The sequence below is a fragment of the Azonexus hydrophilus genome (genome assembly GCF_001956855.1).
In the GTDB taxonomy this organism is placed as follows: Bacteria; Pseudomonadota; Gammaproteobacteria; order Burkholderiales; family Rhodocyclaceae; genus Azonexus; species Azonexus hydrophilus_A.
Window position 1 is genome coordinate 393,135 of the sequence record NZ_MTHD01000003.1, and the last position, 55,579, is coordinate 448,713.

Below are 55,579 nucleotides of genomic sequence, written 5' to 3' on the forward strand. Positions count from 1 at the left end.
CGGGCGACCGCTGGCACGTTTCTGGCGTTTTCACGAACGCAGCGAAATGAACGCCGAGGCTGCCGCCGGATGGCTGACCGACAACGCGCCGGGACAGCCCGCCGGCGTCGCCAACTGGCGCGAGGCAATCGATGAAAATGCCTATCTTGTTGCGGTCGACAGCATCAAAACGCTGATTTCCGCTGGCGACTGTTACCAGGTCAATTTCACCTTCCCGGTCGAGTTCGACTGGTTCGGCGCACCGCTCGACCTTTACGCCAGGTTGCGTCAGCGGCAGCCGGTACGTTATGGCGGCTTTGTCGGCGATGGCCGGCAGGGCATCGTCTCGCTGTCGCCGGAGCTGTTCGTCGAACGCCGTGGCGACCGCTTGCTGACCCGGCCGATGAAGGGGACGGCGCCGCTCGATGCGCCACCGGAAGCGCTGCGCGATTCGCTGAAGGACCGCGCCGAGAACCTGATGATCGTCGACCTGCTGCGCAACGACCTCGGGCGCATTGCCGACAGTGGCAGCGTCCGTGTCGACCGTCTGTTCGCCATCGAGGATTACCCGACGGTGCGCCAGATGGTGTCGGAGATTTCAGCTTCAGTCACCGGCCGGCGCTTCGCCGAGATACTGCCGGCGCTGTTTCCCTGCGGCTCGATCACCGGCGCGCCGAAGATCCGGGCGATGCAGATCATCGGCGAACTGGAGGCAGGGCCGCGCGGTATCTACACCGGCGCTTTCGGCTGGCTGGCGCCGGATGGCGATTTCCGCCTCAACGTCGCCATCCGCACGCTTGAACTGGCGGCGGACGGGCGAGGGCGGATGGGCATCGGCAGCGGCATCGTCGCCGATTCCGAAGGCGCTGCCGAATGGGCGGAGTGCCGGCTGAAGGCGGGATTCCTGCGCGATTGCGACCCCGGCTTGCAGTTGATCGAAACCCTGCGCCGCGACGGCGGTGTCTATCCGATGTGGCAGGGGCATCTGGCGCGTCTGCGGCATTCGGCCGCCTGGCTGGGTTTTCCGCTCGACGAACAGGCGCTGTGCCGGAAGCTGGCCGAGCAACCGACCACCGGCATCTGGCGGGTGCGGCTGACGCTCGACCAGGCTGGCGGGATTGCCGTGCAGTCCTTTCCGCTGGCGGCGACGCCGTCTGAAATCCAGGATGCCGTGCTGACCGGAGCGGCCATCGACGCCGATGACCCCTTGCGCCGGCACAAGACAACGGCCCGTCCGCTTTACGACGCAGCCTTGCGTGATCTGCCGGCCGGTTGTTTCGACGCGATCTTCCTCAACCAGCGCGGCGAGATTGCCGAAGGTGCGCGCAGCAATATTTTCGTCGAGCGCGACGGCATCCTGCTGACCCCGCCATTGGACAGTGGCGCCTTGCCGGGTGTTTTGCGGGCGAGTCTGCTGGCCAGCGGGCGGGCGCGCGAAGCGGTGCTCTATCCGGCGGATCTGGCCGAGGGTTTCTGGCTGGGTAATGCGCTGCGTGGCTTGCTGCCGGCGCGTTTGCGGTCGACTGCCTGAAAAAACGGATTTTCAGGCAGTCGACCGCAGCAGGACTCAGCCGAGTTTGGCCAACTGCGGCTTCAGCTTGTCCAGCGTTGCCGTGAAGTCGGCGACGCGCTGCTTTTCCTGATCGATCACGGCGGCCGGTGCGCGGGCGACGAAGCCCTCGTTGTTCAGCTTGCCCTGGGCAATCGAAATCTGCTTCTCCAGTTTTTCGATTTCCTTGGCCAGACGAATCTTCTCGGCGGCAACGTCGATCTCGACCTTGAGCATCAGCCGGGTCTCGCCGACGACGGCGACCGGTGCCATCGCGTCGTCCGGCATGTCGGCGACGATCTGGACTTCGGAGAGCTTGGCCAGCGCCTGCAGGATCGGGGCGAATTCGGCGATATCGGCACCGCCACCGGTGACCAGCAGCGGCATGCGCAGGGCCGGCGAGACGTTCATTTCGCCACGCAGGTTACGGCAGGCGTGGGCCAGCGCCTTCAGGCGCTCGACCTTGGCTTCGCTGGTTTCGTCGAGACGCGACAGATCGGCACGCGGGTAGGCGGCGAGCATGATCGAGTCGTGCGTCTTGCGCCCGGCAATCGGTGCGACGGTCTGCCACAATTCCTCGGTGACGAACGGGATCAGCGGGTGCGCCAGGCGCAGGATCGCTTCCAGCGTGCGGATCAGCGTCCGCCGGGCGCCGCGTTGCTGGGCTTCATCACCGGTCTGGATCTCGACCTTGGCGATTTCCAGGTACCAGTCGCAGAACTCGTCCCAGACGAACTTGTAGATCGCCTGGGCGACCAGGTCGAAACGGTAATCGGTGAAGTGACGTTCGACTTCCTGCTCGACGCGTTGCAACTGGCTGACGATCCAGCGATCGGCAAAGCTGAATTTCAGACGCGCTTCGCCTTCGGGCACGTTGCACGCACCGCCCTGCAACTGCTGGTGATCGAGCGCCAGGTCGTGGCCTTCGACATTCATCAGCACGAAGCGGGTGGCATTCCACAGCTTGTTGCAGAAATTGCGGTAGCCGTCGCAGCGGTTGAGGTCGAACTTGATGTCGCGACCGGGCGAGGCGAGCGAGGCAAAGGTGAAGCGCAGCGCGTCGGTACCGAAGGACTGGATGCCTTCCGGGAATTCCTTCCTGGTCTTCTTGGCGATGCTTTCCGCCTGCTTCGGGTTCATCAGGCCGGTCGTGCGCTTTTCGATCAGCGCCTCGAGGCCGATGCCGTCGATCAGGTCGATCGGGTCGAGCACGTTGCCCTTCGACTTCGACATCTTCTGGCCTTCGCCGTCGCGGATCAGGCCGTGCACATAGACGTGCTTGAACGGGATCTGGCCGGTGATCTGCTTGGTCATCATGACCATGCGGGCAACCCAGAAGAAGATGATGTCGAAACCGGTGACCAGCACCGACGACGGCAAATATTGCTGCAACAGCGGGTTGACCGCATCAATCGCCTCGTCGCCTGTCCAGTCCAGCGTCGAGAACGGCCACAGCGCCGACGAGAACCAGGTGTCGAGGACATCTTCGTCGCGGCTCAGTGCGCCGGTATAGCCCTGTTTGGCGGCTTCTGCTTTGGCTTCCTCTTCGCTGTGAGCGACGAAAATCTGGCCGTTGTCCCCGTACCATGCCGGGATCTGGTGGCCCCACCACAGCTGGCGGGAAATACACCAGTCCTGGATGTTGTTCAGCCACTGGTTGTAGGTATTGACCCAGTTTTCCGGGTAGAACTTGATTTCGCCGGAATGGACAACCTCAAGCGCCTTTTCCGTGATCGACTTGCCGTCGTCGCCGGGTTTGGACATCGCGACGAACCACTGGTCGGTGAGCATGGGTTCGATGACGACATTGGTCCGGTCGCCGCGCGGCACTTTGAGCTTGTGCTTGTCGACCTTGACCAAGATGTCCTGCTCTTCGAGATCGGCGACGACAGCCTTGCGGGCGTCGAAGCGGTCCAGTCCACGGTATTTCTCGGGGGCGTTGTCGTTGATCCTGGCATCCAGCGTCAGGATCGAGATCATCGGCAGGCCGTGGCGCTGGCCGACGGCGTAGTCGTTGAAGTCATGCGCCGGCGTGACCTTGACGCAGCCGGTGCCGAATTCGAGATCGACGTAGCTGTCGGCAATGATCGGAATTTCGCGGTCGGTCAGCGGCAGCTTCACCATCTTGCCGATCATGTGCTGGTAGCGCTCGTCTTCCGGATGGACCATGACGGCGGTGTCGCCGAGCATGGTTTCCGGGCGCGTCGTGGCGACCACCAGGCTATCGCTGCCATCGGCCAGCGGATAGCGGATCTGCCACATGAAGCCGTCTTCTTCTTCCTGCACCACTTCCAGGTCGGACACGGCGGTATTCAGCTTCGGGTCCCAGTTGACCAGGCGCTTGCCGCGGTAGATCAGGCCTTCGTTGAACAGGCGGACGAAGGTTTCGGTGACCACCTTGTTGAGGCCGGCATCCATCGTGAAACGCTCGCGTTTCCAGTCCGGGCTGGTGCCCATGCGGCGCATCTGGCGGGTGATCGTGCCGCCGGAGTATTCCTTCCATTCCCAGACCTTTTCCAGGAACTTCTCGCGGCCGAGGTCGTGGCGGCTGATCCCCTGGGCATCAAGCTGGCGCTCGACGACGATCTGCGTAGCGATGCCGGCATGGTCGGTGCCCGGCTGCCACAGCGTGTTGTGGCCGCGCATCCGGTAGTAGCGGGTGAGCGCGTCCATGATCGTCTGGTTGAAGCCGTGGCCCATGTGCAGCGTGCCGGTGACGTTGGGCGGCGGCAGCAGGATGCAGAAATTATCCGCTTTGCTGCGGTCGACCCCGGCAGCGAAGTAATTTTGCGCTTCCCACTCGGGATACCAGCGGCGTTCGATGTCGGCGGGTTCAAAGGCTTTGGCGAGTTCCATGGACTTGGCGGAAAAGGGGAAAACCGGCAATTATACCGGAGCGCCGCCCGCCCTTTGCCGCGATCTCAGCGCTGCGGGTCGCCGGCCTTCGTATCCTGCTCCGCCAGCAACTCGCTGACGGCCGTCGCGACGATCCGCGGAATTTCTGCCAGCAGCCGCTGTTCAACGCGTCGGCCAAGTTCTTCGACGAGGGCGGCGCCCCACTCGGTATCGATGGGGGGAACGGCCCTGTCTTCGGCGACAACCGGAGCGGGGGCTGCTGCCTCGACCAGCGGCGCTGCCGGGGTTTCTGTTTTCTCCCCTGCAGCGGGTGCGGCAATGTCGACCAGTACGGGAATGTCGTCGTCGATATCGATGGCGTCGGTCAGTACCGGCACCTCCTCGCTATCTGCTGTGGCCAGATGGCGGCGCTGCATCAGGGCGTCGGCGCGGGCGAGGATGGGGCTGGGCATCGGGCGGCGTCCTAGCGGTCGTTCAGGTCGAAGTAGCGGACTTCGCAGCCCTGTTCCTTGTAGAAGCGCACGCGTTCGCGGGCAGCGAGGCGTTCGTCTTCATCTTGGCCGACGACTTCGATCAGGCTCTGAAAACGCTGGTAGCCGGCCGGGATTTCATTCGACAGGTTCATCAGGCGTTCGTCCTGGGCAATATGCTCCAGCTTGTCGGCGATCAGGATCGGCGTTTCGGCTGCCAGTGGCGAGTCGGCCCGGCAGTGCGGGACGAAGCTCAACTGTTCGCGCGTCCACAGCATGCGGTCGACGTGGTCGGCGATCGATTTTTCCGGGGCATAAACCAGGATCGGCTTGCGCTTGGTCCAGGCGCCGTTGATCAGTGCGCAGGCGGCGGCGATCTTGTCCGAAGCGCCGTGATAGAAGAAGACCTGGGTCAATTGACTTGTCCCGCACGTTGCAGCAGGTAGTGGGTCAGCAGTGGTACCGGCCGTCCGGTCGCGCCCTTGTCGGCACCGGATTTCCAGGCGGTGCCGGCAATGTCGAGGTGTGCCCAGTCGTACTTCTTGGTGAAGCGCGACAGGAAGCAGGCGGCCGTGATGGCGCCACCCCAGCGGCCACCGATGTTGCCCATGTCGGCGAACGGGCTCTTCAGCAGCTCCTGATATTCGTCCCACAGCGGCATGTGCCAGGCGCGGTCGCCGGTTTCCTCGCCGGCTTCGAGCAGGTCACGGGCCAAGCTGTCCTTGTTGGCGAACAGGCCGCTGGCGACATGGCCGAGGGCAACGACGCAGGCACCGGTCAGCGTCGCCACGTCGATCACCGTGTCCGGCATGAAGCGTTCGGCATAGGTCAGTGCATCGCACAGGATCAGCCGGCCTTCGGCGTCGGTGTTGAGGATTTCGATGGTCTGGCCGGACATCGACGTGACGATGTCGCCCGGCCGCGTTGCGTTGCCGTCCGGCATGTTCTCAGTGGCTGGCACGATGACCGTCAGGTTGATCGGCAACGCCATGCGTGCGACCGCCTTCATCGTGCCAAGCACGGCGGCAGCGCCGCACATGTCGTATTTCATCTCGTCCATTTCGGCTGCCGGTTTCAGCGAAATGCCGCCGGTGTCGAAAGTCACGCCCTTGCCGACGAGGATGATTGGCTTGTCGCCGGCCTTGGCGCCCTTGTAGTGCAGGACGATCAGTTTCGGTGCTTGCTGGGCGCCACGGGCGACGGCCAGCAGGGCGTTCATGCCCAGTTTTTCCATGTCGGCGCGGTCGAGGATCTCGCAGCCGAGCTTGAATTCGTCGGCGAGTTCCTGTGCCTGTTCGGCCAGGTAGCCCGGGTGGCAGATATTTGGCGGCAGGTTGCCCAGGTCGCGCGTCAGCGCGCTGCCTTCGGCAATGGCCTGGCCCTGCTGCAGCGCGTTCTCGGCCGCCGTCAGTTCGTTGCGTCGTTCGACAATCAGCGTCAGCTTGCGCAAGGGGCGCCGTGCATCGTCGTTCTTGCTCTTGAAATGATCGAAGCGGTAGCTTGCGTCCTGCGCAATGATCGCAGCCTGCCTGATGCGCCAGGCGATATCACGCTTACGCACGGCGATTTCGGACAGGAAGAACGTTGCGTCCTGGGCGCCGGTTTCTGCCAGCGTCTTGATTGCCAGGCGGAATGCTGCAGAGAAATCCTTCTCGCGGAATTCCTTTTCCTTGCCCAGTCCGACCAGCAGGACGCGATCACACAGCGTGCCCGGCACGTTGTGCAGCATCAATGAGGTGCCGGCCTTGCCGTTCATGTCGCCCCGGCGAATGATGTCGCCGATGAAGCCGTTCGATGCATTGTCGAGCAACTCGGCCGAAAGGGTCAGGCGTCGATGCTCGAAAATGCCAACCACGACACAGCTGCTACGCTGTTTTTCCGGGCTTCCGCTTTTTATGCTAAATTCCACGCGCTGCTCCTGTACCAAGGAAATATCGGCATCCGGTGGATTATCCACGTATTTTTTCGGTTTCGTCAAAGCATGATATTCGAGCGCGCCGCACGGCGTGAATTTGCTCAGGCAGCTGCCGGCATCAGCGTTGTGCTGCTGGCCATTCTGACCTCCATCCAGTTGATCCGCCTGCTCAAGGACGCAGCCGGCGGCCGCATTGCGCCCGAAGGGGTGCTGGCGCTGCTGGGCTTTGCCGCGGTCAAGTTTCTGCCGATGTTGCTGACGCTGACATTGTTCATTGCCGTCCTGCTCCCGCTGTCGCGCATGTACCGCGACTCGGAGATGGTCGTCTGGATGTCCAGCGGCATGCCGCTGACGGCCTGGGTGCGCCCGGTTCTGCGTTTCGCTCTGCCCATGGTGCTTGCGGTCGGCGCCCTGTCGCTGGCGCTTTCTCCGTGGGCCAATCAGGCGCAGGGAAACTTCCAGGCGGCTCTATCGGCCCGTTCCGAGCTTTCATCGGTGACCCCCGGGGCATTCAAGGAAGTACGCAAGGGGCGCCAGGTCTATTTTGTCGAACGCATGGACGACGATGCCGGGAAAATCGGTAATGTCTTCGTCGCCTCGATGCAGGATGGCAAGCTTGGCGTGGTGATGTCGGATTCCGGCGGCCAGGAGGTTCACGAAAACGGCGACCGCTTTCTGGTGCTGGAGAATGGCCGGCGCTACGAGGTGGAGCCCGGTAGTGCGGCTTTCAAAGTGATGGATTTCGAGCGTTATTCCATCCGGACCGAGGACGGCAATGCCGAGCCAGCCGGGCTGTCGCCGCGTCGCATGCCCCTCCTGGACCTCTTGGGGCAGTCGACTGCCGACATGCGCGGAGAATTGCTCTGGCGAATTGCCATGCCGGTCTCTGCCGTCATTCTCGCCTTGCTGGCCATTCCCTTGTCGTACGTGAATCCACGGGCCGGACGTTCAGCCAACATGCTGATCGCGATCATTGTCTATGCGATCTATACCAATCTGATTTCGATCTGCCAGGCATGGGTGATTGGCGGCAAGCTGCCTTTCGCCGTCGGTGTCGTGCTGCCTCACCTGGTGATGCTGCTGCCGCTGGGCCTGCTGTTTTATGGCCGGATGTTCGGCCTGCTTTTCTGGCAACGACGGAGTAGCTGATGTTCAAGGGTCTGGTCTATCAGCGCTATCTGATGCGGGAAACGCTGTCGGCGATTTTGCTGGTGCTGCTGGCTTTCGTGGCCCTGTTCGGGTTTTTCGATTTTGTCGAGGAGTTGCGCGGTGTCGGGCGAGGTCGTTATGACGTCGTTGTGGCGGTGTCGACTGTGGTGTTTTCATTGCCGGGATTGGTCTATGAGTTGATACCGGTCGCCAGCCTGATCGGTACGCTTTATGCGCTGGCGACTCTGGCCCGGCATTCCGAGATTACCGTACTGCGGGCTTCCGGACTGGCGACGGGGCAGTTGCTGACAACGCTTTATCGACTGGCAGCCGTCCTCGCGCTGGCCACGTTCCTGATTGGCGAAATCCTCGTGCCGGTCGCTGATCGTCTGGGCCAGGAGGTCAAGGCTGAGGCGATGAACAAGTCGTTTGCCCAGCAGGGCTTCCTGAGCGGCATCTGGGTCAAGGATGGACGGAATTTCGTCAATATCCGGAATGCTGTCAGTGAAAGCTATCTGGAAGATGTGCGCATCTACAGTTTTGATGAAGACAACGCCCTGCGATCCGTCATCGAAGCCAGGACGGCATCCTTTGCCGAACGCAAGGGGTGGTTGATGAGTGATGTCATGAAAACCACGCTGACGGGTGAACAGGCCAGTGTTGAGCGTGTGGCAAGCGATGTCTGGCAGTCGTCGATCAACCCCGATCTGCTTTCGGTACTGATGGTCGCGCCTGAGCGGATGTCGCTCTACGACCTGTTCAGCTATACGCGGCACCTGTCGGACAACCGGCAGAACACCGAGCGCTACGAAATTGCAATCTGGAAGAAGATCATCTATCCGCTGGCCTCGCTGGTCATGGTGACGCTGGCTTTGCCTTTCGGCTATTCGCATGACCGTGTGGGTGGTGTCAGCCTGAAGATATTTGGCGGCGTGATGCTGGGTATTGCCTTCTATGCGCTGAACGGGCTTTTTTCCAATCTGGGGGTCATCAACGCCTGGCCGCCGGTAGCGAGTGCGGCTGCACCGGCAGCGCTGTTCCTGCTAGCGGCCGGACTTCTGATCTGGTGGGTCGAGCGGCGCTGACCCGCTGTCCCTGACAATCAGGGTGCCGGCGATGCGGTCATGCAGAAACTGCCCATCGCGATCAAACAGTGCCCAGATGATGCCGATGCCGAACAGCATGATGCTCGGCCAGGCCGCCATGTAGCGCAGCACGGCCTGCAGCGGTCGTGGTGCAGCCCCTTTTTGGTCCACCAGTTTCAGTTTCCATGTTTTCATCGGCAGCGTCTGTCCGCCATGCAGCCAGCACCAGACAAAATACGCCATCAGCACCAGAAAAACATGGAGCCACATCGCTTTGCCGCCCAGATGCATGCCGAATCCCGAGAGAACGACCTGCGGGAACAGGAAGGTGGCGAGCAGGATGGCAAAGACAACCAGGCTTTCATAGAGCATTGCGCCGAGACGGCGCCCAATGCTGGATGGATCATGGATCATTGTTGACTGTGTGGCCGGAATTACTGGGCGACGGGCAAGGATGTGTCTGTCGATTCTGCCGGCGAGGGTTGTGGCGGGGCAAGAAGGATAGCCGATTTGTGGCGTTCGCGAACGCCCTGTTTCTCGTCGTCGGGCAGTTGCTTGTAAGCCGACCATTTCTTCTTGATCAGGTCTTTCTGCTCGTCGGGCAGGCGGTTGATTTCCCGGTAGTTGTCGCGGGCCCTGGCACGTTGTTCCGGGGTCAGCTTGACCCAGTCATGCATGCGCTTCTGGACGCGTTCCTTTTCGGTTTTGCTCAATTCCGGATAGCGTGAGGCAGTCGTCAGCCACTGTTTGCGGCGGACATGTTCCATTCGCGCCCATTCGTTTTCAAGGGGGGCGAGAATCTTCTTCTGGCTTGCTGACAAGGCAGGCCACTCAGGCTGTGGTGGCGTCCCGAGAATGGCAGTGGTCGGCGGGGTGGCCCCGGCCGGTAGCAGGCAGGCAAGCATCAGGGCCAGTGCTACTCCTCCGAGGTATCGTCTTTTAGCCATTCGAGGAATTCGTTGTCGAGCAATACATCCGGTGGCAGGTCGCCGGTCAGCAATGCGCTGTCTACGGCTTCCACTTCGGTGATGTACTGGTCGCTGTGCCAGTAGAAGGACAACCACATGCCGAAAAGCAGGGCGCAGATGGCGAGGATTTGCTTGATTCCGTTGCCTGAGCTGTCTTCTCCGGAAGGCAGGGGCTGCCAGTCAGCAGTGGCGGTGCCGGCAGTAGCCAGTGTTCCGATGGATTGCTTCTGCCGGGACAGTGCGAGATGACGTGCCGCTTCCAGTCGCCGTGCCGAGATGGGCGAAATTTCCTGCAGGCCATGATTGAGTGCCTGCCGGATGCGATATGCCTGTCTTTCTTCGTTCATAGTTTGATCCCCTTGGCCGACAGCGCCGAGGCCAGCGTGTGCGTGGCTCTGGAGCAATGGGTCTTGACGCTTCCCTCGGAGCAGCCCATTGCGTTAGCTGTTTCGGCGACATCCATGTCCTCCCAGTAACGCATGACAAAGGCTTCCCGTTGACGCGGGGGGAGTTTTTTTAATTCGTTTTCAATGATTTCCAGCGTTCGGCTTTGCAGCAGTTCGCTTTCCGGCGTCCGGGCTTCCCGTTGGTCCTGGGTGCTCTGCAGTGTTTCCAGCGGGTCCTGGTCCTCGTCGTCGGAGGCGAATGCCGAGAGGGCTGTGGTCCACAGCGAGCGAACCTTGCTGCGCCGATAATAGTCGCGGATGGTGTTCTGCAGGATGCGCTGGAACAGCATCGGGAATTCCTCGTCCGGCCGATCCCCGTATTTTTCCGCCAGTTTCATCATTGAATCCTGGACGATATCGAGGGCTGCTTCCTCGTCGCGTACCGCATACATGGCTTGCTTGAAGGCGCGGCGTTCGGTGTTTTCGAGGAAGGTGGAGAGCTGACGCGGCGAGGCCAGGATGTTTCTTTCGGCGTGTGGATCGGGGCGGTTGCGTTTCGGAAGCAGAAACCTTGACCGCCCGGGGGGGTGTCGATTAAGGTTACGCCCTTTTAGGTTAACAGCTTTTTAGGCTCGAGTATGATGATCAGCGGTGCAGAAATTGTAATCAGGTGCCTGCAGGAAGAAAAGGTCGACTGTGTATTCGGATACCCGGGTGGTTCCGTGCTGCACATCTACGACGCCCTTTTCAAGCAGGATGAGGTCAAGCACATCCTGGTCCGCCACGAGCAGGCAGCAGTGCATGCTGCTGATGCCTATTCGCGCTCCTCGCAGCGGGTTGGCGTTGCGCTGGTGACCTCCGGGCCCGGCGTTACCAATACGGTGACCGGTATCGCGACGGCGTACATGGATTCGATCCCGATGGTCGTGCTGTGCGGCCAGGTGCCGACCCAGTACATCGGCCAGGATGCTTTCCAAGAGTGCGACACGGTCGGCATCACGCGGCCCTGCGTCAAGCACAACTTCCTGGTCAAGGACGTCAAGGATCTGGCGATCACGATCAAGAAAGCCTTCCACATCGCTGCGACCGGGCGTCCCGGTCCGGTTGTCGTCGACATCCCGAAGGACATCACGGCGCAGATGTGCGAGTTCGATTACCCGAAGACGATCCAGATGCGTTCGTACAATCCGGTAGTCAAGGGCCATCTCGGTCAGATCAAGAAGGCCGTGCAGATGCTGCAGGAGGCCAAGCGCCCGATCATCTACACGGGCGGTGGCGTGATCCTGTCCGATGCGGCCGACAAGCTGACGCAACTGGCGCGCAAGCTCGATTTTCCGGTCACCAACACGCTGATGGGCCTGGGCGGCTATCCTGCCACCGACCGTCAGTTCGTCGGCATGCTCGGCATGCACGGCACCTTCGAAGCCAACAACGCGATGCATTACGCCGATGTGATCCTCGCTGTTGGTGCCCGCTTCGACGACCGCGTCATCGGCAACCCTGAGCATTTCGGCAGCGAAAAGCGCCGTGTCATCCACATCGACATCGATCCGTCGTCCATTTCCAAGCGCGTCAAGGTTGACGTGCCGATCGTCGGCAATGTGCCGGACGTGCTCGACGAAATGCTAAAGCTGATGGATGGCGGTTTCAGGACCGATCCGGAAGTCGCCGACTGGTGGAAGCAGATTGACGAATGGCGTGGCCGCAAGTCGCTGGCCTATCGCCAGAGCGAGCACATCATGCCGCAGTTCGTCGTCGAGAAGCTTTACGAAGTGACCGGTGGCGAAGCCTTCATTACCTCCGACGTCGGCCAGCACCAGATGTTTGCCGCGCAGTACTACAAATTCGACAAGCCGCGTCGCTGGATCAACTCTGGTGGCCTGGGTACGATGGGTGTCGGCCTGCCGTACGGCATGGGTGTGCTGATGGCCAATCCGGAAGCGCAAGTCGCCTGCATTACCGGCGAAGGCTCGATCCAGATGTGCATCCAGGAGATGTCTACCTGCAAGCAGTACGGCTTCCCGATCAAGATCATCAACCTGAACAACGGCATGCTCGGCATGGTCCGCCAGTGGCAGGAAATGTTCTATTCCAAGCGCTACTCGCAGTCCTACGTCACCTCGCTGCCCGATTTCGTCAAGCTGGCCGAGGCCTATGGCCACGTCGGCATGAAGATCGAAAAGCCGGAAGACGTCGAGCCGGCGCTGCGCAAGGCCTTTACCGAACACAAGGACGACCTGGTCTTCATGGATTTCATCATCGATCCGGGTGCCAACGTCTTCCCGATGGTCGCGGCAGGCAAGGGTCTGACCGAAATGATCCTGGCTGAAGAACTGTAAGCGGGCAAGGAAAACACTATGCGACACATCATTTCCATCCTGATTGAAAACGAATCGGGCGCCCTGTCCCGTGTGGCCGGCCTGTTCTCCGCGCGCGGCTACAATATCGAATCGCTGACCGTGGCACCGACGGAAGATCCCTCGCTGTCACGGATGACCATCCTGACCTCCGGCTCCGACGAGGTGCTCGAGCAGATCACCAAACAGCTCAACAAGCTGGTTGATGTGGTCAAGGTGGTCGATCTCTCCGAGGCTGCGCATGTCGAGCGCGAACTGATGCTGATCAAGGTTCGGGCGACCGGCAAGGACCGCGAAGAGATGAAGCGGATGGCCGATATTTTCCGCGGCCGCATCATCGATGTCACGGAATCGACCTATGTCATCGAGTTGACCGGAGCAAGCACCAAGCTTGACTCCTTCATTGCCGGACTGGATGCCGGTCTGATTCTCGAAACCGTCCGTACCGGTGTCTGTGGCATCGGTCGTGGCGATCGCATTCTCAAAGTCTGATTACTGCTTTTTACAAGAGGATTTCATGAAAGTTTATTACGACAAGGACGCCGACCTCTCCCTGATCAAGGGCAAGAACGTCACCATCGTTGGCTACGGTTCGCAAGGCCATGCCCACGCCCAGAACCTGCGCGATTCCGGCGTCAACGTCACGGTCGGTCTGCGCAAGAGCGGTGCTTCCTGGGCCAAGGCCGAAGGCGCCGGTCTGAAGGTTGCCGAAGTCAAGGATGCCGTCGCCGCCGCCGATCTGGTCATGATCCTGCTGCCGGACGAGAACATCCCGGAAGTCTACAAGAATGACGTCGAGCCGAACATCAAGCAGGGTGCAACCCTGGCTTTCGCGCACGGTTTCAACGTGCATTACAACCAGGTCGTGCCGCGTGCCGACCTCGACGTGATCATGGTCGCGCCGAAGGGCCCGGGCCACACCGTGCGTTCCGAGTACCTGAAGGGCGGCGGCGTGCCGTCGCTGATCGCCATCTACCAGGACAAGTCCGGCAAGGCCAAGGACATCGCCCTGTCCTACGCTGCTGCCAACGGCGGCACCAAGGGTGGCGTCATCGAGACCAACTTCCGCGAAGAAACCGAAACCGACCTGTTCGGTGAGCAGGCTGTTCTGTGCGGCGGTGCCGTCGAACTCGTCAAGATGGGCTTCGAAACCCTGACCGAAGCCGGCTACGCGCCGGAAATGGCCTACTTCGAGTGCCTGCACGAGCTGAAGCTGATCGTCGACCTGATGTACGAAGGCGGCATCGCCAACATGAACTACTCGATCTCGAACAACGCCGAGTACGGCGAGTACGTGACTGGTCCGGAAGTCATCAACGAGCAGTCGCGCGAAGCCATGCGCAATGCCCTGAAGCGTATCCAGACCGGCGAGTACGCCAAGATGTTCATCCTCGAAGGCCGTACCAACTATCCTTCGATGACGGCACGTCGTCGCCTGAATGCGGTGCATCCGATCGAGACGGTCGGCGGCCAGCTGCGCGACATGATGCCGTGGATCAAGAAGAACAAGCTGGTCGACCAAACCAAGAACTGATCGGGTTGTCGCCAGCCAGGTAGCGCATTGTTGTCAACACTCGGTTGCACTGATGCGCTACCTTCGCCTCGGGCGGTGTGGGAAACTGCACCGCCCTAGTCATTTGTGGTTTTTGCCGGCGCCGGGTGTATCCTTTTCCGGTTGCCCACTGATTGTTTGCCCATGACCGAACTCAAGCCCCGTAAAGCGTTGTTCAACCCCGAGCTCAAGCGGCGCGGCATTTATCTGTTGCCGAACATGTTCACCACGGCAGCGCTGTTTGCCGGTTTCTTTGCCATCGTGCAGGCCATGCAGGGCGATTTCGAGCGGGCGGCGATGGCCATCTTCATCGCCATGGTGCTCGACGGACTCGACGGCCGGGTGGCGCGGATGACCAACACGCAGTCGGCTTTTGGCGCGGAATACGACTCGCTGTCCGATATGGTCAGCTTCGGGGCCGCGCCGGCACTGGTGATGTACGAATGGGCGTTGCGCGATCTTGGCCGCCTTGGCTGGATCGCTGCCTTCATCTACTGTGCTGGTGCCGCATTGCGCCTGGCGCGTTTCAACACAACGCTGGAAGTCATGGACAAACGCTTCTTCCAGGGGCTGCCATCACCGGCTGCCGCTGCGCTGGTGGCCGGCCTGGTCTGGGTGATGATCGTTGCCGGCGTTCCCGGTGCCGACGTTCGCTGGCTGGCCTGCGTGCTGACCATCGCCGCCGGTGTGACGATGGTTTCCAACATCCGTTACTACAGCTTCAAGGACATCAATCTGAAGAAGAGTGTGCCGTTCTTCGTCATTGCAGCGGTCGCACTGGGTTTTGCGCTGCTGGCCTACAGTCCTGAAATCGCCCTGTTTGCCTTCTTCGTCGTCTACGGCCTGTCCGGTTATGTGCTGGCCGCTATCGGTCTGCTCAAGCGCAAGGCCCAGTAATTCCCCGGAGTAGAGAATGAAAGATCATCTGGTAATTTTTGACACCACGCTGCGCGATGGTGAGCAGAGCCCCGGCGCGTCGATGACCCGGGAAGAAAAGATCCGTGTTGCCCGGCAACTGGAAAAGATGCGGGTCGATGTCATCGAGGCTGGCTTTGCTGCGGCCTCGCCCGGTGATTTCGAATCGATCCAGGCGATTGCGCAGGCGATCAAGGATTCCACCGTCTGCTCGCTGGCCCGCGCCAGCGAGAACGACATCGCCCGCTCCGGCGAGGCGATCCGGCCGGCGAAATCCGGCCGCATCCACACCTTCATCGCCACCAGCCCGATCCACATGGAGAAGAAGCTGCGCATGACGCCCGATCAGGTGGTCGAGCAGGCCGTCAAGTCGATCGGCTGGGCGCGGCAATATACCGACGATGTCGAGTTCTCAGCCGAGGATGCCGGCCGTTCGGAAATCGATTTCCTGTGCCGGATCTTCGAGGCGGTGATCAAGGCCGGTGCCAAGACCATCAACGTGCCCGACACGGTCGGTTACAACATCCCGTCGCAGTACGCCGAAACGATGCGCCAGTTGATCGAGCGCGTGCCGAATTCGGACAAGGTGATCTGGTCGGTGCATTGCCACAACGACCTCGGACTGGCCGTATCCAATTCGCTGGCCGCCGTGCTGGCCGGCGCCCGTCAGGTCGAATGCACGATCAACGGTCTGGGCGAGCGGGCCGGCAATGCCGCGCTGGAAGAAATCGTCATGGCCGTGCGCACGCGCGCCGATGTCTTCCCGGTCGAGACGCGCATCGACACGACACAGATCGTTTCCGCCTCCAAGCTGGTGTCGCAGATCACCGGCTATCCGGTACAGCCGAACAAGGCGGTCGTCGGTGCGAACGCCTTCGCTCACGAGTCCGGCATTCATCAGGATGGCGTGCTCAAGCATCGGGAGACCTACGAAATCATGCGCGCACAGGATGTTGGCTGGGCGCAGAACAAGCTGGTGCTTGGCAAGCATTCCGGGCGCAACGCCTTCAAGTCGCGCCTGCAGGAACTGGGTATCGAACTGGAGAGCGACGAAGCGCTGAATGCGGCGTTCGCCCGTTTCAAGGAACTCGCTGACAGGAAGCACGAGATTTTTGACGAGGACCTGCATGCATTGGTTTCCGACGAGGTCGTGACGCCGGAGCAGGAACACTACAAGCTGGTGTATTCACGGGTGACTTCGGAAACCGGGGAAATGCCGTGTGCGTCGATCATCCTCAATGTCGGTGGTGTCGAGCAAAAGGCGGAAGCCTGTGGCGGCGGGCCGGTCGATGCGACCTTCAAGGCCATTGAAAGCATTGCCGGCAGTGGTGCGGAGCTGCTGCTTTACTCGGTCAATGCGATCACCACCGGTACCGATGCCCAGGGCGAAGTGACGACGCGGCTGGCCAGGGACGGGCGCATCGTCAATGGCAATGGTGCCGATACCGACATCGTCATCGCCTCGGCGCGTTCCTACCTGAACGCGCTGAATAAGCTGGCATCGACGCTGGACAAGGTCAGGGCGCAGGGCGACGATATCTGAGCGCTCTGGGCACAAGAAAAAACCGCGTCAGGTCGACGCGGTTTTTTTTGCTTCCGGATTCCGTGTCGACCGGATGAACATCACCGCGCCGACGAAGATGATTACCGCAAGAACGGTTTCGCCAGCCGCCAGCCACTGTGTCAGGCCCTGTTCGCTCGTCGAACGGGTCAGGCCTTCGAGCAGGTAGAACTGGATGAACAGCGACAGCCATTTGTAGGTGTAGCGCTTGCCGCGCAGGATGCCGAACAAGGGGGCAAGCAGGAAAACAGCCTTCAGGGTCAGCCAGGAGCCGCCGGGGCGCAGTGGGGCCAGCCAGGCCTCCCAGGCAAGACACAGGAAGATCAGGGCGATCAGGGCGATGCTGGTCAGGTTCTGATAAAAGCGCGTGTTCACGGTCAACCCAGTTTTTTGACAAGATTTGCCAGGCGCTGTCCCTGGACGAAGGCCAGATGACTTTCGCTCTCAGCCAACACCGGGTTGCCGCCGGTGCCGGCGACGTGACTGGCGCCGTAGGGGGTGCCGCCGGCGCTGGTGGTCGATAGTTCGGGTTCGCTGTAGGGCAGCCCCATCAGCAGCATGCCGTGGTGCAGCAGGGGCAGCATCATGCTGAGCAGTGTGGCTTCGTTGCCGCCGTGCTGGCTGGCGCTTGACGTGAAGACACAGGCCGGCTTGCCGGCAAGCGTGCCGTTCTGCCAGGCGGCGATGGTGCCATCCCAGAAATATTTCATCGGTGCCGCCATGTTGCCGAAACGGACCGGGCTACCCAGCGCCAGTCCGGCACACTCCTCAAGATCACAGGCTTCGGCGTAGGGGGCGCCGTGCGCCGGCATGCCGGGCTCGCTGGCTTCGCACAGGGGCGATACCCGTGGCACGGTACGCAACCGGGCCTGTACGCCGGGAACCGAGTCGATGCCGCGGGCCAGCCGTTCGGCCAGCGCCCGGACGGAGCCGTGATGGCTGTAATAGAGGACGAGTATGTCGTGCATGGGCCGGGATTATACGTCCTGGCGTCAGCGCCCTGTCAGTCCTCATCCTCAGGGCGGACCGAGAAGATTTCCACCGAGCTGGTCTGTTCATCCATTCCGGTTGTCCGGATTTCTCGAATGGCCAGGTTGTCCTGTTCGATCAGCAGGACGACGCGCCGACTGCTTGTCGTCAGCAGCCCGGGAGGCACGACCAGTGACTGGGTGGTGCGCAGTGGTGGCGTTTCCGGGAGGATCAGGGCGGCGACACGTTCTGCGCCAAGTTTGTAAGGCTGGGCGACCTGCGCGACGATCGCACGCGATGCAAGCAGTTGCAGCCCGACTTCGACATGTTCCGGATTTTCCGAGATTGCCCAGCGGATGATGCAGACGTGCCAGTGCTTGTCGAGGGACTTCAGCTCGCCTTGTGGCTGGATGGCGACGATGTCGCCAACCCGCAACTGGGTGGTGTTGCCGGTCATGTGCATCAAGGCGAAGCCATCCGGGCTTTCGTTGGTCACCATCCATTCGCTGAGGCTGGCATCTGTTTCCGGGTGCTGCAGCAGTCGGCACAGCGTGTCCAGTCCGGAACACAGGTGGGCACGGTAGGACTGGCGACGGCGGGTGAAGCGTCGCTTCGCCGGATGTCCCCAGAGTTTCTCCAGCCGTTTGAGTACGCCCTGGCCGGCGCGGGTGCTGGCAAAATCAGGCAGCGACAGGGCGGCCGGCGTGCTGCCGGCGGCGAGCGCACGATAGGTTTCCACAACGTATCGGGCCATGTCGGCGCAGGAAAAATACAGTGGCTGGATGTCGCTTCCCGGCGTGCGGCGAACCAGGGCGTGCGCCGGGAAGTCCCGGTCGAGATCGATCCAGAACGCGTTGTCGAGCGGTTCGATCATCGATTCGCTGAGCGCGATGCTGTGTCCGCTTTGTTCGACCAGGGTATTGATGAACTCCAGTTCATCCGAGGAGAAGGATGCCGGCTGGGCAATCGCTGTCAGCAGGATGTTGGTGTACAGGCGCTGGATGCTGGCCGTTTCCCTCGGGCCGTCGAGATGTTCGACACCGAGCCGGCGGGCGGTGCGAAAGGCGGCGTGGAGTTGTTGCCAAAGTCCGGGGCGGGGCGGGGATGCGATCAGGTGGTGGATGCGGATCTGCCAGGCGATTGACAGCATGGCACGGCGCAGGGAGGTTTGCGGGGTGCTGCCGAGGGTGTTGCCTTGTGGGTCGTAGAGGGCGGCCAGGGTGTTGAAATAATCCTGAGTCAGCGTTTCCAGAAGCTCCAGGATCAGGCGGACCCGCTGCCGGGTCTTGCGCGAGATCGGCAGTGACAGTTCGTTGAGCCGGGGCAGCTCGATACGCACGACTTCTTCGGTGTGCGCATAGAGCAGATCAAGCAACTTGACTCGCTGTGTCGTGGAAACCGGGGCTTCGCGCAGGTAGAGGACCTGGCGCAGCAGCTCCTCGGAATCTTCAGGCGTGGAGCGGCCATGCGCCAGCGCCAGCCACTCCAGAATGCTCTTGATGCTGCCTTCGGCGGGCTGGGCGATGCCGTTTTGTGGGGTTTTGACCATGGTTTCTGAAGGATAGCAAAAAAAAGCATTTCGCCCTATTGTCGGGTCTTCCCGGCACGCTCCTGGCGAAAGAAGCTGGGTAAGTGGCTTGTTTTTTATCGTTTTAAAGATATAATCTCGCGTCTTTTTCCCAGCTAACGAAAGTATCCCAATGGTTGTTATCCGTCTTGCCCGTGGTGGCGCCAAGAAGCGCCCGTTCTACAACATGGTTGTTACCGATTCCCGTAACCGTCGTGACGGCCGTTTCGTTGAGCGCATCGGCTTCTACAACCCGGTTGCCTCCGGCAATGCTGAAGCCCTGCGTGTTTCCGTGGATCGTCTGGCCTACTGGCAGAGCAATGGCGCCCAGTTGTCGCCGACGGTTGCCCGCCTGGTCAAGCAACACGCTGCCCAGCAAGCTGCCTGAGTCGTTTCTGGCTTTGACCGGCAACGATATCGTCGTTCTGGGTCGCCTGGCTGACCCTTACGGGATTCGGGGCTGGCTCAAGTTGCATGCCTATGGGGATGATCCCATGGCATGGGCGGAAATGCCGGTCTGGTGGATCGGCAAGGAAGGTGGCCCGTGGCGTGAAGTCAGGGTCAGCGAACTGAAGGTTCATGGTGATGGTGTGGTTGTCCTGCTGGACGACGTGCCTGACCGGACTGCTGCCGAAGCCCTGAAAGGCATGTTGGTCGGTGCGCCACGCGAAATGTTGCCGGCGACCGCTGACGATGAGTATTACTGGGGCGATCTGATCGGCCTGGCAGTGGTGAATGCGGCAGGCGAAAAGCTTGGCCAGGTTTCGGGATTGATCGAGACCGGTGCCAATGATGTTTTGCGCGTCGCTGATGAAAGCGGTAATGAGCGGCTGTTGCCTTTTGTCGACGCCGTGGTGCTGTCGGTTGACAAGGCGGCGGGCCTGATTCGCGTGGAGTGGGGTCTGGACTGGTGATCCGGTTCGACTGCGTGACCATCTTCCCGGAGATGTTCGCTGCCGTGACGCAGAGTGGCATTACCCGGCGGGCGCTGGAAGAAGGGCACTGGGCATGGGCCGGCTGGAATCCTCGCGATTTCGCCGAAAATGCCTGGCGGCGGGTTGATGACCGCCCCTTTGGCGGCGGGCCGGGCATGGTGATGCAGCCAGCGCCGCTGGAAAGCGCGATTGCCGCAGCGAAGGCGCGGCAGCGGGAAGCGGGTCTGGCGAGCAGCCGGGTCATCTATCTGTCGCCGCAGGGCGCGCCACTCACGCATGAGCGGGTGATGCGGCTGGCGACTGCAGGCGAAGGTATTGTCCTGCTGTGCGGCCGCTATGAAGGCATTGACGAGCGTCTGATCGAGCGCTGTGTCGATGAGGAAATTTCGATCGGGGATTTTGTGTTGTCCGGCGGCGAGTTGCCGGCGATGGTGTTGATCGATGCCGTCGTCCGTCAGTTGCCGGGCGTACTTGGTGATGCCGCTTCGGCGGTGGAAGATTCGTTTGTCGGTGGTTTGCTGGATTGCCCGCACTACACCCGCCCGGAGGTTTATCAGGGCGTGGCGGTGCCGGCGGTGTTGATGTCCGGCGATCACAAGAAAATTCGTCGCTGGCGACTGCAACAGTCGCTGGTGCGAACCCGGAAGCGCCGCCCGGATTTGCTGGCGCACCGCAGCTTGACCGCGGAAGAAACGCAACTCCTCACGGAAATTTCCGGAGCGGAGCAATGCGGTGAGTAATGTTTTATAAAAAGGATCTCACATGAACCTGATTCAACAGCTGGAACAAGAAGAAATTGCCCGCCTGGGCAAGACCATTCCCGACTTCGCACCGGGCGACACCGTTGTCGTTCAGGTCAAGGTCAAGGAAGGCAATCGCGAGCGTCTGCAGGCTTACGAAGGCGTCGTCATCGCCAAGCGCAATCGTGGCCTGAATTCCGGCTTCACCGTGCGCAAGATTTCGTCCGGTGAAGGCGTCGAGCGTACCTTCCAGACCTACTCGCCGCTGGTCGCTTCGATCGAAGTCAAGCGTCGTGGTGATGTGCGTCGCGCCAAGCTGTACTACCTGCGCGATCGTTCGGGCAAGTCTGCACGGATCAAGGAAAAGCTGCCGGCGAAGAAGGTTTCTGCCTGATCGACGGTTTGCTGCAGGACAGGAAAAGGGGCTTCGGCCCCTTTTTTTCGTCTGGCAGAAATGTCAGGCAACAAAAAAGAGGCCGCAGCCTCCTTTTTTTGATGAATTCTGCGGTCGACCGCAAGAATCAGCCGTTTTTCTTGTCGCGTTCGATCAGGGCATACGCCGAGTGGTTGTGGATCGACTCGAAGTTTTCCGATTCGACCACGTAGGCATCGACGCGTGCTTCGGCATTGAGGCGGGCGGCGACGTCGCGGACCATATCCTCGACGAACTTCGGATTGTCGTAGGCACGCTCGGTGACGTACTTTTCGTCCGGACGCTTCAACAGGCCGAACAGTTCGCACGAGGCTTCGGCTTCGACCAGCTGGACCAGTTCCTCGATCCAGACGAAATCGTTGGTGCGGGCGGTGACGGTGACGTGCGAGCGCTGGTTGTGGGCGCCGCGCTCGGAAATCTTCTTCGAGCAGGGGCACAGGCTGGTGACCGGGACGACGACCCTGGTCGAGGTGACGATCTCGCCGTTGCTGATGTCGCCGATGAAAGTGACGTCGTAGTCCATCAGGCTCTGCACGCCGGATACCGGCGCCGTCTTGTTGATGAAGTACGGGAAATTCATCTCGATGTGGCCGGTTTCGGCTTCGAGCTTGACGATCATGTCCTGGAGCATGGCCGGGAAGTTTTCGACCGAGATTTCGCGTTCGTGGCTGTTCAGGATCTCCACGAAGCGCGACATGTGCGTGCCCTTGAAGTTGTGCGGCAGGCCGACGTACATGTTGAAGACGGCGATGGTGTGCTGGATGCCGGCGGCCTTGTCGCCAACTTTCACGGGGTGGCGGATCGACTTGATGCCGACCTTGTTGATGGCGATCTGGCGCGTGTCGGCCGAATTCTGGACGTCGGGAATTGAGGTAGAGGTCATTGGGCTGTTCTGTCGGGTTATGAATTGGCCAGGCGTTCGCGCACGCTGCGCACGATGCCGTCCTTGTCGAGGCCGAGCTCGGCGAGGAGCTGACCCTGTTCGCCATGATCGACGAAGCGATCCGGCAGGCCGAGACGCAGCACGGCCACGTTCAACCCGCGTTCGTTGAGTACCCGCTCGATTTCCGAGCCGGCACCACCAATCACGGCATTCTCTTCGATGCTGACCAGCAGGGAATGGTTCCCGGCCAGTTCGACAATCAGCTCGACGTCGAGCGGTTTGACGAAGCGCATGTTGGCGACCGTCGCGTCGAGTTCGTCGCCGGCGGCGACGGCTGCGGCAACCAGACTGCCGAAGGCGAGCAGCGCCACGCCCTGGCCCTGGCGGCGGATTTCGCCCTTGCCCAGCGGCAGCGTATCGAGCGCGGCTGACGGCACGACACCGGTGCCGGCACCGCGCGGGTAGCGGACCAGACTCGGTCCGTCGTGGGCGAAGGCGGTCGACAGCAGTTGCCGGCATTCGGCTTCGTCGGCCGGTGCCATCACCACCAGGTTCGGGATGCAGGCGGCAAACGACAGGTCGAAGGTGCCGTGGTGGGTCGGGCCGTCGGCGCCCACCAGGCCGCCGCGATCGACGGCGAAAACCACCGGCAGGTTCTGCAGCGCGACGTCATGGATCAACTGGTCGTAGGCGCGCTGCAGGAAGGTCGAATAGATGGCGACGACCGGTTTCAGCCCTTCGCAGGCCATGCCGGCGGCAAAGGTGACGGCATGCTGTTCGGCGATGCCGACATCGTAGTAGCGGTCGGCGAACTCGTTGGCGAAGCGGACCATGCCGGACCCTTCGCGCATCGCCGGGGTGATGCCGATCAGGCGGGAGTCGGCGGCCGCCATGTCGCACAGCCAGTCGCCGAAGACCTGGGTATAGGTCAGCTTGCCGGGGCCCTTGGCGGACTGGATGCCATCGCAGGCGGCAAACTTGCCGACGCCGTGGTAAAGGATGGGATCGCTCTCGGCCAGCTTGTAGCCCTGGCCCTTCTTCGTGATCACGTGCAGGAACTTCGGGCCCTTGAGCTTCTTCAGGTTTTCCAGCGTCGGGATCAGCGCGTCGAGGTCGTGACCGTCGATCGGGCCGTAGTAATGGAAGCCGAATTCCTCGAACAGCGTGCCCGGGGCGATCATGCCTTTGACGTGCTCTTCGGCGCGGCGCGCCAGTTCGAGCAGCGGCGGGGCGAAGCCGAGCATGTGCCGGCCGGCTTCGCGGGCCGCGTTGTAGGTCTTGCTCGAGGTCAGCCGGGTCAGGATGTTGTTTAGCGCGCCGACCGGCGGCGAGATCGACATCTCGTTGTCGTTGAGGATGACCAGCATGTCGGCATCGCCGACGCCGGCGTTGTTCATCGCCTCGAAAGCCATGCCGGCTGACATTGCGCCGTCGCCGATGATGGCCACGACCTTGCGCGCCTCGCCTTTGAGCCGGGCGGCGTGGGCCATGCCCAGCGCGGCCGAGATCGAGGTCGACGAATGACCGACGCCGAAGGTGTCGTATTCGCTTTCGCAACGCTTGGGAAAACCGGCGATGCCACCGCGCATGCGCAGCTTCTCCATGCCTTGGCGGCGACCGGTCAGGATCTTGTGCGGGTAGCACTGGTGGCCGACGTCCCAGACCAAGCGGTCGGTGGGCGTGTCGAAGACGGCATGCAGGGCGATCGTCAGTTCGACGGTGCCGAGATTGGACGACAGGTGGCCGCCGGTCTGCGACACCGATTCGATCAGGAAATCCCTTAGTTCGCTGGCCAGTTGGGCGAGCTGCTTGCGCTCCAGGGCGCGTAGTTCGGCCGGACTGTTGATGCTTTCAAGCAGGGCGTGTTTGGACACTGCGGTCATTTTCAGAATTGCCGGTGGCAGATGAAATCGGCCAGCCGGGTAAGTCGATCGGCACGTTCGCCGAATAGAGACAGCGCAGCCAGGGCTTCGGTTCGCAGTTCCTCGGCGTAGCTGCGGGCACCCTCCAGGCCGAGCAGCGCAACATAGGTCGGCTTGTCGGCGGCTTCGTCCTTGCCGGCGGTCTTGCCCAGCGTGGCGGTGCTGGCGGTGCAGTCGAGAATGTCGTCGACGACCTGGAAGAGCAGGCCGGCGCGCTTGGCGAAACGGTCGAGGTGGCTGCGTTCGTCGGCCGACAGTGGCTGCCCGGCCAGCGCGCCGAGGAGTACGGCGGCGCGGATCAGGGCGCCGGTCTTCAGCGCGTGCATCAATTCCAGTTGCGGCTGCTCCAGCGGTGTGCCGACCGACGCGAGGTCGATCGCCTGGCCGCCGGCCATGCCGCGTGAGCCGCTGGCATGGGCGAGCAGCGCGATCATTTCCAGTTGCCGGTCGCCGAGCGGATGGCTTGCCAGCAGTTCGAAGGCCAGCGTCTGCAGGCTGTCGCCGACCAGCAGCGCGGTCGGTTCGTCGTATTCGACGTGGCAGGTCGGCCGGCCGCGGCGCAGCACGTCGTCGTCCATGCACGGCAGGTCGTCGTGTACCAGCGAATAGGCGTGGATCAATTCGACGGCACAGGCGACGATGTCGAGTTTTTCCGGGGTGGCGCCGGTCAGTTCGCCGGCGGCGAAAGCCAGCAGCGGACGCACGCGCTTGCCGCCACCGAGCGTTGCATAGCGCATGGCGTCGTGCAGGCGGTGCGGGATACAGTCGCTGCCGGGCAGGTGGTGGGCCAGGGCGGCCTCGGTACGGGCCTGGGTGGCGGCCATCCAGTCAGCAAAGGGAACGCTCACTGAGCCTCCAGCGTGTTGCGGTCGACTTCCTTGAATTCGCCATTTTCGAGCATGCGGATCTGTTCCTCGGCATGGGTCAGTTGTTGCTGGCAATGCCTGATCAGGGCCATGCCGCGCTGATGGGCGGCAATCGAGGCGTCGAGTTCAAGCTGGCCGCCTTCCATGCCGGAGACAATGGCTTCAAGTTCGGCCAATGCTGTCTCGAATTTCATGTCGGCGATCGGAGTCTGGTCCATGGCATTCGGGTTCGGGGAAACGCGTGAAAATACTCCATTCGGGGCATTGCGGTCAAATTCGGGGTAAAATTTGACCCCTTTAACCCGCTGGAGCCTTGGAATGTCCGACATGGCGACGTCGTCCCGGTTGGCGCCCGCAGTTTCCCAACTGCCGGTGAACTGGTATTTCGATGAACGGATTCATGCACTGGAGAAAAAACTCATCTTCGATGCCGGTCCGGGCTATGTCGGTCACCAGTTGATGGTGCCGGAAGCGGGTGATTTTCGCACGCAGGAATGGAAGGACCATGGCCAGATGCTGCTCAACGGCGGCCAGGTCGGGCCGAATGCCGGCATCTGGCAGATGTCGAACGTCTGCCGCCATCGTCAGGCGATCATGCTGCAAGGCTCGGGCAAGCTCGAAGGGCCGGTGGTCTGTCCGATCCATCGCTGGACTTACGAACAGTCGGGTGAACTGATCGGCGCGCCGCATTTTCCGCAGAATCCCTGCCTGAACCTCGACAAGGCCAGGCTGGAAAACTGGAACGGCCTGCTCTTCAAGGGTCCGCGTTCGGCCAATGCTGATCTTGGCGGCATGAACGTCGCCCGCGACCTCGATTTCACCGGCTACAAGCTCGACCACGTCGAGATGCACGAGTGCAATTACAACTGGAAGACCTTCATCGAGGTCTATCTGGAGGATTACCACGTCGTGCCCTATCACCCGGGTCTCGGCAATTTCGTTACCTGTGACGACCTGACGTGGCAATTCGGTGACTGGTACTCGGTGCAGAAGGTCGGCATCACGTCGCTGATGAAGGATTCTTCGTCCAGTGCCTACAACCGCTGGCAGAAGGTCGTCCGCGAGTACTACGGTGACCGCGGCGAGACGCCGCCGCAAGGCGCGATCTGGCTGACCTACTACCCGAACATCATGGTCGAGTGGTATCCGCACGTGCTGGTCGTGTCGACGCTGATCCCGCAGGGGCCGGACAAGACGATGAACGTCGTCGAGTTCTACTATCCCGAGGAAATCGTCGATTTCGAGCGCGAATTCATCGAAGCCGAGCGTGCCGCCTACATGGAAACGGCGATCGAGGACGACGACATCGGCGAGCGCATGGACCGCGGCCGCAAGGCGCTGCTGGCCGAAGGGAAGAACGAGGTCGGCCCGTACCAGAGCCCGATGGAAGACGGCATGCAGCACTTCCACGAGTTCTACCGCCGGATCATGCAGAAGGACATTGAAGCGCGCTGAGCGTTTTGGGCCAATTTCTGCGGTCGACCGGGGCGTCGGGGTAAAATCCGGCGCCCCTTGTCATTTCGAGTACTGCATGCAATCCCTGTGGATGATCGCCGCCAGCTTCCTGTTCGCCTGCATGGGCGTCTGCGTCAAGCTGGCTGCCGAGACTCATTCGGCGGTCGAGATCACCTTCTGGCGCAGTTTCATCTCGCTGCTGCTGATGTACGGTCTGGTCCGCCTGCGCGGCGTGTCGCTGCGGACAGAGCACTGGCGCTGGCAGATCACCCGCGGGCTGGTCGGCTTTGTCGCGCTGTTCTCCTATTTCTACGCGATCACACTGTTGCCGCTGGCAACCGCGGTGACGCTCAATTACACCTCGGCGATCTTCCTCGCGCTCTACCTGGTACTGGCCGGCTGGCGCATGCGTACCGGCATGCTCGGCGCGCTGGCCGTCGGCCTGGCCGGTGTCGTGCTGTTGCTGCGGCCGACGCTGCAGGCGGAGCAATTGTTCGGCGGTCTGGTCGGCCTGGGTTCGGGCGTGCTTGCCGGCATGGCCTATTTCAGCGTGCGCGAACTGGGGGCGCGCGGCGAACCGGAAACCCGCACGGTGTTCTATTTCGCCCTGGTGTCCACGATCTGTTCAGTGGTCTGGCTGGCTTTTAGTGAAATTCATGCGGTCGACCGCGATAGCGGACTGATTTTGTTCGGTGTCGCCGGCTTTGCCACGCTCGCGCAACTGGCGATGACACGTGCCTATTCGCGTGGCAAAACCTTGATGTCGGCGACGCTGGCCTACAGCACGGTCATTTTTTCCAGCCTGGCCGGGGCGCTGTTCTGGGGCGAGGTGCTGCCGGCATCGGCCTGGGCGGCAATCGGCCTGATCGTGCTGTCAGGCATTGCAGCGACGCATTTTTCGCGTGCCAGCCCGGTGGAGCAGGATTAAACTGGCAGCAACAACAAGGAGAGAACCATGATCGTCATCGACCACAAGGCCCACCGCGTCAATGTTTCCGTCTTCGGCGAATTCACGCTGGCGGACTATCGGGAGTTCGAGGAAGTCGTCAATTACAAGATCAAGTTTGAAGGTCCGGTCGATCTTTATTTCGACCTGAGCAAGATGGGCACGCTGACGCTGGACGTCGCCTGGGAAGAAGTGAAGTTCTCGCGCGCCCATGCCAACGATTTCAACCGCGTGGCCGTCGTCACCGACAGCGAGTGGGTGACTTGGAGCGCGTGGATCTCCCAGACCTTCGTCAACGCCGATGTCCAGGTTTTCGATGATGCCGCCGAGGCGGATGAATGGCTGGAGTCCGAGGATTGAGTCAGACCACCGTCGTTGCCCCCGAACTGCTGCAGGCGCAGCTCGGCCATCCGGACTGGCTGGTCATCGATGTCCGTCATCAGCTGGCCGATGTCGGTTACGGCGAGCGCAGCTATGCCGAAGCACACATTCCCGGCGCCTTCTTCCTGCACTGTGACCGCGATCTGTCGGCGCCGATGACCGGCAGCAACGGGCGGCATCCGCTGCCTGACCCGCAGCAACTGGCGGCTCGTCTGGGCAGCATCGGCATCGGTCGGCAAACCCAGGTCGTGGTCTATGACGACGCCCAGGGCATGATTGCCGGGCGCCTGTGGTGGCTGTTGCGCTGGCTCGGTCACGAGGCCGTTGCCGTGCTCGATGGTGGCTGGCAGGCCTGGCTGGAAGCTGGCGGTGCAGTCAGCGCCGAGCTGCCGCAGCCGACGCCCTGCGCTTTTGTGCCGGTGCAGCGCAATTTTGCGGTCGACGCGCAATTTGTCCGGAAAATGCTCGAAGCGCCGTCGATGCGTCTGGTTGACGGACGGGCCGCGGACCGCTTCCGTGGCGAGAACGAAACCATTGATCCGGTGGGCGGGCATATCCCCGGCGCCGTCAATCGCTTCTTCCGTGACAATCTGGCGGTCGACGGCCATTTCAAGCCGGCCAGCGAACTTGCCGCCGAATGGCGGAATATCCTTGCCGGCGAAAGTGCGGAAGCGGTTGTGCATTACTGCGGCTCCGGCGTTTCCGCCTGCCACAATATCCTGGCGATGGAAATCGCCGGCCTGTCAGGTTCACGTCTGTACGGCGGTTCGTGGAGTGAATGGTGCGCTGACCCGCAGCGGCCGGTGGCGCGCTGAGTCAGGTACCGACTCGGTTACGCATCCATCGGGGCAACCGGGATGTTTTCCACCGGTTGCTGCCGTCATGGAGGAAAAAGAGTGCTGGAGTTTTTGTAAAAGCCCATTAAGAATGTGGCCTTTTTCCGGCACCTTCCTGCGGCTCATGCCAGTGTTACTGTTTCTCCGGCGCATGCTTTTGCTGTGCGCATGTCTCCTGTCTGTTGCGCCGGCATTGGCCGAAGCGCCGCCGAAATCGGTGCGCGTGGTGCTGGACGACAATTACCCGCCCTACGTTTTCCGTGCGGCGGATGGCTCGGTGCAGGGCATTCTCCCCGAGCTTTGGCAACTCTGGGCAAAGCGTACCGGGATTGCCGTGGATCTGCAGGCCATGGACTGGGCCAGGGCGCTCGAGACGATGGCCAGCGGCCAGGCCGATATCATCGATACCGTTTTCCGCACCGAGGCCCGCGAGAAGCTCTACGATTTCACCAAACCCTATGCCGCCATCGAGGTATCGCTTTTCTTCCATGAAAGCATCAGCGGCATTGCCGATGCCGAGTCGGCCCGGGGATTCACCATCGGCGTCAAGGACGGTGACGCCTGCATTGATTATCTGAAGGCAAAAGGTATCAGCGACTTCAAGCGCTATCCCAGCTATGAGTCGCTGGTCAAGGCGTCGGTGCGGCTGAGTGTCCGGGTCATCTGCATCGACAAGCCACCGGCTCATTACTTTTTCCTGCGCGAAGGTGCGCCCGATCAGTTCATGTATTCGCCCGCGCTGTATGTCGGTGAGTTTCACCGGGCGGTGGCCAAGGGGCGTAAGGATCTTCTGGAAATCGTCGAAACGGGTTTTTACGGGATCGATGATGCCGAGCGTGCCGCCATCGAACGTCGCTGGCTGGGTGAGCGCCTGGAAGACAGCCCGTGGGAACGCCATGCCCGACCCATGGCCTATGCGCTGATCGGCCTGTGTCTGCTGATCTCCGTGCTGTTTGGCTGGACCCGGATATTGCGTCGTCAGGTGGCTGAGCGGACAAGCGAACTGAGTAGCACCTTGCTTTCCCTGCGGCAGACCGAGGAACGGTTTCATACGCTGTTCGAACAGGCCAATGACGCGATATTCATCATGCAGGGCGAAGTGGTGCTCGACTGCAACCGGCGGGCCGAGAGTCTCTATCAGATGTCCCGGGAAAAGCTGGTCGGCATGACACCGATGATCGCGTCGCCTGAATTTCAGCCGAACGGTCGCCCGTCGCAGGAAGTGCTTCGGGAAATGCTGCAGAAGGCACACGAAGGCCAATCGGTGGTTTTCGAGTGGCGCAACCTGTACGAGGACGGTTCACCGCTGGATGTCGAGGTCAGCCTAAATCGCATCGATTACGCCGGCGAGGAATGCCTGCAGGCGATCGTCCGTGACGTTACCGAACGCAAGCAGAAGGATATCCGGATCCGCGAATTGCTCGACGAGCAGCGTCTGATTTTCGATAACGCGCACGTCGGCATCCTGCTGTTACGCAATCGGCGGATCATCAAGTGCAATCAGCGTATCGCCGAGATGTTCGGTTTTGCCGGCCCGCATGAGCTGGAAGGCCAGACCACCGAGGTCCTCTACGGTTCGCGGGAACATTTCGAGGCGGCCGGCCAGGCTGGGTACCCGCTGCTGGCGGCCAATGGTTTTGCCCATTTCGAAACGGAAATGCACCACCGCGACGGCACAGCGATGTGGGTCATGCAGACCGGGCGGCCACTGGATCGGGATGCTGCGCTGGAAGCGGCTTCGATCTGGGTGTATACCGACATCACCGAGCGCAAGCGGGTCGAAGTCGATCTGCGCATCGCGGCGGCGGCTTTCGAGTCGCAGGAAGGCATGGTGATCACCGACACGCGCGGCATCATTCTCCGGGTCAATCAGGCCTTTGTCGAAAGCACCGGTTACCGGGCCGACGAAGTCGTTGGCCAGACGCCGCGAATGTTCAAGTCGGGGCGCCACGATGCCGCCTTCTACCGCGACATGTGGGCGGCGATCATCGAGAATGGCAGCTGGCAAGGCGAAGTCTGGGATCGGCGCAAGAACGGCGAGATCTATCCGAAATGGCTGACCATCTCGGCAGTCAAGGACGACGCCGGCGTGGTCACGCATTACATCGGCACGCACTTCGACATCACCGAACGCAAGAAGGCCGAGGAAAAAATCGAGGCGCTGGCGTTCAACGACCAGCTGACCGGGCTGGCCAACCGTTTCAGCCTGCATGAGAGGCTGTCGCAGGTGCTTGGGCTCGCCGCCCGCAATGGCAAGCAGGTGGCCTTGCTGATGATCGATCTCGATAATTTCAAGACGATCAACGACACGCTCGGCCATCAGATCGGCGATCTGCTGCTGGTTGAACTGGCGCAGCGCCTGGGTAATACCGTGCGCCAGAGTGATCTGGTGGCCCGTCTGGGCGGCGATGAATTCGTCGTCGTGCTGTCCGACCTCGATTCACCGGCCGATGCCGCCCATGTTGCCGACAAGATCCTGTCAGTCGTCGCCAAACCCTACTCGCTGGATGGCAACGACCTGCGCAGCAGTGCCAGTATCGGCATCTGTCTCTATCCCGATGATGCTGAAGAAAGCACGGACCTGATGCAGAAGGCCGATGCCGCGATGTATCACGCCAAGGCGAGTGGCCGCGGCAACTACCAGTTCTTCAAGGCGGAGATCCAGCTCGCCGCGGTCAAGCGGCTGGCCATCGAATCCGATCTGCGCAAGGCCATCGAGCAGCGTCAGTTCCTGCTGCATTACCAGCCACAACTCGATCTGCGCAGCGGTCGCGTGGTCGGGGTCGAGGCCCTGATCCGCTGGCAGCATCCGGAGCGTGGGCTGGTCTCGCCGATGGAGTTCATTCCGATCGCCGAGGAGACAGGTCTGATCCTGCCGATCGGCGACTGGGTCCTGGAGCATGCCTGCCGGCAACTGGCCATCTGGCAAAGCCATGGTATCGCGCATGTGCGGATGTCGGTCAATCTGACGGCCAGCCAGTTTCTCAACCGTGCGCTGCCGGATCGCATCCAGGCATTGTTGCGCCAGTACGGGCTGGCGCCCGAAATGATGGCGCTGGAAGTGACCGAGTCGATGTCGATGGCCGATCCGGACCAGACCATCGCTTCCATGAACGAACTGACCGGTTGCGGCCTGTCGCTGGCCATCGACGATTTCGGTACCGGCTATTCCTCGCTCGCCTATCTGAAGCTGTTCCCGGTCAGTACGCTGAAGATCGACCGCTCCTTCGTCAAGGATATCGAAAGCGATCAGAACGACGCCGATATCTGCGACGTGACCGTGTTGCTCGCGCACAAGCTCGGGCTTGATGTCGTTGCCGAAGGCGTCGAGACCGAGGCGCAGCTGAAATACCTGCTGTCCATTGGTTGCGAGAAAATCCAGGGCTACCTGATCAGCAAGCCCCTGCCGGCCGATGAGGTCGAGCAGTTCATCCGCGACAATCCGCCGATGACCGGGCTGGGAACGACGGATTTGTGGGACGCCGCAGAATGAACTTCCGGCCGCATCGTCAGTTGCCGGGGAAAAAATGTTCCTTGAGCTTGTCGTTGAGCAGGCGCCGGCAGTCGGCTTCGCTGCAACTGCTCAAGGTGGCGTGAAGTTCGCCGGCGATGGCCAGGAAAGCCCGGGTGATATCCGGATCGAAGTGGCTGCCGCTATCGCGCTGAATGATGGCGATGGCTTGCGGAAAATCCATGGGCGCCTTGTACGGGCGCTTCGAGGTCAGGGCATCGAAGACGTCGGCGACGGCAAAGATGCGGGCCCCGAGGGGAATGTCGCTGCCCCGCAGGCCTCGCGGATAGCCTGAGCCGTCCCATTTTTCGTGGTGGCCGGAAACGATCTCGGCGGCTTCCTCGAGCCAGGCGATGCCGGTAACGATGGCTTCCCCCTGGTCGACGTGGGTGCGCATGATCGTCATTTCTTCATCGTCGAGTCGTCCCGGCTTGAGGAGAATGGCATCGGGAATGCCGATTTTCCCGATATCGTGCAAGAAGCTGCCGATGATCAGGGCCTGCATGCTGCGTACGGGGAGGTCCAGCGACTCGCCGATGCGGGCGGCAATCCACGCCACCCGGTAGTTGTGGGCACCGGTGTCCGAGTCGCGTCGGGCAACGGCGCGGCCCAGCGCCTCCATCATCGACAGATGGGAATCGAGCAGTTCGTTGGCCTTGCGGATATTGTCGGCCGACAACTGGACCACGAACGGATAGATGGTCAGGCCGCACAGCAGCGAGGCGCCGGCGGCAATCAGTGCCATCAGGAAGGCGCCCTGCATCAATTGCGCCTGCTGCCATTCGGGAACGAGGCGAACACCCTCGAAATAGCCTGATGGTGCGGCGCTGGTGGCGCCCGGAAGCGGGGTCAGCGGCACGAAAATCCGCAACACCCATCCATGTTCGGTCAGATCGAGGCTTTCATAACTGGCTTCGGTGTATTGCGGCCGGCCATGCTTGGGCAGCAGCCGTTCGATTGCTTCACCGGCCGGCGTTGTCGACTCCGCCAGTTTGCGGCCTGAAGCATCGTAGATCTCGGCGATGTCGAACAGGCCGCCGGTAATTGTCCGTGCTGCCTCGCCGGCCTGCCGGATCAGGCGTTCGTCATCCGGTCGGGCGAAGGATTCAATGTGCGCCAGGATGTGCCGCGATTCTTCCATGGCCAGCGCGACCATTTCCTCTTCGGCGATTTCCCGCGAAATGAACCAGATGACCGGGCTGGTAACTACGGCCACCAGCAGGCTGATGGCCGCGATGCGCCGGGCTGCGCGTTTGTTGAATGCATTCATGGGTCTGGCCTTGGCGAAACGACAAGGGCGAATTTAAGCAAAGGAAGCTGAAGCAGAGATGAATGACCCGGTTGGATTGCGACCTAGTTTCTTTCGCCCAGCGCCTTGAGCGCCCAGGAAACATGTTCGCGAACCAGCGCCGATGGATGGTCGGCGCGCATTTTCAGCGCATTCAGCGCGTCGACCGTAGCCGGGCCGTTGCCCAGTGCGACGGCGATGTTGCGCAACCAGCGTTCGTGGCCGATGCGGCGGATCGGGTTGCCGGCCAGGCGTTCGTCGAACTGCGCTTCGCTCCACGCGAACAGTTCGATCAGGCTGGCAGAATCAAGACCATGGCGCGGGGCGAATTCCCGGTCGCCAAGGCGGGCGAAGCGATTCCACGGGCAGCAGGTCTGGCAGTCGTCGCAACCGTAGATACGGTTGCCGAGCAGTGGCCGGAATTCTTCGGGAATGGCACCGGCGAGTTCGATCGTCAGATAGGAAATGCAGCGTCGCGCGTCGACCTTGTAGGGGGCGATGATGGCGCCGGTGGGGCAGGCGCTGAGGCAACGGGTGCAACTGCCGCAGTGCTCGTCGATCGGGGTGTCGGGTGGCAGCGGAAGGTCGCAGTAGATTTCGCCGAGAAAACGCCACGATCCCTGCTTCGACAATAGCAAGGTGTGCTTGCCGCGCCAGCCGAGGCCGGCCTGGCGGGCAAACTCGACTTCCATCACCGGCGCCGAATCGGAAAACACCCGGTAGCCGAACGGGCCGGCCAGTTCGCCGATGGCGGTGGCCAGTTTCTGCAGGCGGCTGCGTACCACCTTGTGATAGTCGCGGCCCTGGGCATAGCGGGAGATCGCAGCCTGCGCCGGCGCTTCGGTGGTTTTTGCATGCGGCAGGTAGTCGACCGCAGCAGAGATCACGGTGATGGTTCCCGGCTGCAATTGCTGCGGGTTGGCGCGCAGTTCGAGATGCCGCGCCATATAATCCATCTCCCCGTGCAGGCCGTCGGCCAACCATGCGCGCAGGCCGTCGACGGCCGCCCCGGGGTCGGCGCGGGTCACGCCGATTTCGGCAAAACCCAGTTCCTGGCCGATCCTGCGGATGCTCGCCTTGAGTTCCGTACCGTTCATCGTGGAGTCACCATCATGCATAGCCCGGATGTTACCGCCGTTTTCGATCTGCCCGATGAGGCCGCGACCCAGTTATTGGGTGAAAACCTGGCTGTTGCGATCGCTCCCGGGCTGGTGATCTTCCTTGAAGGCGACCTTGGGGCGGGTAAAACCACGCTGGCGCGGGCGCTGATCCGGGCGCTTGGTCACACCGGGCCGGTGAAAAGTCCGACCTATGCTTTGGTTGAAGTTTACGTAGTTTCGAGTTTATACTTGTATCACTTTGATTTTTATCGCTTCGAGTCACCAGAGGAGTTCCTCGATGCGGGTTTTGGCGAATATTTCAACGATGCATCGGTCTGTCTGGTCGAATGGCCTGACAAGGCGGCCGGTTGCGTTCCGTCGCCAGACCTCCGCATTCACTTGCAGCACGCCGGGTCCGCGCGTGTTGCGGCGCTCGCAGCTTCGTCCGAAAGGGGGGCGTCATGCGTAAGGACACTCACCTCGATCCGGGAAGGCGGCAACTCCTGCGCTACGCCGGATCGGCGCTAGTTCTCTCGGTCACGCCGCTCGCCGGCCTGGCCGCCAACCGTCCGGCCATCATTGCCGTGCGTATCTGGCCGGCCGAGGATTACACGCGGGTCACCCTCGAACACGACGCGCCGCTGAAATTCAATCACTTCCTCGTCGAGAATCCGGAACGCCTGGTTGTCGATATAGAAGGCGTCGAGTTCAACAGCGTGCTCGAGAGCCTGGCCGGCAAGGTCGCCGACAGCGATCCCAATATCAAGCTGCTGCGTGCCGGGCGCTTCAAGCCGGGCGTCGTACGCTTGGTCATGGAACTGAAAACCCGGGTCAAGCCCCAGGTCTTCTCGCTGGCGCCGGTCGCCGAGTATGGCCATCGCCTGGTCCTCGACGTTTATCCCGAAAACCCGGCCGATCCGTTGATGGCCCTGCTTGAAGGTCGTCAGGATGCAGTCGAGCCGCTCAAGCTCGATCAGGAGCTTTCGGGTCAGGCCCAGAAGCCTGCAGCCACGCCGGATACGGCGACGGCAAAAAAGCCGGGCAAGGCAGTGGTCGACCGGCTTGTCACCATCATGCTCGACCCCGGCCATGGTGGCGAAGACCCCGGCGCGGTCGGCAAGCGTGGGACCTATGAAAAGAACGTGACGCTGGCCATCGCCCGTCGCCTCAAGGCGCGCATCGATGCCGAGCCGAACATGCGGGCAGTATTGACCCGCGACGGCGATTTTTTCGTGCCGCTGCATGTCCGTGTCCAGAAAGCCAGGCGCATCCAGTCGGATCTTTTCCTGTCGATCCACGCCGATGCCTGGATCAAGCCCGATGCGCGTGGATCGTCGGTGTTCGTGCTGTCCGAAAAGGGCGCTTCGAGTACCCAGGCCCGCCTGCTGGCGCAGAAGGAAAATAATGCCGACCTGATTGGCGGCGTGAACATTGCCGCGACCAAGGATGTCTTTCTCGCGCGCACCTTGCTCGACCTGTCGCAAACGGCAACCATCAACGACAGTCTGAAGCTGGGCAAGTACCTGCTGGGCGAGCTCGGGTCAATCAATCACCTGCACAAGGCACATGTCGAGCAGGCAGGGTTTGCCGTGCTCAAGGCGCCGGACATTCCGTCGGCACTGATCGAGACGGCGTTCATCTCCAATCCGGAAGAGGAGCTCCGGTTGAAGGACGAGGCTTACCAGGAGCAAATGGCTGACGCATTGATGCGCGGTATCCGCCAGTATTTCATCAAGCACCCGCCGGGGCCGAAGGCTCGCATGGCGAGGGCCGGCTGAGCCGGGGCGGAAGCTTTCAGGAACCCTGGCGCAGTCGTGCGACCGATTCCTCCGCGCTGTTCCGCCGCGCGGCTGCGGCGACTTCCTTGCTGACGATGGTCTTGCCGATTGGTGCCAGGGCAATGCCGGCCAGCTTGAGATGCTGGAGTGCGAACGGGATGCCGATGATGGTGATGGCGCAGGCGATTGCCGAGAGCAAGTGGCCGATGGCCAGCCACAGTCCGGCAAGGATGAACCAGATGATGTTGCCGAGCAGGCCCAGTCCGCCAGTGCCGATGTCGTCACGGTTCGACAGTTCCTTGCGGTTGATGGCTTCCTTGCCGAAAGGGAAAAAGGTGAACTGGCCAATGACGAAACAGGCCTTGCCCCAGGGTATGCCGATGATGGTGACGAAGGCCAGGAGCCCGGCCAGCCACCAGCACAGCCCCATGATGACGCCGCCAAGAATGAACCACAGAAAATTTCCGATTGCCCGCATGATGGGGAATGCCTCGCTTGAAAAAACAGGAAATGACAGTACCTGAGCAGCGGCAATGATATTTGATTTGTGCCGGCGCAATTCGCCTGACAAAAATAATGAGGACGATGGGGGATCCATGAATGCACTGAACAGGGAATTACAGCGGCTCTATTTCCTCCCGGTATCACCCCGAGGCACTGAAGATGCGCCCTGGCCAAGCGCCGATGGCATGGCGCGGGTGATGGTCGTGAGTTTTGCCCGCGCGGCCGACTGGCCGGCCGTGGCCGGGTTGTACGGCAATATCCAGGAAGTTCTCGGGTTGCCGGCCCCGGCAATTTCGGTTTCGGGGGAGGCTGGTTACGCCTTGTGGCTGGCGCTGGCCGAACCGCAGCCGGTCGCGCAGCTCCAGGTTTTTCTCGCCGGACTCAAACGCGTTTTCCTGGCCGATGTGCCAGAGCAGTTTCTCGGGTTCCATCCCGATGCGGCAAAGATCACGCCTGCACCGCTGCCATTGCAGCATCCGCTGACCGGCCGCTGGTCGGCGTTCATCGATCCGGGCATGGGCAGCATGTTTGTCGAGGAATCCGGGCTGGAAATGGCGCCGAATCCGCTACGTCAAGCGGAGATGCTGGCCGGGATCAAGTGCATGACGACGGCCGATTTTCAGCGTGCACTGACCACGCTGACAGCGGAAAAGGTGCCAGCCTGCGTGTCCGGTGGCGATGTGCCCGCAGCGCCGGGTGGTGGTTTTCCGGACCCTGCCAGTTTTCTGATGGCAGTGATGAACGATCCGGCGGTCAGCATGGAAAACCGTATCCGGGCAGCAGCCAGTCTGCTCGCGCACACTGGTGCGGCAAGGCACGGCAGCTAGAACAGTTCGACTTCGCCGCGAGTGATTTCCCGGGCCACCAGTCGTCCTTCTTCGATCAACTGTTCGTAGCATGCAACCTGGTTGCGGCCGTTGCGTTTGGCGTAGTAAAGGGCTTCGTCGGCACGTTCGATGACGTCTGTCGGTGTGTCGTTGGTGAGCAGGCGGCTGAAGCCGATGCTGACCGTGACGTGGCCGATCCTGCTGAAGGTGGTTTGCTCGACCGCCGTGCGAAAGCGTTCCAGCGTGACCAGTGCCGACTGGCGGTCCGTCGGTTGCAGCAGGGCGACGAATTCCTCGCCGCCAAAGCGGAATAGCTGGTCGTCGAAGCGGAAACTCTGGCGCATCACCTGCGACAGCATGATCAGGACTTCATCGCCGATCAGGTGGCCGAAATTGTCATTGATCAGCTTGAAATGGTCGATGTCGCAGACCGCGAGCCAATGGTTGCTGTCCGGTGCCAGGACACGACGTGCGAAACGCTGTTCGTTGCCGACGATTTCGTCCGATGCCGCCTGTCCGAGCAGTTCGAACAGGTGCTTGTCGAAGGTCTTGCGGCTGGACAGGCCGGTCAGCGTGTCCGCCTCGCCGTAGTCGAGCAGGGCGATGTGATTGCCGAAATATTCGATCAGGCCCATCAGTGTCACGCGCTTGTCGGCCGAGAATTCGTCGGACAGGTGCAGGTCGATGAAATAGATCGGTTCGTCCAGACGGATCACCGGGAAAATGACCCGGTGCGTGCCATCTTCCAGGTAGTCCAGGACGGCAGACAATTCGCGGTGGCATTGCTTGATCAGCGGGTCGCGGTCGATCGGCTGGCAGAAATGATGGTCCGGCAGGTAGGCATTGCGCAGGAACTGCCCTTGCGGGCCGTAACCGGCACAGGCGAAGACGACGGCCTTGCGTTTTCCGGCATAGCAGCGATAGATGGTCAGACGCTGGGGCGAAAACAGATCCATCAGGGCGTCAACCATGGCGGAATTGATTTCGGTGCGGTCGCGCCTGGCCGAAATTCTTACGACATGGTTGATCAGATCCAGCATGAGGGATTCAGCGTAATGACTTGCGCCCGATTATAGCCACAGCATTGTCGGCAAGGGGCTGTATTTGCGTGGATTTGTCCGGGATGTGGGCTGGCCTCGGTATAATTGCGCTTTTTTCGGTTTCGCCTGATGCGCGTTTTTCGCGGTTACTCCCGTTCCGTTCCAGCCCCGGTGGCATTGGCCATCGGCAATTTCGATGGCGTCCATCGCGGCCATGCCGCGCTGATCTCCCGGCTGGTCATGGTTGCCGGTGAGTCCGGCCTGGTGCCGACCGTACTCAGCTTCGAGCCGCACCCGCGCGAGTTCTTTGCCCCGGCTTCGGCCCCGGCCCGTCTCAGCACCTTGCGTGAGAAGCTGGAATTGCTGGCTGACTGCGGCATTACGCAAACCATGATCTGCCCGTTCAACCGGGCCTTCGCTTCGCTGACCGCGGAACAGTTCATCGAAGCGGTGCTGGTGCGCGGCTTGCGCGTAAAGCACCTGGTGATCGGCGACGATTTTCGTTTCGGCAGCGGCCGGGCCGGGGATTTCTCGCTGCTGCAGGCCGCCGGCGAGCGCTACGGTTTTCTGGTTGAGGCCATGGGCAGCGTCAGTGTCGATGGTGAGCGGGTATCCAGCTCGGGCGTGCGCCGGGCGCTGGCGGCTGGCGACATGGCGCATGCCGGCCGTCTGCTTGGTCGCCCGTACATGATCGACGGGCAGGTCGTCCACGGCCAGAAGCTCGGACGTCAGCTCGGTTTTGCCACCGCCAACCTGCGCATCAAGCATAATCCGCTGCCGATGACCGGCGTCTTTGCCGTCGAGGTAGCCGGACTGGCGGATCGCCTGCTGCCTGGTGTTGCCAACCTCGGGGTCCGGCCAACCGTTGGTGGTACGCGGCCGCTGCTGGAAGTTCATCTCTTCGATTTCGATCGCGACGTCTACGGAGCACACATCTCGGTGCGTTTCGTGCACAAGTTGCGCGACGAACAACGTTTTCCCAATTTCGACGCCCTCAAGGCGCAGATCGCGGCTGATGCCGCGGCGGCGCGGGCTTTCTTCTCGCTATGAGCACGCAAAATGGCTGATTACAAAGACACCCTGAACCTTCCGGATACGCCTTTCCCGATGCGCGGCGACCTGCCCAAGCGCGAGCCGCAATGGGTCGCCCAGTGGCAGGAGAAGAAGCTTTACCAGAAGATCCGCGAGATCTCGGCCGGCCGGCCGAAGTTCATCCTGCACGATGGCCCGCCGTATGCCAACGGCGACATCCACATCGGCCACGCGGTCAACAAGGTGTTGAAGGACATTATCGTCCGTTCGAAAACCCTTTCCGGCTTCGATGCGCCCTACGTGCCAGGCTGGGACTGCCACGGCATGCCGATCGAGATCCAGATCGAGAAGACGCACGGCAAGAACATCCCGCGCGAGCAGGTGCAGAAGCTGGCGCGCGCCTACGCCGGCGAGCAGATCGAACGCCAGAAGAAGGATTTCATCCGCCTCGGCGTGCTCGGCGAATGGGACAATCCGTACAAGACGATGAACTTCAAGACCGAGGCCGACGAGATTCGTGCGCTCGGTGCCATGGTCAAGCGCGGTTTCGTCTATCGCGGCCTGAAGCCGGTGAACTGGTGCTTTGATTGCGGTTCGGCGCTGGCCGAGGCGGAAGTCGAATACCAGGACAAGAAGTCGCCGGCGATCGACGTGGCCTTCGCTGCCGCCGAGCGCGACAAGCTGGCGGCGGCCTTCGGCCTCAAGGAATTGCCGGCCGGTGAAGCCTACGCGGTGATCTGGACGACGACCCCGTGGACCATCCCGGGCAACCAGGCGCTCAATGCACATCCGGAATTCACCTACCACCTGGTGCAGACCGAAAAGGGCTGCCTGATCCTCGCCGCCGACCTGCAGGAAGCCTGCCTCGCCCGCTACGGCCTGACCGGCACCACCGTTGCCGCCTGCAAGGGCGCGGCACTCGAACGCATCGCCTTCCGCCACCCGTTCTACGACCGCCTGTCGCCGGTCTTCCTCGGCGACTACGTGACGCTCGATGCCGGTACCGGCATCGTCCATTCGGCACCGGCCTACGGTATCGAGGACTTCCAGTCGTGCAAGAACTACGGCATGCACAACGAGCAGATCCTGACGCCGGTGCAGGGCGACGGCTCCTTTGCCGCCGACCTGCCGTTCTTCGGCGGCATGAACGTGTGGAAGGCCAACCCGGTCATCGTCGACAAGCTGGCCGAAGTCGGCGCGCTGCTGAAGCATGCAACCATCGAGCACAGCTACATGCACTGCTGGCGCCACAAGACGCCGTTGATCTACCGTGCCACCAGCCAGTGGTTCGTGCGCATGGATGCGCCCGATGTCGACAGCCAGGGCGTTGCCGCCACCGAGCCGGCCGGCCACACGCTGCGCGAAGCCGCGTTGCAGGGCGTTGAGGACACCGCCTTCTATCCCGCCTGGGGCAAGAACCGCCTGCACGCGATGATCGCCAACCGCCCGGACTGGTGCATCTCGCGCCAGCGCAACTGGGGCGTGCCGCTGCCCTTCTTCACGCACAAGGCGACCGGCGAGCTGCATCCGAACACGCTGGAGCTGATGGAAGCCGTCGCCCAGCGCGTCGAGCAGGGCGGCATCGAGGCGTGGACGCAACTGGACGCTGCCGAACTGCTCGGCGCCGACGCGGCCGACTACGTCAAGACCACCGACATCCTCGACGTCTGGTTCGATTCCGGCACGACGCACATGAGCGTCATGCGCGGCTCGCACGGCGACCAGCTGACCTGGCCGGCCGATCTTTACCTGGAAGGCTCCGACCAGCATCGCGGCTGGTTCCATTCGTCGCTGCTGACCGGTGCCGCGATCGACGGCCGGGCGCCGTACAAGGCGCTGCTGACGCACGGCTTCGTTGTCGACGGCAAGGGCCACAAGATGTCGAAGTCGAAGGGCAACGTCATCGCGCCGCAGCAGGTTTCCGACAAGATGGGCGCCGACATCCTGCGCCTGTGGACGGCCTCGACCGATTACTCGGGTGAGCTGACCATCTCCGACGAAATCTTGAAGCGCGTTGTCGAAGGCTATCGCCGCATCCGCAACACGCTGCGCTTCCTGCTCGCCAATATTTCCGATTTTGACGCGTCGACCGCAACATTGCCGGTCGAGCAGTGGCTGGAAATCGATCGCTACGCGCTGGCGCTGACCCGCCAGTTGCAGCAGAACTGCCAGGGCGATTACGAGCGCTTCGAGTTCCACCGCGTGGTCCAGGCGCTGCAGACCTTCTGCTCGGAAGACCTCGGTGGCTTCTACCTCGACATCCTCAAGGACCGCTTGTACACCACGGCACCCGCTTCGCTCGCCCGCCGTTCGGCGCAGTCGGCGCTGTGGCACATCACGCAGAGCTTCGTTCGCCTGCTGGCGCCGATCACCGCCTTCACCGCCGAGGAAGTGTGGACCGTGCTGACTGGCAACGCCGACGATTCGGTGATGTTCCAGCAATGGCACGAACTGCCGGCGCAGGCTGGTGAGGCCGAATTGCTGGCGAAATGGGCGATCGTCCGTGAAGTGCGCAACGACGTCACCAAGGCGCTGGAAGCCCGGCGCGAAGCCGGTGAAATCGGCTCGGCGCTGCAGGCTTCGGTCGAAATCCGCTGTGCCGGCGACAAGCTCTCCGTGCTGAGCTCGTTGGGTGACGATTTGAAATTTGTCTTCATTTGCTCGTCGACCGCAATATTTGAAGATGCCAGCGAATCCGTCATTGCCACGCCGCTGAGCCACGCCAAGTGCGAGCGCTGCTGGCACGTGCGCGAGGATGTCGGCGCCGACCCGGCGCATCCCGGCCTGTGCGGCCGTTGCGTCAGCAACCTGCACGGTGACGGCGAGGTCCGCGCGCATGCGTGAGCCGAAGCACTGGTACATGCTGGCCGCGCTGATCGTCATTCTCGACCAGATCAGCAAATGGGTGGTGCTGGGCAGCATCGCGCCGGGTGAGGTGATCTACGTTGCGCCGTTCTGGAACTGGGTGCTGACCTTCAATCCGGGTGCTGCGTTCAGCTTCCTGGCCGACCAGCCGGGCTGGCAGCGCTGGTTCTTCACCGTGCTGGCGCTCGGCGTTTCCGGCTGGATTGCGCTGGAATTGAAGAAACACCCGGAACAAAAACTGATGGCCCTGGCTCTGACGCTGGTGATGGGCGGCGCGCTCGGCAACGTGATTGATCGCGTGCGCTTCGGCGCCGTCGTCGATTTCATCCAGTGGCATGCCGCCGGCTGGTATTGGCCGGCCTTCAACGTCGCCGATTCGGCGATCAGCGTTGGCGCGGTTTTGCTGGTTTTTGCCTCGTTGACCGTAAAAGACAAGAAAGAAGATTGAGCATGAGCAATACCGCCGTCCGTTCCGACAGCTACCTGACCCTGCATTACCGCATCACCACGCTCGATGGCGAGGAGTTCCTGTCCACCTTCGACATGAGCCCGGCGACGCTGCAGATGGGTAGCGGTCAACTGGCCGAAAACCTCGAAAATGTACTGATCGGTCTGCCGGCACAGGAGCACTTCGTTTTCGAACTGGAGCCGGCGCAGGCTTTCGGCATGCACAACGAACGCCTGGTCGAGCGCATCGCCCGCAGCGGTCTGCCGGCCGACATGGAACTGAAGGAGAATTCGGTCGTCGAATTCACCGCGCCCAACGGCGGCACCTTTGCCGGCTTCCTGCGCGAACTGGACGCGACGAGTGCGCTGTTCGACTTCAATCACCCGATGGCGGGCAAGACGATCCGCTTCGAGGTCAAGATCATCGGAATCATGTAATGCAAGTCTTGCTAGCCAATCCCCGCGGTTTCTGTGCCGGCGTCGAGCGCGCCATCGCCATCGTCGAGCGCGCACTGGAAAAATTCGGCGCCCCGATCTATGTCCGCCACGAAGTGGTGCACAACAAGTTCGTCTGCGACGACCTGCGCGCCAAGGGAGCGGTGTTCATCGAGGAACTGGACGAAGCACCGGCTGGCAGCACGGTGATTTTCAGCGCCCACGGCGTTTCGAAGGCGGTCCGTGCCGAAGCCGAGCAGCGCGGCCTGAAGGTGTTCGACGCGACCTGCCCGCTGGTGACCAAGGTTCACGTCGAAGTCGGCAAGATGCGCCATCAGGTGCGCGAGGTCGTCATGGTCGGCCACAAGGGCCACCCCGAGGTCGAGGGTACGATGGGGCAGAGCGAGGGCGGCATGTATCTCGTCGAGACTGTCGACGATGTGGCCAGGCTGGAAGTCGGTTCGCCGGACCAGTTGTCCTACGTTACCCAGACGACCCTGTCGATGGACGACGCACTGGTCGTCATCAATGCCCTGAAGGCGCGTTTTCCGCAAATCCAGGGGCCGAAGAAGGACGATATCTGCTACGCCACACAGAATCGCCAGGATGCGGTCAAGGCATTGGCTGAACAATGCGATCTGGTTATTGTCGTCGGCAGCCCGAACAGCTCCAACTCCCGCCGCCTGAAGGAAGTCGCCGCCGGCCGCGGCATCGAGGCCTACCTGATCGACGGCGCCGGTGAAATCCAGGAATCCTGGCTCACCGGAAAACAACGGGTTGGCGTCACTGCCGGCGCCTCGGCGCCGGAAATTCTCGTTCGGCAGGTCGTCGACCGCATCAGGCAGCTGTCAGGGGCCGAAGTCGGTCAGCTGCAGGGCGCTGAGGAAAACGTGTCGTTTGCGTTGCCGAGGGAACTGGCCTGAGATTACCTGGCAGCAGTCCTGATGCCTAGGCCGTTGCGCCACTTTGCATGGACTGCGCGGCATCTGGGAGATTCATATGCGGGCGTTTGGTACTCATCGCCAGCAGTTGTCCGCAGTGCTGTTGGTCCTTGTTCCCGTATGCGTGACAGAGAACGTGCCGCAACGATCACCTGACTGGGCACCGGTCGGCGCAGCCGTGAGCGTGTAGGTGGCTGCTCCCAGATTGGCGGTTCCCATGGTGTAGAAAGTGGTGACCTGGCCTGGGCATGCCGGTGGTGCAGCTCCTGTATAGGTCATGTTCGCCGAATAAAAACGCTCCATGAAATGCGTTTGCTCCATCAGGCATCCCATGGCCGCAGTGCGGCGGGCATTGCGTACGTGTTCATCATACATAGGGTAGGCGATTGAACTCAAAATTCCTATGATCACCACGACGATCATTACTTCGATCAGGGTGAAGCCTTGTTGCTTTTTCATTATCGGTTTTCCTTATCTTGAAATTTCACGCCAGTAGACCCGGCCGCCGTAAGAACCCGGATCGAAGCCGGCTGTCCCAATACCGCTGCCAGCAGTTCCGCTACCTGTGTCGCCCGAACCGCCGACGATCAATTGACCCTCGCCGTCATCACCGACGGTCAGCGATGGCTGACTCGGCATGCCGATACCGAGATCGAGAGAGCCGACCACATTGCCGCCGCTGGCTCCATTGGTGAAGAAGGCTTTGGTCAGGCTGCCGCCGGTAAAGGCGTTGATTGCGTTGACATAGCCGGTACCGCCCGGCTGGCATGGGTCGTCGGCTTCCGGGATGATCGAACTGCCGAGCAGCGTTGCCTCGGTCAGCCGATACATGACGGAAGGTGAGATGACACGTTCGCCGAGCTTGATGTTGCCGGGATTGATCCAGTCGAGATACCAGCCTCGCTTGTTGGTCATATCGGTGACTTTGCCATTGCTATCGGTGGCAGCCTTGCTGAACGAGCGCGCTGGTTTGCCGTCCAAGGTAAGGATGCTGCTGATCGTCCGTGGTGTCAGCAGGCCCCGGCCGCTGACCGCTGTTCCGGTATCGATCAGGCCATACCAGGTCTGCACCGATTTGTCGTTGATGTCTCCAGCCTGGAAATAGGAGCCGGTGCCGAAGAAGATGTAACGCTTGCCGGCGTTGGGGTCATCGTTCAGGTAATTCACCGCCGAGGTGATCTGTGCGGTAATCGGTTGCGGGTTGTTGTCCGGTCCGATCGCGGTGAAAAACTTCGATTGTGTCCAACCTGCGGAGGCGCTTGTGCTGATGTCGTATTTCCAGACGTTGCCCTTCAGATCGCCTGCATAAACCAGGTCGGCATAGCCATCGCCATTGGTGTCGACGACACCGGGAGTGGCCATGCCGTTATCGGTGACGTTATCGGCCACGAATTTCTTGATCAAGGCGCCTGTCTGGAGGTCGATGACATAGAGGGCAGCTTTGCCGCTGGTGCTGTTGTAGCCATTGCCAACGATGATGGCGCGGGTTCCATTGTTCAGTCGGGCATAGATCGGTTTGCCCACCATGTAGCCGAGTTCGGTGTCGCTGGCATCGATGTATTCCCAAGCGATGTTGCTGGCGGCAAATGTTGCTGGTGTGCTGATGTCGAGTGCAAATAGCCCCTTGGCACCAGCGCCCATGGTGCCGACCAGATAGGTGGAGGTCAGTCGCGTATCGCTCTTGTCGACAATGGTCAATTCGCCGTCGACAAAATACTCGTGCTGATAAGAGGTTTCGCTGAGCCGCTTCAGCTTCGCCAGCATCGGACTGGGAATGTAGGCGAAACGTTCTGCACCGGTATCCGAATTGAAGGCGTGGAGCATGCCATCATTGGCGCCGACATACACCGTTTGGGTTTCTGGGTGATAGACCGGTGATGAATGCACGATATCACCAAGGAGGCCATTGCGGGTTCGCAAGGTGCCGCCATTGGCGGTTTCCTGGCTCCGGTTGCCGCGCAGGAAATTGAAAATGGTTTCGCTGCCAATGCTGGTGCGGTCGGCGGTGCTCAGATTGCTCCAGGTGAATTCACGTTTGTTGCCACCGGTGATGGTGAAAATCTTGCGGCTGGCGTGTTCAGGGATGTTTTCCGAGGCTTTCCAGGTTGGGGTAGCCGAAATGCCGTTGGTGGTCAGAGTGTAGGCGGCGAGTTCACCCACCCAGCCGGAGGTGTTGAAACTGGGGCTGAAGACCTTGCTGCCTGCGGTCAGACGCGTACCGGTCAGCGCTACTGACGAAGAGGAACTCTTGCGCTCGACGATTTCCTTCAGCATGTCGGTGAGGGCATCGGCAAATTCCGTCGGGTTCTGGGCACTGAAGAATGCACCACGGCCATTGACGCTGGCATGAAGAAGGTCGTCAATCTTGCCAGGGTTATCACCGGTTGATGGCCAGGTGATCGTGGCACCAGTATTGATGGCGTTAAATGCACTGTCTGGGGCAACGCTTCCTTGTACCCCCAAACCGACGCCGAAAGTTACCATGTGCTGCCAGAAAGCAGGGTTTTGTGGGCTGGTTGGGACCGAATTGGTAATGTTGGTACGTAGATCTCTTTTCCAGTAATGCATGGCGACATCCGCCAGTGTATTGGAACGGCTGTCCGTGAAAGGCGACACTGCCTGGTAGGTATAGCGCTGATTGTTCGGGCCGGTAATTTCGGTGCCATTGGTTCCGTCAGTGTTGTTGATACCTGAAATGGAATCGCTGTAGTAACCGTCAGTCATCAGGATGGTATAGCTCTGCCTGCAGGCGAGGTCTGATCCGCCGGATTGACCTGGTGTGGTACTCCATGGGCCGCGATCATCAGTGCGGCTGTAATATCGTCCGGCATCGTCGAGCGCCCCAAGCAATGGCGTGCCAGCGTTGGGAATTGTCCGGTCGTATAGGTCGGAAAAGAAATTGCTGCGATCGGTGTCCTTGAACTGACGCACTCCGCGGACGATGGTCGCGGCTGAGACATTGTCTATGCTGGTGCTGCCTTTGTTGATGGCACCGAAGCCGACGCGCATGCCACTATCCTGGGCGGCGAAGGCTCTGCCGATGCCGGCGCGCGCGGTCAGTACCCGCGAGCGGTAATAGGTGTACCAGTTGGCGAAATTCTGGATTTCCTGGTTATAGTTGCAGACGCCGTTGGTGCAATCGGTGCGGCTGCTTCTTCCATGGCCGCTGTAGGTGTTGCCGGAAATGATCTGTACCCGGGTGTAGTTGTTCCAGTTCCAGACATCGCCACCGTTGTGCCAAAAATATGTAGCAGGCCAGTAAGTTCGGTTGTTGGTGTTGTCGGCACAGTTGGTCGCTGAAGTGCAGCTTACCCATTCGGCGTTGTTGTAGCGTGTGTTGTTAACAGTCAGGTTGCGGCAATACTCTGCTGTGGTTCCGTTGCGCATCGGGTTGTGCAGGGCACAGGTTGGCGAGGCATTGGGGAATAGACTCCCGTCTGCCCTGGACCAGGGCAGGTAGGTGATGCCGGGGTTGTAGTAGATGGTGTTTTGCTGTGGAGAGCGAGCGACAGCATTGTAGACATTGTTGTCGACGTCGGGGACTGTGTTGGTGTAATCGCCGCCGCCATATACTCCATCTGCACGGGGAAAGACGTAGCGAGCCTCTCTCTTGATCAGGTCTTCCGGCATGATCTCGAAATGCATCGATCCCGAATCATCAAGAATCATCATGACGTTCGGATCGGCCGAGACGCTGGTCTGTAGCGGTGTATCCGGGATGTTCAGCACCGCCTGAGCCGGGGCGATGCTCGTCAGGCTGAAAAAGAAGGCTGTCAGCGTCGCCAACCGGCGCCGGATCAGGCGATGTCTGGTGGGAGTTGAGTTCATGTCCGGACTCCTTGTATGGCTTGCATTCAGAAGGTGGTGAACAAAGTCTGCAGAACGACTTCGGCACGGCCAACGGCCGGGTTACTGCGGGCGGTGACCCTGAAAAGATAGCAGTCGCAAGTCGGGGAAATTTTGCCTTCCGGCGTGTCGCATTGTGCCGCGGCTTCATTGGGGTTCTGTGACTTGCACACTGCCCTGCCGCGGTATTCGATCAGGTAGCGTGGACGGTTTCCGAGGAGGCTGCCCAGATTGACCGTGCTGGCGAGTTCGCGGGCGTTCTGTTGCCACCACGTTGCCTGGTCGGGCATTGTCAACATCCAGTCGGGGGATTGTGTCGTTGGCCTGGCAACAAATCCGTTGACCACGGGCTGGGCCGCAGCGACGGTTGTGGCATCAGGATCGAATCCGGCCGGAAAGTTGGTCCGGTTTCGCGCATCCTGCTCACCAGCCAGCAATGCGGCCTCGGCCGCCTGCATGGCAATGCTCCGGTCGTGTTGTGCCGCACTCATTCTTTCTTCGAGCGCAACGCTGCGAACGCTGGATATGCCGAGAATGCTCATGATGACCAGCATGATCATGGCAACGATGAGAACGATGCCGCCTTGAGACTTTTGCGACGGAATGAATTTTTTTGTCATTTCAGGCCGTCCTGCGTTGAATGACTGTGGCAACCGTACGCTCGATACGCCCGGCAGCGCACAACTGGTTATTTGCCGCGAGTGCTTCAGAGTCGTTGTTCCTGCTGCACAGCGTCAGTTGAATGCGTACAGCGCCATTGCCCAGATCCTGAGTAGCCAGGCCGACGATGTTATCGACCATTTCAACACCGTTGCCAGCGCCAATTCGCCGATACAGGGAATCGAGCCGGCCATCGGCGTTGGTGCCGATGTACCAGAAGCGGAAGTCCAGGCCCGATGCGATGGAGGCGCCGGTGAGATCGGCTGCCGGTACGCTTTCAACGGTAGCGGTTGTCGGTGTGGCAGCAGTGACTTCGAGCAGGTAGGCGGCCTTGCCCGTGCAGGCAATGATGATGTCACCGGCGGCCAGCGAGTTGGCAAACGTAAGGACGGTGCCTGCCTGGGCGGTAATGGTTTGTGTGTCGGTGATCGTGACCATCTGCAAGGCGCTTTGCGCCGCGACCCTGTTGCCCGGGTTGTCGGCCGGGTTCAGCGCTACGCTGCCGGCTTGTGCCAACTGGGCTTTGATAGCCAGAGCTTTTGCGTTGGCATTTGTTTGGTCAGACAGGCTCGTTGTCAGGCACGGGTGTCCGCCGGCCTCGCGAAGGTCGCGTGCGAGCAAGTCGATGGCGATGCGGCTGCTGTCCTGAATGCCGGAAAGACCTTCGGTGGCGCTGAATACGCGCTGATTGGTGAGCAGTGTGCCGGTCGCGCCAAGCATCAGGATCAGACCGATGGCCATTGCAACCATCAGCTCGACTAAGCCCAGCCCAGCTTGTGATTCGGGGTGGTTGATTTTCATGATCATCAGAACAACGCACTCAGTTGCAACTGTTGTTGGCTCGGGCCGCCGGCACGTTCATCATTCCACTGAATAGTGACAGTGCATCGGGTCGTCCCGGCGGGATTGGCGTTGGCTGCGCACTGTATGCTGCCACACGAGTTTGGGCCGAGGCCGTTTTGCAGGTCTGCCACCCACTGTGCGTAGACTGCATTTCCGCCGTCGCACGCTGTGGTAATGCGAGAAGCCGGGGCTGCATGCAGAACATCGATAATATAGTTTGCGGAGATAACGGCCTGGGTACGCTGCAGGCTGCTTTCGTTGCCTTTCAGGGCGCGGGCCTGGAGACCGGCAATGCCAAGTGCGCCAAGGGAGAGAATGACGATGGCAACGGCGACTTCAATCAGGCTCATGCCGGACTGACGGGCGTGATGTCGGATGGGGCGCAGGATCGTGTTCATGTCAGTTTCAGTTGGTGACGAAAGATTTTCCGCTGCCGAGTACGCGTATGTCCCTGCTGCGGCTTGAGTTGGAAATGGTGATTGTGCCGGCGTTGGCGGTAGTGCCATCTGCATTGAAAGTGATGCTTGCTGCGAGGCCGGCTGGGTTGCTGACGATGCTGACGTTGGCATTGCCACGGTTGGCGATGATGGTGGTGGGGTTGATGCTGACTTGTTGATTCAACTTGACGGCATCGGAGCGTGCGCGGGTAAGCTCTGCGATCAGTTCGTTGGTTGCGCTGGTGACACGACTCGCGATGATCTGGTTTTGCATTTGAGGCGCAGCGACCATCCCCAGGATGGCCAGGATGGCGACGGTGATCATCAACTCGATCAAGGTGAATCCATGATAGGCACGGGGAGGCTTGATGTTCATGTTCTCAGCGTAGCTCTCTAATTTGTTGTCTGAAGTCTACAAGCCATGTTGATGACTAGCTACTGCTACGGGATAGGCGGTGTCTTACGGGGGATGGGCGGAGAGGGGAGTGATCCTGTTGCGCTACAGCAAATCACTACTATGTGTGGAGATGTTTTTGTATTGCAAACTTTGTTTTCTATGATAAAATTTCCGGCTTAATTCAACACTAATCTGGATTCAATTCATGGCCAACAGCGCACAAGCCCGCAAGCGCGCACGTCAAGCTGACAAGCAGCGCGCCCACAATGCAAGTCTGCGTTCGACCCTGCGTACCGCGATCAAGAGCGTGCGCAAGGCGATCGTTGCCGGCGACAAAGCCGCCGCACAAAACGTTTTCCAGCAGTCTGTTTCGGTGATCGATCGTATCGCCGACAAGAAGATCGTTCACAAGAACGCCGTGTCTCGTACCAAGAGCCGTCTGTCCGCCCAGATCAAGGCGCTGGGTGTTGCTGCCGCCTGATTCGGCAAGCAAGGCTCAATGAAAGATGGCGCCTGCGGGCGCCATTTTTGTTTTTGGTTTTTTGCTGATTCCTGCGGTCGACCGCAGCATTGGTTCATTTTTTGCCATCAAGCGGGCAGACGCCGTCAACGATCTGCAGGTCGTTGTCCTGGGCGAAGTTGAGCATGAAGCGGTAGGCCATCGGTTCGATTTCGCCTAGGCGTCCATCGACGAATACCGCCTTGTCACCATTGAAATCGCCAGGGCCAACGTAGGGTGAGTATTTCATCTTGCGTTCTGCGCCGAAGGCGGACATGACGCCGCACAGGCGTTCGGCCCAGTCGCTGGGACGAAATTTTTTCCCCTCCTTGGTAACGCCGACAATGATGAATGTGGTCGATTCTTGAGTTGTCATTTTGTACTCTGCATTTATGGGTATGCGACCTTGCGTGTCAGCGCATTCTAGCAGAAGCGAGTGGTCTTACCACAATCCGGCGCGGCCTTTGATGGCGCTGAAAGGCTTGTCGCTTCGGGTTTTCGGCTTGCTGCCCGGAATGGAAAAAGCCCATCAAACTTGCGCTTGATGGGCTTTCGCATTCGTTGTGACCAGTTTCGTCCGGAGGGGTCTCAGCCGCAGGTTCCCACGGCGCCGCAGGCGGTGCAGAAATCACAGCCATCCTTGCGGATCATCGTGTGGTTGCCGCATTCGCCGCACAGCTTGCCCTGGGTCGGCAGCACCTTGTTGCTGGTGGTGTCTTCCGGCGCTTCGAGGATACCCATCTGCTGCAGCGGGAAGCCGGCTTCGTCGAGGATGCCGAGCATGGCGTAGCGGTGGATGATCAGTTGGGCGATGTAGGCGACCGTCGACGGGTAGGTCTGCTGCTTGCGCGAACCCGGGACGAAGGCCATGAAGTCGCCGAACGGCTCGGAGTAGTCGAGCAGCTTGCGCAACTTCATGCCGATCCAGGCCGGATCGACGACGCGCATGTCGAGCGACAGCAGCTTGCACAGGCCGTCGAGGGCACGCGGGTAGTTGCCGGCGAGCCACATCGAGTAGGGGCGGGTGACGCCGTCGGGCAGCGTGATTTCCTTCAGGCCGAGGACGAAGTCTTCGCCGGTCGAAGCGTTGTTGATGTCCACCGTCCAGGACAGCGTGCCGTCGGTGCCGGTCTTCGGCTCCTTGGTGCTGAACAGGGCGTCCTTGACCGGGGTCGGGCCGTCGTGCGAGAGGGCGCCGAGCTGTTCGACGCGCCAGCTGATGACCTGGGCCATGGCCGAGACGACGGAGGGCATGCGCTTCTTTTCGCCATGCGGCGGCATGTGCATTTCGAAGGCATCGCCCGGGGTCTTGGACAGGGCTTCGAGCTTCATTTCCAGCCAGGCGTGGTCGTTGGCGCGCATGTCCATCGACAGCGTCTTGGCAACGGCGCCAAGGCCGCGCGGTTCGGCCGGGCCGTTGGCCCAGACTTCGAACGGCCAGGCATGGCCTTCCTGCTCGACGTGGCCGACGAACAGCGCGAACTTGCCGATCGGCGAGTCGACCATGTAGGTCCAGCACAGGTTGCCTTCCGGCAGGTTCGGGCGGCCCGGCCAGCGCAGGCTGGAGAGCACCGGCGCCGGCAGGTTCTTGATCGACAGGCGGCGGTTGGCATCGGTGACGAAATCCTGCGGCGACTTGGCGTCGTCGGCGGTTTCCTTGGCCGGTTCGTTCGAGGTGACCGAGAGCACGGAGCCCAGCACGCTGTTCGGGCGGTAGGTGGCCAGACCTTTCAGGCCGGCCTTCCAGGCTTGCATGTAGAGATCCTGGAAGTCTTCATACGGATAGTCGCCGGGGACGTTGACCGTCTTCGAGATCGAGGTGTCGACGAAGGGGGCAACGGCAGCGACCATGTCGGCGTGGGCTTTGGCCGAGATTTCCAGGGCGGTGACGAAGTAGTCCGGCAGCTTGCTGACATCGCCGCCCTGATGCTTGTACAGGCGCCAGGCGTAGTCCTCGACCGAATATTCCTTGATCGTGCCGTCCTGCATCCGCTTCTTGCGGTTGTAGGTCCAGGAGAACGGCGGTTCGATGCCGTTCGAGGCGTTGTCGGCGAAGGCCAGCGAAATGGTGCCGGTCGGCGCGATCGACAGCAGGTGCGAGTTGCGCAGGCCGTGCTTGCGGATTTCGGCCTTGACGTCGGCGGGCAGACGCGAGGCGAAATTGCCGCCGGAGAGATACAGTTCGGCGTTGAACAGCGGGAAAGCGCCGCGTTCCTTGGCCATGTCGACCGAGTACAGGTAGGCGGTGTCACGCATGAATTCGCTGATGCGAGCGGCCATGGCGCGGGCTTCGGCCTTGTCGTAGCGCAGGCGCAGCATGGCCAGCGCATCGCCGAGGCCGGTGAAGCCGAGGCCGACGCGGCGCTTGTTGGCGGCTTCCTGCTGCTGGCGTTCGAGCGGCCAGTGGGTGGCGTCGAGCACGTTGTCGAGCATGCGGGTGGAGATGCGGATGACTTCGGCGAACTCGTCGAAATCGAAGCTGGCGGCATCGGAGAAGGCGTCGCGGACGAACAGCGTCAGGTTGATCGAACCCAGGCAGCAGCAGCCGTACGGGGGCAGCGGCTGTTCGGCACAGGGGTTGGTGGCCTCAATCACTTCGCAGTAATTGAGGTTGTTGTCCTTGTTCATCCGGTCGAGGAACAGGATGCCCGGTTCGGCGTGGTCGTAGGTCGATTTCATGACCTGGTCCCACAGGTCGCGGGCGCGTACCTTGCGGTAGACCCAGATGCCGTCGTCGCGCTGGTAGGCGCCGGCTTCGCGCATGTCGGCGTTGGGTTCGGCGCGGTGGGCGAGTTCGACATCGCCGTCGGCATCAACGGCTTCCATGAAGGCATCGGTGACGCCGATGGAAATGTTGAAATTGGTCAGGTCGCCTTTGTCCTTGGCGTGGATGAATTCCTCGATGTCCGGGTGGTCGCAGCGCAGCACGCCCATCTGGGCACCGCGGCGGGCGCCGGCGGATTCGACGGTTTCGCAGGAGCGGTCGAAGACGCGCATGTACGACACCGGGCCGGAGGCGCGCGATTGCGTGCCCTTGACGCGGGCGCCTTGCGGGCGGATGGACGAGAAATCGTAGCCGACGCCACCGCCGCGGCGCATGGTTTCAGCGGCCTGGGCGAGGGCGGTGTAGATGCCGGGCTTGCCGTCGGTATTCTCGACGATGGAGTCGCCAACCGGTTGCACGAAGCAGTTGATCAGCGTTGCCTGGAGGTCGGTGCCGGCAGCGGAATTGATGCGGCCGGCCGGAATGAAGCCGTTTTCCTGGGCCCACAGGAACTTCGATTCCCAGTGGGCGCGATCGGCTTCCTGCTCGACCTGGGCCAGCGCGTAGGCGACGCGGCGGCGCACGTCATGAACGTTGGTTTCCTTGCCCTTGGCGTATTTTTCAATGAGGACTTCGCCGGAGATTTCCTGCTCGGGCAGCGGTGCGAATTGCGGCGGGGCGGGAATGTCGGTCAGTGACAGCTGCTCGGCGATTTTGCTCATTGATGGCTCCTCTTGGCTGGTCTTGTTCGGTTGTTCGAGGGAGTCAAATCTACTAGATCTAGTGGGTCAAGGCAATACGTTGACTATATGCGGTGTTTTCTGCATTGCCCTTCAGTGCTTCTGTCATGTCCGCAAAAAGCCCGAAAAAACAAGGCTCCGGCACCTTTCGGTGGCGGAGCCCGGGGTGAAAAAAAGATTTGTTAAAGGGCGAGCAGTGTCTGTGCGTGGTGCGCCATCATCCATTCCTCGTTGGTCGGAATGACCAGCACGTCGACCGGGCTGTTGCCGGCGCTGATGACGATGTCGTGACGGGCGTTGGCTTCCGGATTGACGCGGATGCCCAGCCATTCCGACTGCAGGCAGACACGGCGGCGGACTTCGGCGGCGTGTTCGCCGATACCGCCGGTGAATACCACGGCATCGACACCGCCGGCGGCGGCGGCCAGTGAGCCGAGTTCGCGGGCGATGCGGTAGCAGAACAGCTCGACCGCCTCACGGGCTTCCGTCTTGTTGCTGGCGAGCAGCGTACGCATGTCCTGGCTGATGCCGGAGACGCCGAGCAGGCCGGATTCCTTGTAGAGGATGCGGGTCATGTCCTTGACCGTCAGTCCCTTGGTTTCCATCAGGTGCAGGATCACGCCGGGGTCGAGGTTGCCGCAGCGGGTGCCCATCATCAGGCCGTCGATGGTCGAGAAACCGAGCGTCGTGCCGACGCATTTGCGATTGACCATGGCCGCCATGCTGGCGCCGTTGCCCAGGTGGGCGACGATGACCCTGCCGTCGGCGCGGTGCGAGTGCTGCGGCAGCGTGCGGGCGATGTACTCGTAGGACAGGCCGTGGAAGCCGTAGCGCTTGATGCCTTCTGCGGTCAACGCCCGCGGCAGGCCAAAAAGCTGGGCGACGTCGGGCTGGCTGCGGTGGAAGGCGGTGTCGAAGCAGGCCACCTGCGGCACCTCGGGCAGCAGCGC

General features: G+C 61.3%; 54 protein-coding genes (2 of these 54 only partly in view). 26 read left to right on the forward strand and 28 right to left on the reverse strand.

Annotated features, from left to right (window positions below):
* Window positions 1–1,510, forward strand: partial view of an aminodeoxychorismate synthase component I gene (pabB, locus tag BJN45_RS18040; protein WP_088179061.1) — the 3' portion only. Its footprint begins 218 nt before the window's first position; 1,510 of the gene's 1,728 nt are visible here — the last part of the coding sequence; its start codon lies off the left edge, out of view; its stop codon occupies window positions 1,508–1,510.
* A 36-nt stretch (window positions 1,511–1,546) separates the two neighbouring features.
* Here the strand turns inward: pabB and BJN45_RS10605 are convergent, their stop codons facing one another.
* From BJN45_RS10605 to BJN45_RS10620, 4 genes are all read right to left on the reverse strand, one after another.
* Complete coding sequence (locus BJN45_RS10605; protein WP_076094989.1) at window positions 1,547–4,384, reverse strand: valine--tRNA ligase; 2,838 nt, start codon at window positions 4,382–4,384, stop codon at window positions 1,547–1,549.
* 65 nt (window positions 4,385–4,449) lie between these two features.
* Window positions 4,450–4,836: a hypothetical protein gene (locus BJN45_RS10610; protein WP_076094991.1), complete on the reverse strand. Its 387-nt coding sequence runs from the start codon at window positions 4,834–4,836 to the stop codon at window positions 4,450–4,452.
* Between the two features lie 11 nt (window positions 4,837–4,847).
* Complete coding sequence (locus tag BJN45_RS10615; protein WP_076094993.1) at window positions 4,848–5,270, reverse strand: DNA polymerase III subunit chi; 423 nt, start codon at window positions 5,268–5,270, stop codon at window positions 4,848–4,850.
* Window positions 5,267–6,763, reverse strand: a complete 1,497-nt coding sequence (locus tag BJN45_RS10620) for a leucyl aminopeptidase (RefSeq protein WP_076095285.1) — start codon at window positions 6,761–6,763, stop codon at window positions 5,267–5,269. Before BJN45_RS10620 ends, BJN45_RS10615 begins: the two co-directional genes overlap by 4 nt.
* A gap of 72 nt (window positions 6,764–6,835) precedes the next feature.
* On the opposite strand from BJN45_RS10620, the gene lptF reads away from it, so the two are divergent.
* Both lptF and lptG read left to right on the forward strand, forming a co-directional pair.
* Entirely contained in the window at window positions 6,836–7,918 is a 1,083-nt protein-coding gene (gene lptF / locus BJN45_RS10625; protein ID WP_076094995.1) for an LPS export ABC transporter permease LptF, read from the forward strand.
* Window positions 7,918–9,003, forward strand: a complete 1,086-nt coding sequence (gene lptG / locus BJN45_RS10630) for an LPS export ABC transporter permease LptG (RefSeq protein ID WP_076094997.1) — start codon at window positions 7,918–7,920, stop codon at window positions 9,001–9,003. Before lptF ends, lptG begins: the two co-directional genes overlap by 1 nt.
* Here the strand turns inward: lptG and BJN45_RS10635 are convergent.
* Genes BJN45_RS10635 through BJN45_RS10650 form a run of 4 tightly spaced genes read right to left on the reverse strand, consistent with a single transcriptional unit; the run spans window position 8,962 to window position 10,923 of the window.
* The gene (locus BJN45_RS10635; RefSeq protein WP_076094999.1) at window positions 8,962–9,417 is read right to left on the reverse strand and encodes an RDD family protein; all 456 of its coding nucleotides are present in this window, start codon (window positions 9,415–9,417) and stop codon (window positions 8,962–8,964) included. The genes lptG and BJN45_RS10635 overlap by 42 nt on opposite strands.
* A 20-nt stretch (window positions 9,418–9,437) precedes the next feature.
* The gene (locus BJN45_RS10640; RefSeq protein ID WP_083651203.1) at window positions 9,438–9,950 is read right to left on the reverse strand and encodes a DUF3106 domain-containing protein; all 513 of its coding nucleotides are present in this window, start codon (window positions 9,948–9,950) and stop codon (window positions 9,438–9,440) included.
* The gene (locus BJN45_RS10645; protein WP_076095004.1) at window positions 9,920–10,318 is read right to left on the reverse strand and encodes a DUF3619 family protein; all 399 of its coding nucleotides are present in this window, start codon (window positions 10,316–10,318) and stop codon (window positions 9,920–9,922) included. Before BJN45_RS10645 ends, BJN45_RS10640 begins: the two co-directional genes overlap by 31 nt.
* Window positions 10,315–10,923, reverse strand: a complete 609-nt coding sequence (locus BJN45_RS10650; protein ID WP_346417542.1) for an RNA polymerase sigma factor — start codon at window positions 10,921–10,923, stop codon at window positions 10,315–10,317. The genes BJN45_RS10645 and BJN45_RS10650 overlap by 4 nt, the downstream gene beginning before the upstream one ends.
* 72 nt (window positions 10,924–10,995) lie before the next feature.
* Between BJN45_RS10650 and ilvB the strand changes: the two genes are divergently transcribed.
* The 5 genes from ilvB (at window position 10,996) to BJN45_RS10675 (ending at window position 16,724) form a co-directional block, all read left to right on the forward strand.
* On the forward strand, window positions 10,996–12,696 hold the full coding sequence (gene ilvB, locus BJN45_RS10655; protein ID WP_076095008.1) for a biosynthetic-type acetolactate synthase large subunit: 1,701 nt from the start codon (window positions 10,996–10,998) through the stop codon (window positions 12,694–12,696).
* A gap of 18 nt (window positions 12,697–12,714) precedes the next feature.
* Window positions 12,715–13,206, forward strand: a complete 492-nt coding sequence (ilvN, locus tag BJN45_RS10660; RefSeq protein WP_076095010.1) for an acetolactate synthase small subunit — start codon at window positions 12,715–12,717, stop codon at window positions 13,204–13,206.
* A gap of 25 nt (window positions 13,207–13,231) precedes the next feature.
* On the forward strand, window positions 13,232–14,248 hold the full coding sequence (gene ilvC / locus BJN45_RS10665; protein WP_076095012.1) for a ketol-acid reductoisomerase: 1,017 nt from the start codon (window positions 13,232–13,234) through the stop codon (window positions 14,246–14,248).
* A 162-nt stretch (window positions 14,249–14,410) separates the two neighbouring features.
* Complete coding sequence (gene pssA / locus BJN45_RS10670; RefSeq protein ID WP_076095014.1) at window positions 14,411–15,163, forward strand: CDP-diacylglycerol--serine O-phosphatidyltransferase; 753 nt, start codon at window positions 14,411–14,413, stop codon at window positions 15,161–15,163.
* 16 nt (window positions 15,164–15,179) lie between these two features.
* Window positions 15,180–16,724, forward strand: a complete 1,545-nt coding sequence (locus tag BJN45_RS10675; protein ID WP_076095016.1) for a 2-isopropylmalate synthase — start codon at window positions 15,180–15,182, stop codon at window positions 16,722–16,724.
* A 27-nt stretch (window positions 16,725–16,751) separates the two neighbouring features.
* Here BJN45_RS10675 and BJN45_RS10680 read toward each other — a convergent pair whose 3' ends face one another.
* The 3 genes from BJN45_RS10680 to BJN45_RS10690 are packed head-to-tail and all read right to left on the reverse strand — an operon-like array spanning window position 16,752 to window position 19,260.
* On the reverse strand, window positions 16,752–17,117 hold the full coding sequence (locus BJN45_RS10680; RefSeq protein WP_076095287.1) for a DUF2069 domain-containing protein: 366 nt from the start codon (window positions 17,115–17,117) through the stop codon (window positions 16,752–16,754).
* A gap of 2 nt (window positions 17,118–17,119) precedes the next feature.
* The gene (wrbA, locus tag BJN45_RS10685; RefSeq protein WP_076095018.1) at window positions 17,120–17,710 is read right to left on the reverse strand and encodes an NAD(P)H:quinone oxidoreductase; all 591 of its coding nucleotides are present in this window, start codon (window positions 17,708–17,710) and stop codon (window positions 17,120–17,122) included.
* A gap of 35 nt (window positions 17,711–17,745) precedes the next feature.
* The gene (locus BJN45_RS10690; RefSeq protein WP_076095020.1) at window positions 17,746–19,260 is read right to left on the reverse strand and encodes a hypothetical protein; all 1,515 of its coding nucleotides are present in this window, start codon (window positions 19,258–19,260) and stop codon (window positions 17,746–17,748) included.
* 151 nt (window positions 19,261–19,411) lie between these two features.
* Here BJN45_RS10690 and rpsP point away from each other — a divergent pair, with 151 nt between their 5' ends.
* The 4 genes from rpsP to rplS are packed head-to-tail and all read left to right on the forward strand — an operon-like array spanning window position 19,412 to window position 21,347.
* The gene (gene rpsP / locus BJN45_RS10695) at window positions 19,412–19,666 is read left to right on the forward strand and encodes a 30S ribosomal protein S16 (protein ID WP_011288794.1); all 255 of its coding nucleotides are present in this window, start codon (window positions 19,412–19,414) and stop codon (window positions 19,664–19,666) included.
* Window positions 19,667–19,694: 28 nt separating this feature from the next.
* Entirely contained in the window at window positions 19,695–20,192 is a 498-nt protein-coding gene (rimM, locus tag BJN45_RS10700) for a ribosome maturation factor RimM (RefSeq protein WP_076095290.1), read from the forward strand.
* The gene (gene trmD / locus BJN45_RS10705; RefSeq protein ID WP_276205213.1) at window positions 20,189–20,953 is read left to right on the forward strand and encodes a tRNA (guanosine(37)-N1)-methyltransferase TrmD; all 765 of its coding nucleotides are present in this window, start codon (window positions 20,189–20,191) and stop codon (window positions 20,951–20,953) included. Before rimM ends, trmD begins: the two co-directional genes overlap by 4 nt.
* A 22-nt stretch (window positions 20,954–20,975) precedes the next feature.
* Window positions 20,976–21,347: a 50S ribosomal protein L19 gene (rplS, locus tag BJN45_RS10710; RefSeq protein WP_076095022.1), complete on the forward strand. Its 372-nt coding sequence runs from the start codon at window positions 20,976–20,978 to the stop codon at window positions 21,345–21,347.
* Between the two features lie 127 nt (window positions 21,348–21,474).
* Here the strand turns inward: rplS and folE2 are convergent, their stop codons facing one another.
* From folE2 to xseB, 4 genes are read right to left on the reverse strand one after another with little or no spacing between them, the layout of a single operon-like run.
* Complete coding sequence (gene folE2, locus BJN45_RS10715) at window positions 21,475–22,269, reverse strand: GTP cyclohydrolase FolE2 (RefSeq protein ID WP_076095024.1); 795 nt, start codon at window positions 22,267–22,269, stop codon at window positions 21,475–21,477.
* A gap of 17 nt (window positions 22,270–22,286) precedes the next feature.
* Window positions 22,287–24,152 carry a 1-deoxy-D-xylulose-5-phosphate synthase gene (gene dxs / locus BJN45_RS10720; RefSeq protein ID WP_430793422.1) on the reverse strand — a complete coding sequence of 622 codons (1,866 nt, stop codon included), beginning with the start codon at window positions 24,150–24,152 and terminating at the stop codon, window positions 22,287–22,289.
* 2 nt (window positions 24,153–24,154) lie between these two features.
* Window positions 24,155–25,015: a polyprenyl synthetase family protein gene (locus tag BJN45_RS10725; RefSeq protein WP_076095293.1), complete on the reverse strand. Its 861-nt coding sequence runs from the start codon at window positions 25,013–25,015 to the stop codon at window positions 24,155–24,157.
* 20 nt (window positions 25,016–25,035) lie between these two features.
* On the reverse strand, window positions 25,036–25,275 hold the full coding sequence (gene xseB / locus BJN45_RS10730) for an exodeoxyribonuclease VII small subunit (protein ID WP_076095026.1): 240 nt from the start codon (window positions 25,273–25,275) through the stop codon (window positions 25,036–25,038).
* A 100-nt stretch (window positions 25,276–25,375) separates the two neighbouring features.
* On the opposite strand from xseB, the gene BJN45_RS10735 reads away from it, so the two are divergent.
* From BJN45_RS10735 to BJN45_RS10755, 5 genes are all read left to right on the forward strand, one after another.
* Window positions 25,376–26,512, forward strand: a complete 1,137-nt coding sequence (locus tag BJN45_RS10735; RefSeq protein ID WP_076095028.1) for an aromatic ring-hydroxylating oxygenase subunit alpha — start codon at window positions 25,376–25,378, stop codon at window positions 26,510–26,512.
* A 76-nt stretch (window positions 26,513–26,588) separates the two neighbouring features.
* Window positions 26,589–27,440 (forward strand): DMT family transporter, encoded by an 852-nt coding sequence (locus tag BJN45_RS10740; protein WP_076095030.1) that lies wholly within the window; start codon window positions 26,589–26,591, stop codon window positions 27,438–27,440.
* A gap of 27 nt (window positions 27,441–27,467) precedes the next feature.
* Complete coding sequence (locus BJN45_RS10745; RefSeq protein ID WP_076095031.1) at window positions 27,468–27,818, forward strand: STAS/SEC14 domain-containing protein; 351 nt, start codon at window positions 27,468–27,470, stop codon at window positions 27,816–27,818.
* Window positions 27,815–28,654 (forward strand): sulfurtransferase, encoded by an 840-nt coding sequence (locus tag BJN45_RS10750; protein WP_240494547.1) that lies wholly within the window; start codon window positions 27,815–27,817, stop codon window positions 28,652–28,654. The genes BJN45_RS10745 and BJN45_RS10750 overlap by 4 nt, the downstream gene beginning before the upstream one ends.
* Window positions 28,655–28,868: 214 nt before the next feature.
* Window positions 28,869–32,168, forward strand: a complete 3,300-nt coding sequence (locus tag BJN45_RS10755; RefSeq protein WP_170873073.1) for an EAL domain-containing protein — start codon at window positions 28,869–28,871, stop codon at window positions 32,166–32,168.
* Between the two features lie 16 nt (window positions 32,169–32,184).
* Here the strand turns inward: BJN45_RS10755 and BJN45_RS10760 are convergent, their stop codons facing one another.
* Together BJN45_RS10760 and queG are read right to left on the reverse strand one after the other, a co-directional pair.
* A complete protein-coding gene (locus tag BJN45_RS10760) occupies window positions 32,185–33,456 on the reverse strand; it encodes an HD-GYP domain-containing protein (RefSeq protein ID WP_076095037.1) in 1,272 nt (423 codons plus the stop codon).
* Between the two features lie 83 nt (window positions 33,457–33,539).
* Window positions 33,540–34,571, reverse strand: coding sequence for a tRNA epoxyqueuosine(34) reductase QueG (gene queG, locus BJN45_RS10765; RefSeq protein WP_240494548.1), 1,032 nt, complete (start codon window positions 34,569–34,571; stop codon window positions 33,540–33,542).
* 15 nt (window positions 34,572–34,586) lie between these two features.
* Here queG and tsaE point away from each other — a divergent pair, with 15 nt between their 5' ends.
* Together tsaE and BJN45_RS10775 are read left to right on the forward strand one after the other, a co-directional pair.
* Window positions 34,587–35,102, forward strand: a complete 516-nt coding sequence (tsaE, locus tag BJN45_RS10770) for a tRNA (adenosine(37)-N6)-threonylcarbamoyltransferase complex ATPase subunit type 1 TsaE (RefSeq protein WP_076095295.1) — start codon at window positions 34,587–34,589, stop codon at window positions 35,100–35,102.
* Window positions 35,036–36,352, forward strand: coding sequence for an N-acetylmuramoyl-L-alanine amidase (locus BJN45_RS10775; RefSeq protein ID WP_076095041.1), 1,317 nt, complete (start codon window positions 35,036–35,038; stop codon window positions 36,350–36,352). Before tsaE ends, BJN45_RS10775 begins: the two co-directional genes overlap by 67 nt.
* Window positions 36,353–36,368: 16 nt before the next feature.
* Here the strand turns inward: BJN45_RS10775 and BJN45_RS10780 are convergent, their stop codons facing one another.
* Window positions 36,369–36,830, reverse strand: coding sequence for a YccF domain-containing protein (locus BJN45_RS10780; protein WP_076095043.1), 462 nt, complete (start codon window positions 36,828–36,830; stop codon window positions 36,369–36,371).
* A 229-nt stretch (window positions 36,831–37,059) separates the two neighbouring features.
* Between BJN45_RS10780 and BJN45_RS10785 the strand changes: the two genes are divergently transcribed.
* Window positions 37,060–37,683, forward strand: a complete 624-nt coding sequence (locus BJN45_RS10785; protein ID WP_139326335.1) for a hypothetical protein — start codon at window positions 37,060–37,062, stop codon at window positions 37,681–37,683.
* Here BJN45_RS10785 and BJN45_RS10790 read toward each other — a convergent pair.
* On the reverse strand, window positions 37,680–38,723 hold the full coding sequence (locus BJN45_RS10790) for a GGDEF domain-containing protein (protein ID WP_076095046.1): 1,044 nt from the start codon (window positions 38,721–38,723) through the stop codon (window positions 37,680–37,682). The genes BJN45_RS10785 and BJN45_RS10790 overlap by 4 nt on opposite strands.
* A 129-nt stretch (window positions 38,724–38,852) precedes the next feature.
* Here BJN45_RS10790 and BJN45_RS10795 point away from each other — a divergent pair, with 129 nt between their 5' ends.
* From BJN45_RS10795 to ispH, 5 genes are read left to right on the forward strand one after another with little or no spacing between them, the layout of a single operon-like run.
* The gene (locus tag BJN45_RS10795) at window positions 38,853–39,773 is read left to right on the forward strand and encodes a bifunctional riboflavin kinase/FAD synthetase (protein WP_076095048.1); all 921 of its coding nucleotides are present in this window, start codon (window positions 38,853–38,855) and stop codon (window positions 39,771–39,773) included.
* Between the two features lie 9 nt (window positions 39,774–39,782).
* Window positions 39,783–42,599: an isoleucine--tRNA ligase gene (ileS, locus tag BJN45_RS10800; RefSeq protein ID WP_076095050.1), complete on the forward strand. Its 2,817-nt coding sequence runs from the start codon at window positions 39,783–39,785 to the stop codon at window positions 42,597–42,599.
* Window positions 42,592–43,068 carry a signal peptidase II gene (gene lspA, locus BJN45_RS10805; protein WP_076095052.1) on the forward strand — a complete coding sequence of 159 codons (477 nt, stop codon included), beginning with the start codon at window positions 42,592–42,594 and terminating at the stop codon, window positions 43,066–43,068. Before ileS ends, lspA begins: the two co-directional genes overlap by 8 nt.
* A gap of 2 nt (window positions 43,069–43,070) precedes the next feature.
* A complete protein-coding gene (locus tag BJN45_RS10810; RefSeq protein WP_088179062.1) occupies window positions 43,071–43,505 on the forward strand; it encodes an FKBP-type peptidyl-prolyl cis-trans isomerase in 435 nt (144 codons plus the stop codon).
* Window positions 43,505–44,425 carry a 4-hydroxy-3-methylbut-2-enyl diphosphate reductase gene (gene ispH, locus BJN45_RS10815; RefSeq protein ID WP_076095055.1) on the forward strand — a complete coding sequence of 307 codons (921 nt, stop codon included), beginning with the start codon at window positions 43,505–43,507 and terminating at the stop codon, window positions 44,423–44,425. Before BJN45_RS10810 ends, ispH begins: the two co-directional genes overlap by 1 nt.
* Window positions 44,426–44,518: 93 nt before the next feature.
* Here ispH and BJN45_RS18185 read toward each other — a convergent pair whose 3' ends face one another.
* The 6 genes from BJN45_RS18185 to BJN45_RS10845 are packed head-to-tail and all read right to left on the reverse strand — an operon-like array spanning window position 44,519 to window position 50,605.
* Entirely contained in the window at window positions 44,519–44,902 is a 384-nt protein-coding gene (locus tag BJN45_RS18185; RefSeq protein ID WP_076095057.1) for a type IV pilin protein, read from the reverse strand.
* A gap of 12 nt (window positions 44,903–44,914) precedes the next feature.
* Entirely contained in the window at window positions 44,915–48,271 is a 3,357-nt protein-coding gene (locus BJN45_RS10825; protein WP_083651207.1) for a pilus assembly protein, read from the reverse strand.
* 26 nt (window positions 48,272–48,297) lie between these two features.
* A complete protein-coding gene (locus BJN45_RS10830; RefSeq protein ID WP_076095061.1) occupies window positions 48,298–48,909 on the reverse strand; it encodes a pilus assembly PilX family protein in 612 nt (203 codons plus the stop codon).
* Window position 48,910: 1 nt separating this feature from the next.
* Window positions 48,911–49,756 (reverse strand): PilW family protein, encoded by an 846-nt coding sequence (locus tag BJN45_RS10835; protein ID WP_076095063.1) that lies wholly within the window; start codon window positions 49,754–49,756, stop codon window positions 48,911–48,913.
* A complete protein-coding gene (locus BJN45_RS17515; protein ID WP_170873074.1) occupies window positions 49,756–50,190 on the reverse strand; it encodes a type IV pilus modification PilV family protein in 435 nt (144 codons plus the stop codon). Before BJN45_RS17515 ends, BJN45_RS10835 begins: the two co-directional genes overlap by 1 nt.
* A gap of 7 nt (window positions 50,191–50,197) precedes the next feature.
* Window positions 50,198–50,605 (reverse strand): GspH/FimT family pseudopilin, encoded by a 408-nt coding sequence (locus BJN45_RS10845; RefSeq protein WP_076095065.1) that lies wholly within the window; start codon window positions 50,603–50,605, stop codon window positions 50,198–50,200.
* 226 nt (window positions 50,606–50,831) lie between these two features.
* Here BJN45_RS10845 and rpsT point away from each other — a divergent pair, with 226 nt between their 5' ends.
* Window positions 50,832–51,107 (forward strand): 30S ribosomal protein S20, encoded by a 276-nt coding sequence (gene rpsT / locus BJN45_RS10850; protein ID WP_076095067.1) that lies wholly within the window; start codon window positions 50,832–50,834, stop codon window positions 51,105–51,107.
* Between the two features lie 94 nt (window positions 51,108–51,201).
* Here rpsT and BJN45_RS10855 read toward each other — a convergent pair whose 3' ends face one another.
* From BJN45_RS10855 to BJN45_RS10865, 3 genes are all read right to left on the reverse strand, one after another.
* Window positions 51,202–51,501 (reverse strand): DUF3579 domain-containing protein, encoded by a 300-nt coding sequence (locus BJN45_RS10855; protein WP_076095069.1) that lies wholly within the window; start codon window positions 51,499–51,501, stop codon window positions 51,202–51,204.
* Between the two features lie 212 nt (window positions 51,502–51,713).
* A complete protein-coding gene (locus tag BJN45_RS10860; RefSeq protein ID WP_076095071.1) occupies window positions 51,714–54,611 on the reverse strand; it encodes an adenosylcobalamin-dependent ribonucleoside-diphosphate reductase in 2,898 nt (965 codons plus the stop codon).
* Between the two features lie 200 nt (window positions 54,612–54,811).
* Window positions 54,812–55,579, reverse strand: the 3' portion of a protein-coding gene (locus BJN45_RS10865) for an acetate/propionate family kinase (protein ID WP_076095073.1). The gene runs 414 nt beyond the window's last position; only the last 768 of its 1,182 coding nucleotides appear in the window; its start codon lies beyond the right edge, outside the window — the gene reads right to left on this strand; the stop codon is at window positions 54,812–54,814.

What these genes read in the sequence shown, in the direction of transcription:
- BJN45_RS10835 (WP_076095063.1), bottom strand. Translation starts at nt 49,756, where the DNA reads ATGATCATGAAAATCAACCACCCCGAATCACAAGCTGGGCTGGGCTTA.
- ilvC (WP_076095012.1), top strand. Translation starts at nt 13,232, where the DNA reads ATGAAAGTTTATTACGACAAGGACGCCGACCTCTCCCTGATCAAGGGC.
- BJN45_RS10610 (WP_076094991.1), bottom strand. Translation starts at nt 4,836, where the DNA reads ATGCCCAGCCCCATCCTCGCCCGCGCCGACGCCCTGATGCAGCGCCGC.
- lptF (WP_076094995.1), top strand. Translation starts at nt 6,836, where the DNA reads ATGATATTCGAGCGCGCCGCACGGCGTGAATTTGCTCAGGCAGCTGCC.
- pssA (WP_076095014.1), top strand. Translation starts at nt 14,411, where the DNA reads ATGACCGAACTCAAGCCCCGTAAAGCGTTGTTCAACCCCGAGCTCAAG.
- BJN45_RS10745 (WP_076095031.1), top strand. Translation starts at nt 27,468, where the DNA reads ATGATCGTCATCGACCACAAGGCCCACCGCGTCAATGTTTCCGTCTTC.
- BJN45_RS10825 (WP_083651207.1), bottom strand. Translation starts at nt 48,271, where the DNA reads ATGAACTCAACTCCCACCAGACATCGCCTGATCCGGCGCCGGTTGGCG.
- BJN45_RS10775 (WP_076095041.1), top strand. Translation starts at nt 35,036, where the DNA reads ATGCGTAAGGACACTCACCTCGATCCGGGAAGGCGGCAACTCCTGCGC.
- rplS (WP_076095022.1), top strand. Translation starts at nt 20,976, where the DNA reads ATGAACCTGATTCAACAGCTGGAACAAGAAGAAATTGCCCGCCTGGGC.
- queG (WP_240494548.1), bottom strand. Translation starts at nt 34,571, where the DNA reads ATGAACGGTACGGAACTCAAGGCGAGCATCCGCAGGATCGGCCAGGAA.
- BJN45_RS10640 (WP_083651203.1), bottom strand. Translation starts at nt 9,950, where the DNA reads ATGGCTAAAAGACGATACCTCGGAGGAGTAGCACTGGCCCTGATGCTT.
- BJN45_RS10830 (WP_076095061.1), bottom strand. Translation starts at nt 48,909, where the DNA reads ATGACAAAAAAATTCATTCCGTCGCAAAAGTCTCAAGGCGGCATCGTT.
- BJN45_RS10810 (WP_088179062.1), top strand. Translation starts at nt 43,071, where the DNA reads ATGAGCAATACCGCCGTCCGTTCCGACAGCTACCTGACCCTGCATTAC.
- wrbA (WP_076095018.1), bottom strand. Translation starts at nt 17,710, where the DNA reads ATGCACGACATACTCGTCCTCTATTACAGCCATCACGGCTCCGTCCGG.
- dxs (WP_430793422.1), bottom strand. Translation starts at nt 24,152, where the DNA reads ATGACCGCAGTGTCCAAACACGCCCTGCTTGAAAGCATCAACAGTCCG.
- BJN45_RS10845 (WP_076095065.1), bottom strand. Translation starts at nt 50,605, where the DNA reads ATGAACATCAAGCCTCCCCGTGCCTATCATGGATTCACCTTGATCGAG.
- rpsT (WP_076095067.1), top strand. Translation starts at nt 50,832, where the DNA reads ATGGCCAACAGCGCACAAGCCCGCAAGCGCGCACGTCAAGCTGACAAG.
- lspA (WP_076095052.1), top strand. Translation starts at nt 42,592, where the DNA reads ATGCGTGAGCCGAAGCACTGGTACATGCTGGCCGCGCTGATCGTCATT.
- BJN45_RS10795 (WP_076095048.1), top strand. Translation starts at nt 38,853, where the DNA reads ATGCGCGTTTTTCGCGGTTACTCCCGTTCCGTTCCAGCCCCGGTGGCA.
- BJN45_RS10675 (WP_076095016.1), top strand. Translation starts at nt 15,180, where the DNA reads ATGAAAGATCATCTGGTAATTTTTGACACCACGCTGCGCGATGGTGAG.
- tsaE (WP_076095295.1), top strand. Translation starts at nt 34,587, where the DNA reads ATGCATAGCCCGGATGTTACCGCCGTTTTCGATCTGCCCGATGAGGCC.
- BJN45_RS10735 (WP_076095028.1), top strand. Translation starts at nt 25,376, where the DNA reads ATGTCCGACATGGCGACGTCGTCCCGGTTGGCGCCCGCAGTTTCCCAA.
- BJN45_RS10605 (WP_076094989.1), bottom strand. Translation starts at nt 4,384, where the DNA reads ATGGAACTCGCCAAAGCCTTTGAACCCGCCGACATCGAACGCCGCTGG.
- BJN45_RS17515 (WP_170873074.1), bottom strand. Translation starts at nt 50,190, where the DNA reads ATGAACACGATCCTGCGCCCCATCCGACATCACGCCCGTCAGTCCGGC.
- BJN45_RS10740 (WP_076095030.1), top strand. Translation starts at nt 26,589, where the DNA reads ATGCAATCCCTGTGGATGATCGCCGCCAGCTTCCTGTTCGCCTGCATG.
- BJN45_RS10860 (WP_076095071.1), bottom strand. Translation starts at nt 54,611, where the DNA reads ATGAGCAAAATCGCCGAGCAGCTGTCACTGACCGACATTCCCGCCCCG.
- ileS (WP_076095050.1), top strand. Translation starts at nt 39,783, where the DNA reads ATGGCTGATTACAAAGACACCCTGAACCTTCCGGATACGCCTTTCCCG.
- xseB (WP_076095026.1), bottom strand. Translation starts at nt 25,275, where the DNA reads ATGGACCAGACTCCGATCGCCGACATGAAATTCGAGACAGCATTGGCC.
- BJN45_RS10780 (WP_076095043.1), bottom strand. Translation starts at nt 36,830, where the DNA reads ATGCGGGCAATCGGAAATTTTCTGTGGTTCATTCTTGGCGGCGTCATC.
- ispH (WP_076095055.1), top strand. Translation starts at nt 43,505, where the DNA reads ATGCAAGTCTTGCTAGCCAATCCCCGCGGTTTCTGTGCCGGCGTCGAG.
- BJN45_RS10760 (WP_076095037.1), bottom strand. Translation starts at nt 33,456, where the DNA reads ATGAATGCATTCAACAAACGCGCAGCCCGGCGCATCGCGGCCATCAGC.
- lptG (WP_076094997.1), top strand. Translation starts at nt 7,918, where the DNA reads ATGTTCAAGGGTCTGGTCTATCAGCGCTATCTGATGCGGGAAACGCTG.
- ilvB (WP_076095008.1), top strand. Translation starts at nt 10,996, where the DNA reads ATGATGATCAGCGGTGCAGAAATTGTAATCAGGTGCCTGCAGGAAGAA.
- BJN45_RS18185 (WP_076095057.1), bottom strand. Translation starts at nt 44,902, where the DNA reads ATGAAAAAGCAACAAGGCTTCACCCTGATCGAAGTAATGATCGTCGTG.
- BJN45_RS10725 (WP_076095293.1), bottom strand. Translation starts at nt 25,015, where the DNA reads ATGGCCGCCACCCAGGCCCGTACCGAGGCCGCCCTGGCCCACCACCTG.
- ilvN (WP_076095010.1), top strand. Translation starts at nt 12,715, where the DNA reads ATGCGACACATCATTTCCATCCTGATTGAAAACGAATCGGGCGCCCTG.
- folE2 (WP_076095024.1), bottom strand. Translation starts at nt 22,269, where the DNA reads ATGACCTCTACCTCAATTCCCGACGTCCAGAATTCGGCCGACACGCGC.
- BJN45_RS10690 (WP_076095020.1), bottom strand. Translation starts at nt 19,260, where the DNA reads ATGGTCAAAACCCCACAAAACGGCATCGCCCAGCCCGCCGAAGGCAGC.
- BJN45_RS10645 (WP_076095004.1), bottom strand. Translation starts at nt 10,318, where the DNA reads ATGAACGAAGAAAGACAGGCATATCGCATCCGGCAGGCACTCAATCAT.
- rpsP (WP_011288794.1), top strand. Translation starts at nt 19,412, where the DNA reads ATGGTTGTTATCCGTCTTGCCCGTGGTGGCGCCAAGAAGCGCCCGTTC.
- BJN45_RS10790 (WP_076095046.1), bottom strand. Translation starts at nt 38,723, where the DNA reads ATGCTGGATCTGATCAACCATGTCGTAAGAATTTCGGCCAGGCGCGAC.
- BJN45_RS10635 (WP_076094999.1), bottom strand. Translation starts at nt 9,417, where the DNA reads ATGATCCATGATCCATCCAGCATTGGGCGCCGTCTCGGCGCAATGCTC.
- BJN45_RS10855 (WP_076095069.1), bottom strand. Translation starts at nt 51,501, where the DNA reads ATGACAACTCAAGAATCGACCACATTCATCATTGTCGGCGTTACCAAG.